Source organism: Paraburkholderia sediminicola, from assembly GCF_046030555.1.
GTDB classification, from domain to species: Bacteria; Pseudomonadota; Gammaproteobacteria; order Burkholderiales; family Burkholderiaceae; genus Paraburkholderia; species Paraburkholderia sediminicola_E.
On sequence record NZ_JAQQCH010000020.1, the window covers coordinates 56,182 to 113,732 of the forward strand.

Annotated in this window: 50 protein-coding genes and 1 other RNA gene (1 of these 51 running past the window's edge); 38 read left to right on the top strand and 13 right to left on the bottom strand. The window is 62.6% G+C overall.

The window, feature by feature from the left end:
* Positions 1-104: 104 nt before the first annotated feature.
* The 6 genes from PQQ52_RS25405 to trxA form a co-directional block, all read right to left on the bottom strand.
* Positions 105-371, bottom strand: a complete 267-nt coding sequence (locus PQQ52_RS25405; RefSeq protein ID WP_408217361.1) for a type B 50S ribosomal protein L31 — start codon at positions 369-371, stop codon at positions 105-107.
* Between the two features lie 232 nt (positions 372-603).
* Complete coding sequence (locus PQQ52_RS25410) at positions 604-1,437, bottom strand: M90 family metallopeptidase (RefSeq protein ID WP_408217364.1); 834 nt, start codon at positions 1,435-1,437, stop codon at positions 604-606.
* A 15-nt stretch (positions 1,438-1,452) separates the two neighbouring features.
* The gene (locus PQQ52_RS25415; protein ID WP_408217366.1) at positions 1,453-3,009 is read right to left on the bottom strand and encodes an MFS transporter; all 1,557 of its coding nucleotides are present in this window, start codon (positions 3,007-3,009) and stop codon (positions 1,453-1,455) included.
* Complete coding sequence (locus tag PQQ52_RS25420; RefSeq protein ID WP_408217369.1) at positions 3,006-3,566, bottom strand: MerR family transcriptional regulator; 561 nt, start codon at positions 3,564-3,566, stop codon at positions 3,006-3,008. Before PQQ52_RS25420 ends, PQQ52_RS25415 begins: the two co-directional genes overlap by 4 nt.
* A 171-nt stretch (positions 3,567-3,737) precedes the next feature.
* A complete protein-coding gene (gene rho, locus PQQ52_RS25425; protein WP_074284282.1) occupies positions 3,738-5,006 on the bottom strand; it encodes a transcription termination factor Rho in 1,269 nt (422 codons plus the stop codon).
* Positions 5,007-5,242: 236 nt separating this feature from the next.
* On the bottom strand, positions 5,243-5,569 hold the full coding sequence (trxA, locus tag PQQ52_RS25430) for a thioredoxin TrxA (RefSeq protein ID WP_054039468.1): 327 nt from the start codon (positions 5,567-5,569) through the stop codon (positions 5,243-5,245).
* A gap of 445 nt (positions 5,570-6,014) precedes the next feature.
* On the opposite strand from trxA, the gene ffs reads away from it, so the two are divergent.
* From ffs to PQQ52_RS25470, 8 genes are all read left to right on the top strand, one after another.
* Positions 6,015-6,113: signal recognition particle sRNA small type (ffs, locus tag PQQ52_RS25435), an RNA gene on the top strand.
* A 207-nt stretch (positions 6,114-6,320) separates the two neighbouring features.
* On the top strand, positions 6,321-9,050 hold the full coding sequence (gene dnaX / locus PQQ52_RS25440) for a DNA polymerase III subunit gamma/tau (protein WP_408217372.1): 2,730 nt from the start codon (positions 6,321-6,323) through the stop codon (positions 9,048-9,050).
* A 60-nt stretch (positions 9,051-9,110) separates the two neighbouring features.
* Positions 9,111-9,437, top strand: a complete 327-nt coding sequence (locus PQQ52_RS25445; protein ID WP_007182071.1) for a YbaB/EbfC family nucleoid-associated protein — start codon at positions 9,111-9,113, stop codon at positions 9,435-9,437.
* A 260-nt stretch (positions 9,438-9,697) separates the two neighbouring features.
* The gene (gene recR, locus PQQ52_RS25450) at positions 9,698-10,294 is read left to right on the top strand and encodes a recombination mediator RecR (protein WP_408217375.1); all 597 of its coding nucleotides are present in this window, start codon (positions 9,698-9,700) and stop codon (positions 10,292-10,294) included.
* 117 nt (positions 10,295-10,411) lie between these two features.
* On the top strand, positions 10,412-11,644 hold the full coding sequence (locus PQQ52_RS25455) for a CaiB/BaiF CoA transferase family protein (RefSeq protein WP_408217377.1): 1,233 nt from the start codon (positions 10,412-10,414) through the stop codon (positions 11,642-11,644).
* 47 nt (positions 11,645-11,691) lie between these two features.
* A complete protein-coding gene (locus PQQ52_RS25460) occupies positions 11,692-12,729 on the top strand; it encodes an ABC transporter substrate-binding protein (protein ID WP_408217380.1) in 1,038 nt (345 codons plus the stop codon).
* 112 nt (positions 12,730-12,841) lie between these two features.
* Positions 12,842-13,654 (top strand): ABC transporter ATP-binding protein, encoded by an 813-nt coding sequence (locus tag PQQ52_RS25465; RefSeq protein WP_408217383.1) that lies wholly within the window; start codon positions 12,842-12,844, stop codon positions 13,652-13,654.
* A 111-nt stretch (positions 13,655-13,765) separates the two neighbouring features.
* Positions 13,766-14,590, top strand: coding sequence for an ABC transporter permease (locus PQQ52_RS25470; RefSeq protein ID WP_408217386.1), 825 nt, complete (start codon positions 13,766-13,768; stop codon positions 14,588-14,590).
* 99 nt (positions 14,591-14,689) lie between these two features.
* Here PQQ52_RS25470 and PQQ52_RS25475 read toward each other — a convergent pair whose 3' ends face one another.
* Positions 14,690-15,664 carry an NADPH:quinone oxidoreductase family protein gene (locus PQQ52_RS25475; protein WP_408217389.1) on the bottom strand — a complete coding sequence of 325 codons (975 nt, stop codon included), beginning with the start codon at positions 15,662-15,664 and terminating at the stop codon, positions 14,690-14,692.
* A 227-nt stretch (positions 15,665-15,891) separates the two neighbouring features.
* Between PQQ52_RS25475 and surE the strand changes: the two genes are divergently transcribed.
* From surE to rlmD, 6 genes are all read left to right on the top strand, one after another.
* Complete coding sequence (surE, locus tag PQQ52_RS25480) at positions 15,892-16,650, top strand: 5'/3'-nucleotidase SurE (protein ID WP_408217392.1); 759 nt, start codon at positions 15,892-15,894, stop codon at positions 16,648-16,650.
* The gene (locus PQQ52_RS25485; RefSeq protein WP_408217395.1) at positions 16,647-17,738 is read left to right on the top strand and encodes a protein-L-isoaspartate(D-aspartate) O-methyltransferase; all 1,092 of its coding nucleotides are present in this window, start codon (positions 16,647-16,649) and stop codon (positions 17,736-17,738) included. The genes surE and PQQ52_RS25485 overlap by 4 nt, the downstream gene beginning before the upstream one ends.
* A gap of 5 nt (positions 17,739-17,743) precedes the next feature.
* Entirely contained in the window at positions 17,744-18,682 is a 939-nt protein-coding gene (locus PQQ52_RS25490) for a peptidoglycan DD-metalloendopeptidase family protein (protein WP_408217398.1), read from the top strand.
* Between the two features lie 11 nt (positions 18,683-18,693).
* A complete protein-coding gene (gene rpoS / locus PQQ52_RS25495) occupies positions 18,694-19,776 on the top strand; it encodes an RNA polymerase sigma factor RpoS (protein WP_408217401.1) in 1,083 nt (360 codons plus the stop codon).
* A 3-nt stretch (positions 19,777-19,779) separates the two neighbouring features.
* Positions 19,780-20,556, top strand: a complete 777-nt coding sequence (locus PQQ52_RS25500; RefSeq protein WP_408217404.1) for a 3'-5' exonuclease — start codon at positions 19,780-19,782, stop codon at positions 20,554-20,556.
* Positions 20,557-20,786: 230 nt separating this feature from the next.
* Entirely contained in the window at positions 20,787-22,205 is a 1,419-nt protein-coding gene (gene rlmD, locus PQQ52_RS25505; RefSeq protein ID WP_408217407.1) for a 23S rRNA (uracil(1939)-C(5))-methyltransferase RlmD, read from the top strand.
* A gap of 118 nt (positions 22,206-22,323) precedes the next feature.
* Here rlmD and PQQ52_RS25510 read toward each other — a convergent pair whose 3' ends face one another.
* On the bottom strand, positions 22,324-23,184 hold the full coding sequence (locus tag PQQ52_RS25510) for an outer membrane protein assembly factor BamD (RefSeq protein WP_408217410.1): 861 nt from the start codon (positions 23,182-23,184) through the stop codon (positions 22,324-22,326).
* 38 nt (positions 23,185-23,222) lie between these two features.
* Between PQQ52_RS25510 and PQQ52_RS25515 the strand changes: the two genes are divergently transcribed.
* The 14 genes from PQQ52_RS25515 (at position 23,223) to PQQ52_RS25580 (ending at position 38,740) form a co-directional block, all read left to right on the top strand.
* Entirely contained in the window at positions 23,223-24,500 is a 1,278-nt protein-coding gene (locus PQQ52_RS25515; RefSeq protein WP_408217413.1) for an RluA family pseudouridine synthase, read from the top strand.
* A complete protein-coding gene (pgeF, locus tag PQQ52_RS25520) occupies positions 24,497-25,354 on the top strand; it encodes a peptidoglycan editing factor PgeF (protein WP_408217416.1) in 858 nt (285 codons plus the stop codon). Before PQQ52_RS25515 ends, pgeF begins: the two co-directional genes overlap by 4 nt.
* A gap of 543 nt (positions 25,355-25,897) precedes the next feature.
* Positions 25,898-27,727 (top strand): class I poly(R)-hydroxyalkanoic acid synthase, encoded by a 1,830-nt coding sequence (gene phaC / locus PQQ52_RS25525; protein ID WP_408217560.1) that lies wholly within the window; start codon positions 25,898-25,900, stop codon positions 27,725-27,727.
* 135 nt (positions 27,728-27,862) lie between these two features.
* Entirely contained in the window at positions 27,863-29,044 is a 1,182-nt protein-coding gene (locus tag PQQ52_RS25530) for an acetyl-CoA C-acetyltransferase (protein ID WP_408217419.1), read from the top strand.
* Positions 29,045-29,236: 192 nt separating this feature from the next.
* Positions 29,237-29,977, top strand: coding sequence for a 3-ketoacyl-ACP reductase (locus PQQ52_RS25535; RefSeq protein WP_408217422.1), 741 nt, complete (start codon positions 29,237-29,239; stop codon positions 29,975-29,977).
* 126 nt (positions 29,978-30,103) lie between these two features.
* Positions 30,104-30,721: a polyhydroxyalkanoate synthesis repressor PhaR gene (phaR, locus tag PQQ52_RS25540; protein ID WP_408217424.1), complete on the top strand. Its 618-nt coding sequence runs from the start codon at positions 30,104-30,106 to the stop codon at positions 30,719-30,721.
* A gap of 389 nt (positions 30,722-31,110) precedes the next feature.
* Positions 31,111-32,163 carry a tRNA dihydrouridine synthase gene (locus PQQ52_RS25545; protein WP_408217427.1) on the top strand — a complete coding sequence of 351 codons (1,053 nt, stop codon included), beginning with the start codon at positions 31,111-31,113 and terminating at the stop codon, positions 32,161-32,163.
* Between the two features lie 116 nt (positions 32,164-32,279).
* Positions 32,280-33,671 carry a 30S ribosomal protein S12 methylthiotransferase RimO gene (gene rimO / locus PQQ52_RS25550; RefSeq protein ID WP_408217430.1) on the top strand — a complete coding sequence of 464 codons (1,392 nt, stop codon included), beginning with the start codon at positions 32,280-32,282 and terminating at the stop codon, positions 33,669-33,671.
* A gap of 15 nt (positions 33,672-33,686) precedes the next feature.
* Positions 33,687-34,655, top strand: a complete 969-nt coding sequence (locus tag PQQ52_RS25555) for a sugar kinase (RefSeq protein ID WP_408217433.1) — start codon at positions 33,687-33,689, stop codon at positions 34,653-34,655.
* 75 nt (positions 34,656-34,730) lie between these two features.
* Entirely contained in the window at positions 34,731-35,915 is a 1,185-nt protein-coding gene (gene bktB / locus PQQ52_RS25560) for a beta-ketothiolase BktB (protein ID WP_408217436.1), read from the top strand.
* Between the two features lie 119 nt (positions 35,916-36,034).
* A complete protein-coding gene (locus tag PQQ52_RS25565) occupies positions 36,035-36,712 on the top strand; it encodes a hypothetical protein (RefSeq protein WP_408217439.1) in 678 nt (225 codons plus the stop codon).
* A 13-nt stretch (positions 36,713-36,725) separates the two neighbouring features.
* Positions 36,726-37,910, top strand: a complete 1,185-nt coding sequence (locus PQQ52_RS25570) for a cystathionine beta-lyase (RefSeq protein ID WP_408217442.1) — start codon at positions 36,726-36,728, stop codon at positions 37,908-37,910.
* Positions 37,911-38,109: 199 nt separating this feature from the next.
* The gene (locus PQQ52_RS25575) at positions 38,110-38,391 is read left to right on the top strand and encodes a hypothetical protein (RefSeq protein WP_408217445.1); all 282 of its coding nucleotides are present in this window, start codon (positions 38,110-38,112) and stop codon (positions 38,389-38,391) included.
* Between the two features lie 217 nt (positions 38,392-38,608).
* A complete protein-coding gene (locus PQQ52_RS25580; protein ID WP_408217447.1) occupies positions 38,609-38,740 on the top strand; it encodes a hypothetical protein in 132 nt (43 codons plus the stop codon).
* 50 nt (positions 38,741-38,790) lie between these two features.
* Here PQQ52_RS25580 and serB read toward each other — a convergent pair whose 3' ends face one another.
* On the bottom strand, positions 38,791-39,630 hold the full coding sequence (gene serB, locus PQQ52_RS25585; RefSeq protein WP_408217450.1) for a phosphoserine phosphatase SerB: 840 nt from the start codon (positions 39,628-39,630) through the stop codon (positions 38,791-38,793).
* Between the two features lie 387 nt (positions 39,631-40,017).
* Here serB and PQQ52_RS25590 point away from each other — a divergent pair, with 387 nt between their 5' ends.
* The 4 genes from PQQ52_RS25590 to PQQ52_RS25605 all read left to right on the top strand — a co-directional run bounded on the left by PQQ52_RS25590 (position 40,018) and on the right by PQQ52_RS25605 (position 45,904).
* Positions 40,018-41,265: a cytochrome P450 gene (locus PQQ52_RS25590; RefSeq protein ID WP_408217452.1), complete on the top strand. Its 1,248-nt coding sequence runs from the start codon at positions 40,018-40,020 to the stop codon at positions 41,263-41,265.
* Positions 41,266-41,606: 341 nt separating this feature from the next.
* The gene (ku, locus tag PQQ52_RS25595; protein ID WP_408217455.1) at positions 41,607-42,587 is read left to right on the top strand and encodes a non-homologous end joining protein Ku; all 981 of its coding nucleotides are present in this window, start codon (positions 41,607-41,609) and stop codon (positions 42,585-42,587) included.
* Positions 42,588-42,668: 81 nt separating this feature from the next.
* Complete coding sequence (ligD, locus tag PQQ52_RS25600) at positions 42,669-45,554, top strand: DNA ligase D (protein WP_408217458.1); 2,886 nt, start codon at positions 42,669-42,671, stop codon at positions 45,552-45,554.
* Between the two features lie 47 nt (positions 45,555-45,601).
* Positions 45,602-45,904: a hypothetical protein gene (locus tag PQQ52_RS25605; protein WP_408217461.1), complete on the top strand. Its 303-nt coding sequence runs from the start codon at positions 45,602-45,604 to the stop codon at positions 45,902-45,904.
* Between the two features lie 162 nt (positions 45,905-46,066).
* On the opposite strand, the gene PQQ52_RS25610 is transcribed toward PQQ52_RS25605, so the two are convergent.
* Positions 46,067-47,044 (bottom strand): LysR family transcriptional regulator, encoded by a 978-nt coding sequence (locus tag PQQ52_RS25610; RefSeq protein ID WP_408217464.1) that lies wholly within the window; start codon positions 47,042-47,044, stop codon positions 46,067-46,069.
* Positions 47,045-47,210: 166 nt separating this feature from the next.
* Here PQQ52_RS25610 and PQQ52_RS25615 point away from each other — a divergent pair, with 166 nt between their 5' ends.
* A complete protein-coding gene (locus PQQ52_RS25615; protein WP_408217466.1) occupies positions 47,211-48,227 on the top strand; it encodes a zinc-binding alcohol dehydrogenase family protein in 1,017 nt (338 codons plus the stop codon).
* A 233-nt stretch (positions 48,228-48,460) separates the two neighbouring features.
* Complete coding sequence (locus PQQ52_RS25620; RefSeq protein WP_408217469.1) at positions 48,461-49,024, top strand: DUF6013 family protein; 564 nt, start codon at positions 48,461-48,463, stop codon at positions 49,022-49,024.
* A 22-nt stretch (positions 49,025-49,046) separates the two neighbouring features.
* On the opposite strand, the gene PQQ52_RS25625 is transcribed toward PQQ52_RS25620, so the two are convergent.
* A complete protein-coding gene (locus tag PQQ52_RS25625) occupies positions 49,047-49,853 on the bottom strand; it encodes an ABC transporter permease (protein WP_408217472.1) in 807 nt (268 codons plus the stop codon).
* Positions 49,850-50,560: an ABC transporter ATP-binding protein gene (locus tag PQQ52_RS25630; RefSeq protein WP_408217475.1), complete on the bottom strand. Its 711-nt coding sequence runs from the start codon at positions 50,558-50,560 to the stop codon at positions 49,850-49,852. The genes PQQ52_RS25625 and PQQ52_RS25630 overlap by 4 nt, the downstream gene beginning before the upstream one ends.
* Before the next feature lie 185 nt (positions 50,561-50,745).
* Between PQQ52_RS25630 and PQQ52_RS25635 the strand changes: the two genes are divergently transcribed.
* Complete coding sequence (locus PQQ52_RS25635; RefSeq protein WP_408217477.1) at positions 50,746-53,220, top strand: AsmA family protein; 2,475 nt, start codon at positions 50,746-50,748, stop codon at positions 53,218-53,220.
* 248 nt (positions 53,221-53,468) lie between these two features.
* Here the strand turns inward: PQQ52_RS25635 and PQQ52_RS25640 are convergent, their stop codons facing one another.
* Complete coding sequence (locus PQQ52_RS25640) at positions 53,469-53,963, bottom strand: hypothetical protein (RefSeq protein ID WP_169488768.1); 495 nt, start codon at positions 53,961-53,963, stop codon at positions 53,469-53,471.
* 403 nt (positions 53,964-54,366) lie between these two features.
* Between PQQ52_RS25640 and PQQ52_RS25645 the strand changes: the two genes are divergently transcribed.
* The 3 genes from PQQ52_RS25645 to PQQ52_RS25655 form a co-directional block, all read left to right on the top strand.
* Complete coding sequence (locus PQQ52_RS25645) at positions 54,367-55,977, top strand: sensor histidine kinase (protein ID WP_408217481.1); 1,611 nt, start codon at positions 54,367-54,369, stop codon at positions 55,975-55,977.
* A gap of 77 nt (positions 55,978-56,054) precedes the next feature.
* The gene (locus PQQ52_RS25650; RefSeq protein WP_408217484.1) at positions 56,055-56,534 is read left to right on the top strand and encodes a response regulator; all 480 of its coding nucleotides are present in this window, start codon (positions 56,055-56,057) and stop codon (positions 56,532-56,534) included.
* A gap of 79 nt (positions 56,535-56,613) precedes the next feature.
* Positions 56,614-57,551, top strand: the 5' end (the start) of a protein-coding gene (locus PQQ52_RS25655) for a hybrid sensor histidine kinase/response regulator (RefSeq protein ID WP_408217487.1). It continues 1,036 nt past the right edge of the window; the window shows 938 of its 1,974 coding nt (coding positions 1-938); it begins with the start codon at positions 56,614-56,616; the stop codon falls past the right edge of the window.

A 57,551-nucleotide genomic window follows, 5' to 3' on the forward strand; every position in this document is an offset into this window, starting at 1 on the left:
GTCCGGGATAAGGAGACAAAGGAGCAGAGACAAAAAAGGGCAGCTCGCGCTGCCCTTTTTTGCTGCTGCTTCGTTGCTGGCCAAGGCCTGCGACGAGGCGGGTATTACTTCGCAGCTGCCTTGCCGGTAGCGCGCGTGCCGAACTTCTTGTTGAACTTCTCGACGCGGCCTGCCGTGTCCATGATCTTTTGTTGGCCGGTGTAGAACGGATGCGATTCCGACGACACTTCGATCTTGGCGAGCGGGTAGGTCTTGCCGTTGAATTCAGCGGTTTCACGCGTCTGGATGGTCGAGCGCGTGATGAACTTGAAGTCGATCGACATGTCGACGAACAGGACTTCGCGGTAATCCGGGTGAATGCCTTCTTTCATGGTCTTTCCTTTAATCTGGCGGTAGCCAACCCGCGAGCAGCCGCTACGAATGCGGACTGCATCTAGGCGCGAGCCACTTGCCTATGGTCGAAAAACGGCGATTATGCCAGAAAATCAGTCGCTTGACGACCTATCTACGACCTTTTTGCCAACGGTTTGCCTCGTTTTCGCTGGCGCGCGGCGAGTTCGTTTCTCGTACGCAGGCCACGCGGCGCCCCTTATGCGGCGGGCGTCAGGCCGGAGCGAACGTCAATCCCGCCCGCGCCGGATCCTGCCGGTAATACCGCGCCAGCAACCGGTATAGCTCGGGATATTCCGCCTCGAACGCCTGTGGCTGGACGAACAGCGCCTCGCTGCACACGGCAAAAAATTCCGATGGATGGTCCGCCGCATACGGATCGATCAGCGAATCGCGCTCGAAACGCTCCCAGCGCCTGTCCGGCACCGCGTCCACTTTGGCGCAGAAATGGTCGTATGCATGGTCGAAGATGTCGGCCCAAGCCTGTGAATCGAGCGGGGCATGCCAGCGGCGCGTGAGCGGCGGATGGCCGTCCGCCTCGCCGGTCAGCATGTCGATCTTGTGCGCGAATTCGTGAATCACGACGTTATAGGCGTCCGTGCCGCCTGTCATCTGCGCGTCTTCCCACGACAACACCACCGGGCCGCCTTCCCATGCTTCGCCGCTCGCATCGTGCTCGACTTCGTGCACCACGCCGTCTTCGTCTTCAACTGTCTTGCGGATCACGAACTCGCCCGGATACACAATCACGCCGACCCAGCCGCGATACAGATCGAGGCTCAGGTTCAGCACCGGCAGACACGCTTGCGCGGCGATCGCCACAGTCATGGCGTCGGTCAATTCGAGGTCGTGCGCGGTCGAAAATTCTTTTTGCGCGATGAAGAGGCTCGTCAGCTCGCGCAGACGCACGCGATCCGGCGTCTCGAGATGGGCGAGGAAGGGCAGGCCGTCGAGCGTGGCTTGCCAAAGCGCGTCGTCGATCGCGTAGTCGCGCAGCGCGCGGTCGCGGCGGCGCGTGCCGATCCATTGGGTGAGTTTCGAAAGCATGGCCTGATGAAACCCTTAATCGATCTGTTTTTGCCACGCGGCGAAAATGCCGCCGCATATCGCGATGCCGATCAGGAAGTAGAAGCCGTCCAGCGAGGTCAGGAAGCTTGCCTGCTGCGCGACCGTCCTGCTGATTTCCACGATCGCAAGCGAATGCGCCTCGGATGGCGAGCGGCCGGCTGCGCTGAAGCCGCTGGTTAGCGCAGCAAGCGAACTCTGGAACACCGGATTGTACGGATTCACGAACTCCGCGAGGCGAGCTTGATGCAGCGCCTGCCGATGTTGTTCGACGATGATCACCGAGGCCGTCGCGAACGAGATCGTCAGTTGCCGCACGATGTTCTTCAGCCGGTAGCCATGCGTGAATTCTTCAATGGCGAAGATTCTAAACGTCAGATTGGCGACTGGGAGCACGATAAACAGCAATAGCAGGCCGCGCAGCAGCATCGGCACGATCAGCGCGGCTTCGCCCACGCCTGGCGACATGCGCGTCATCCACGCCGCGGCGAACGCGGCCACCGCGAAGCCCGGGACAATGATCCACTTCTTGCGCGGCAGGAGCTTCGCGTAACGCAGGTAGACGAATAGGGCGCTCGCCGAAATCAACGACGTCACGCCGACCAGCCGCCCGGTATTCTCGACTGGGTAGCCGAGGCCACTTTCGAGAAAGCGCGATGTCAGATAGCTGAATACGGTCGAGATGTAGTAGTAGAACATGTACAGCACAAGTCCGACCTGGAACACCTTTTCGCGCAGCGCATGCAGCCGCACCAGCGGCGCCGGGTGGTGCCATTGCTGGTAGGCGAACCAGCCAAGCGCGACGATGCCCGCGACCGTCAGCAGAATCAGCCCCGGCGAGGCGCTGAACAGCTGGAACCGTACCTGTTGCATCACGATTTGCAGCGCGCCTTGCGCGAACGCGAAGATCAGATAAGGCCAGAAGTGCGCCGCGCCACGCTCTTCCGGCAAGCGGTTGCCCGTGTCCGGCAGCGCGAGCAGGGCGAGAATGGCAAACAGCACGCCGACCGGCGCGGTGCAGGCGAATAGCGCGCGCCAGTCGAAATGCGCGACCAGTTGGCCTCCGATCAACGGCGCAAGCGCACTGCTCAACACGATCAGCACGAGAAAGGCACGCGTTGCCGCAGGCCGCTGCTGCGGCGTAAAGCTCATCTGGATCAGAATGCGGCAGGTGCCCATCATCGGGCCGATGAAGTAGCCCTGAAAGCCGCGCGCGAAAGCGAGTTCGATCGACGACTCGCACAATGTGGCAGCGATCGCGCCAACTGAATAGAGCAGCATGCAGCCGGCCACGTAGCGCCGGTAACCGAAGCGCTCGACCCACCATTGCTGCTGCAGAATGCCGAGCACGGCCGCTACCGCATAGGCGCTCGAGGCCCACACCAGTTCATCCGGCGACGCGTTGATGCCGCCTGCAATGTAGCTGGTGAAAAACGAAAAGATCGCGTTATCGAAATAGTCGAGGCCGGTGACGACGGCCAGCACCCACGGGAAAAAATCGCCCCGCAGTTTTACGACGCTGAACAACGGCGTGCGGGAAGACGCGGCACTCATGCGGACGGATCCGCGGCGGAGTCAGGCGCAGTATCAGACGCGACTTCATCTCGTGTCTTTTTGCGTCCCTCTTGTGGCGTGGCGGTGGCCTTGGCACGTGCGGTGCGGCGTTGTTCGAGCAACGCGTCCGCGTTTTCTCCAGCGAGGCGACGTTCGAGATAGTCGAGGTCGGGACTCAATTCGGCTCGCAGTTTTTGCGCTTCCTTGAGTTCGCGGTGCATTGTTTCGATGTGGGCATCGAGCGCTTCGACCTGTTCCGAGATGGCATCGCGAATCTGCTGCAGCGATTCGGTGGAATAGCGGTGACCGCCTTCGACCTGCTCCAGCGGCCGCTTGAGCATTTCGGTGATGCCGTGCAGCGAAAAACCGAGCGAGCGCAGGCGCAGGATACGGCCGAAACGCTTCAGGTCTTCCTCGTCGTAAAGCCGATAGCGGCCTTCGCTGCGGGTAGGCGAGACGAGGCCGCGTTCCTCGTAATACTTCAGCGTGCGCGGCGTGACCCCGAGGCGTTCGGCAGCATCGCGTACGGTGAGCAGGGTGGGTGAGTCCTTCGACATAGGGTATGGCAGGCATGACGCACTGAACGTATTGTACTGCAACGTGTACGTTCACGTACAGGTTGTCGCGTCAGCGCCCATTGTTTGGGGCGAAATCTTGCAGACGAAAAAAAGCCGCTCGTTTCTGGCGAGCGGCTTTTTTATGCGGTGCGGCTGTTTCGGCGGGAGGCCTTAGCTGCCGCCGCCACGACGCATCATGTCGAAGAACTCGGAGTTGCTCTTCGTCTGGCGAATCTTGTCGAGCAGGAATTCCATCGATTCGACTTCGTCCATGTCGTGAATGAACTTGCGCAGCACCCAGATCTTTTGCAGAACTTCGGGCTTGATCAGCAGTTCTTCACGGCGCGTGCCGGACTTGTTCAGGTTGATCGACGGATAGACGCGCTTTTCAGCGAGGCGGCGTTCCAGGTGCACTTCCATGTTGCCGGTGCCCTTGAACTCTTCGTAGATCACGTCGTCCATGCGGCTGCCGGTTTCGATCAGTGCCGTACCGATGATGGTCAGCGAACCGCCTTCTTCGATGTTACGAGCGGCGCCGAAGAAACGCTTCGGACGTTGCAACGCGTTCGCGTCGACACCGCCCGTCAGCACCTTGCCCGAGGCCGGCACCACGGTGTTGTATGCACGCGCGAGACGCGTGATCGAGTCGAGCAGAATCACCACGTCGTTCTTCATTTCGACGAGGCGCTTGGCTTTTTCGATCACCATTTCGGCGACTTGCACGTGACGCGCAGCCGGTTCGTCGAACGTGGAGGCGATCACTTCGCCCGCCACCGAACGCTGCATTTCGGTCACTTCTTCCGGGCGTTCGTCGATCAGCAGCACGAACAGCACGACATCCGGGTGATTCTGTTTGATCGCGTGAGCGATGTGCTGCAGCATCACGGTCTTACCGGACTTCGGCGAAGCAACCAGCAAGCCGCGCTGACCCTTACCGATCGGCGCGATCATGTCGATGATGCGGCCCGTGACGTTTTCTTCGCCACGCATTTCACGTTCGAGCAGCAGCACCTTGTTCGGGTGCAGCGGCGTCAGGTTTTCGAACATGATCTTGTGCTTCGAGGCTTCCGGCGGCTGGCCGTTGACCTTGTCCACCTTGACCAGCGCGAAATAGCGTTCGCCGTCTTTCGGCGTACGCACTTCGCCTTCGATCGTGTCGCCCGTGTGCAGGTTGAAGCGGCGGATTTGCGACGGGCTGATGTAAATATCGTCCGTGCTGGCGAGATACGAGGTTTCTGGCGAACGCAGGAAGCCGAAGCCGTCCGGCAGCACTTCGAGCGTGCCGTCGCCGAAGATCGTGTCGCCCGCTTTGGCTCGTTTTTTTAGAATGGCAAACATCAATTCCTGCTTACGCAGGCGGTTTGCACTTTCGATCTCGAGGCCATTGGCCATCTCGATCAATTCGGACACGTGCTGAGTCTTAAGCTCGGATAAATGCATACGGAGAACCCGCAGGAGAAGGTGCGACGAAATGAAATCTGGGAGGAGAGTGAGCGGAACCGCTCAAGGACTTACACGTCTTTTCGACGTTTTGCGGATTCTAGCATAGCACACGCCAATTTCCGTCAGTGCGACGGTTTGGCATCTTTCTTATTGAGCGTGTTGCCGGCTGACAACACGCCTGAGACAGCGCGCCTGAAGGTCTCAACGGCCTGGAGCGCGCCGATGCGACCGCTTTACAGGTTGCCGTCGAGGAACGCGGTGAGTTGCGACTTCGACAATGCACCGACCTTTTGCGCGGCGACAGCACCGTTCTTGAAGAGGATCAGCGTGGGGATGCCGCGCACGCCGAACTTGACCGGCGTCGATTGATGTTCGTCGACATTGATCTTGGCGATTTGCAGGCGATCGGCGTAATCCTTGGCGACTTCGTCGAGGATCGGCGCGATCATCTTGCACGGACCGCACCATTCAGCCCAGAAATCGAGCAGCACGGGTTTATCGGATTTCACGACGTCCTGTTCGAACGATGCGTCGCTAATATGCTTGATTGATTCGCTCATTGTATGAATACCTCTATCGGTTCGAGGCCTGCCTGAATTGCTCGCCACGATACGTCAAAAACCAGGGAAACTTCCGTTCGCTTTGCCGCAATCGGAGCGTTGCCGACGCAGGCCTGAAAAAGTCGAAAGACCATTTCCGGAATGCGTGGAAAGCTCGCGGTTGCGGGTCATCCGTATGTCAGTTTAGCTTAATTCGCTATGCGTTGCCGGTGGTGATAGTACTCATCAAGGGCAGTGGAGCCAGGGGCTGCCGGTGAAATGCCATTACGCCTTAACAACCGCGACGCAACCTATCTGGTGGCTGGCCGCGCAAACTCAAGTGCCCCGCACACCTACTTCCGGGGTGCCGCGCTATATGAGGCGAAGCGCCTGATTCGGCGCGTCGATGTCAGTTTGGTCGTATTAACAGTCGCGCGACGGGCCAAGCGGTGATAGAATGTTTCGTGACGGGCCTCCTCGCATGGAGGGATGGTCAACCTGGTCAGGTCGGGAACGAAGCAGCCACAGCCGTTTTCCACCAGTGCCGAGGGTCAGGCTCGTCACCTTCCTTTTTTCTTGTTTTTCCTCTGCCGTACCTTCCATCTCCTGTTTTACCCGAGCGCTGCCACCCAGGTACTGCGTTGGCGTTTCTTGCGCGCTTCATCTATTTTTTTCTATCGGTCCGTTAGCCAGTTTCAATGAAGCGGCAACACGCGTTCGCACGCCGTTTCGATTCGGTTTTGCGCGGCATCGTTACTGATACAATTTCCGGATGACCTATCAAGTTCTCGCACGCAAATGGCGGCCGAAGGATTTCGCTTCGCTCGTCGGACAGGAGCACGTGGTGCGCGCGCTCACGCACGCGCTCGACGGCGGCCGTCTGCACCATGCCTATCTGTTTACCGGCACCCGCGGCGTTGGTAAAACCACGCTGTCGCGCATCTTTGCCAAGGCGCTGAATTGCGAAACCGGTGTGACCTCCACGCCGTGCGGCGTGTGCCGCGCGTGCCGCGAGATCGATGAAGGCCGCTTTGTCGATTATGTCGAGATGGACGCGGCGAGTAATCGCGGCGTCGACGAAATGGCGGCGCTGCTGGAGCGCGCGGTCTACGCCCCGGTCGACGCGCGCTTCAAGGTCTACATGATCGACGAAGTGCACATGCTGACCAACCACGCCTTCAATGCGATGTTGAAGACGCTGGAAGAGCCGCCTTCGCACGTCAAATTCATTCTTGCTACCACCGATCCGCAGAAGATCCCGGTTACGGTGCTGTCGCGCTGTCTGCAGTTCAATCTGAAGCAGATGCCGGCCGGGCACATCGTGTCGCATCTCGAACACATTCTCGGCGAAGAGAAAGTGCCGTACGACGCCCAGGCATTGCGCCTGCTCGCGCGCGCGGCCGACGGCTCGATGCGCGACGCGCTCTCGCTGACCGATCAGGCGATCGCCTATTCGGCCAATCAGGTGAATGAAGAAGCGGTGCGCGGCATGCTTGGCGCGCTTGACCAAAGTTATCTGATTCGTCTGCTCGACGCGCTTGCCGATGGTGACGGCGCCGCCGTGCTGGCGGTCGCGGACGAGATGGCCTTGCGCAGCCTGTCGTTTTCGACGGCGTTGCAGGATCTGGCGAGCTTGTTGCACCGAGTCGCGTGGGCGCAGTTCGCGCCTTCGTCGGTGTTGGACGAGTGGCCGGAAGCGGCTGATCTGCGTCGTTTTGCCGAGGCGTTGAGCGCCGAGCAGGTGCAGTTGTTCTATCAGATTTCGACCATCGGCCGAAGCGAACTGGGTCTCGCGCCTGACGAATACGCCGGCTTCACGATGACGTTGTTGCGCATGCTGGCGTTCGAGCCGGCGCCCACCGGTGGTGGTGGCGCGGCTGCGGCGCGAGCGGCAGGACCGGCGGGGGCGGGTGGCGCTAAACGCGCCGGCTCACCGGCGGTCGCTGCGCAACAGGCGGTGGCGCCGTCGCGTGCGGTTGAAGCAGCCGCTCCCGTGCCGGTCCGCTCCGCAAGTCCAGCGGCGGAAGCGAAGTCCACGACACCGGATTCGCAGCACCTCGCATCGGCGGAGCCTGCTGAAAATGCTGGTGCGACGAAACCAGCTATTGGTGAAGCGCCGATTGTTTCCAGGTCCGCATCTGCATCGTTGCCCGCTTCTGGCGCCGCGAGCGCGGCGCCTGCGCCCGCGGCGGCTGACGTCATCGCCGCGCCGGCTTTAGCGCCGTGGCAGGAAGAAGCGTCCACCGAACCGGTTTTGAGCAATCCGGCGCCTGCACCTACGGACACGAACGTGCCCCAAGCTCCCCCGATGCCCGAAGCGATGTCCTCGGTGCCGCCGGCTGAAGCGATGGCAGCAACAAAAGTAGCGGCTGTGCCCGCGACCGAGGCGGCAGAATCGATCGAAGCGGTCGCAGCAACGAAAGCAGCGGCTGCACCGGCCCTGGCACCGTGGGACGACGCGCCCACTGAGCCAGCCTGGAACGAAGCATCCGCTGCCGCCGCGCCTCAGGAATCGACACCCCCGTCTCCGCTCGCTGGCCCAGCCGCAGCCACGCTCGCACGCGTGGAAGAGGCCGCGCCAGCAACGGCATCGCAAGAGCCGCCGCCCGCAGCCGACATCCCGCCACGCCGCGCAGGCGGCGCGAGCGACGCGCTCAATGTATTGCGCAGCGCAGGCCTGAAAGTATCATCGGACCGTGGTCGCGCGACGGCAGCAGCTTCCGCCGCCAAGCCCGCTGCAGCCCCAGTCGCGCCGAAGCCCGCTGCCCCCCGCGTGGTCGTCAATGTGCCAACACCGGGCGTCCCGCGCCGCGCGCCGCAACAGGACGCCGCTCCGGCCGCACGTGCGCCGTCGTCGCAAGCCCATGAGCAGAACGGCTCGTCGAGCGCGCCGTGGGACGACATGCCGCCGGATGAATACATGCCGCTTACGGCAGCGGACGAAGGTTATTACGGCCTGCCGGACGACACCTACATGCCGGTGTTCGACAGCGGACCCGACGACGTTCGCGTGAACGCCGCGCCTGTGTCGACCCCCGCGCCCGTGGTCGACAAGCGGCCGTTGCCGCCCGCCGTGCCGCTCGATCCGCTGGGTTTCCAGGGCGACTGGCCCGCGCTCGCCGTCGATCTGCCGCTTAAGGGCATTTCGTATCAGCTAGCGTTCAATAGCGAACTGATGGCGCTCGAAGGCAACACGCTCAAGCTGAACGTGCCGGTGCCGCAGTACGCGGAGGCCTCGCAGGTCGCTAAACTGAAAGTCGCGCTCGTCGAAAAACTCGGCCAGAACGTCGACGTACTGGTCGAAGTCGGCCCGGCGCGCCGCACGGCAGCCGCGCACGACGCCGCCCTGCGCGCCCAGCGCCAGCAGGAAGCGGAGCGCGAGATCGGTGCCGATCCGTTCGTGCAGTCACTGATTCGCGAGTTCGGCGCGAGCATCGTGCCCGGTTCGATCCGCCCGATTACGCAGGACGTCGGCCCGAACGGCGCGCCGTCCGTCTACTGATTCGCCGCGCTTTGGCGCACCCGATTTCCGGATTTCACGCTATCAAGAAGGAGCATGTCCATGATGAAAGGCCAACTCGCCGGGCTGATGAAACAGGCCCAGCAGATGCAGGAAAACATGAAGAAGATGCAGGAGCAGCTTGCATTGATCGAAGTCGAAGGGCAGTCGGGTGCAGGTCTCGTCAAGGTGACGATGACTTGCAAGAACGACGTGCGCCGCGTGTCGATCGATCCGAGCCTGCTTGCCGACGACAAGGACATGCTGGAAGACCTGGTCGCCGCTGCATTCAACGATGCCGTGCGCAAGGCCGAAGCCACCGCTCAGGAAAAGATGGGCGGAATGACCTCGGGTCTGCCGCTGCCGCCGGGCTTCAAGCTGCCGTTCTAAGCGACGTTGTTGCAAGAAGGGGTTCACGCCGTTGCTTTAACCGCGGCGTGAGTTGAATGCGCGAGCCGCGCCCGTTCGAATGCCCGCACCGGATACCCGTCCCCGGTTCGTGCAAGTTTGCATCAGGGCAGTTCAGTTCGTTCGCCGGGCATGCCTGCCCGACTCGGTACCGAGCTAATAGAAACAACCAGAAGCAACCGCATCGCCACCCGCATACCGGGCCATACCGGGCAACACTCACTTCGACGCTGCCGATCCGCATGAAACAACCTTCCGCCTTGTCGGCGCTCGTCGAAGCGCTACGCGTGCTGCCCGGCGTCGGGCCAAAGTCCGCGCAACGCATGGCGTACCACCTGATGCAGCACGATCGCGATGGCGCCGAAAAACTCGGTCGCTCGTTGCTGTTCGCGACTGAACATCTGCAGCACTGCGAGAAATGCAACACCTTTACCGAAGCACAGATCTGCGAGGTCTGTCTCGATGAGGAGCGCGATCCGGCGTTGTTGTGCGTGGTCGAGACACCCGCCGACCAGATCATGCTCGAACAGACGATGACCTATCGCGGCCTCTATTTTGTGCTGATGGGGCGGCTCAGTCCGCTCGACGGCATCGGCCCGAAGGAGATCCATTTCGACCGGCTGGTCAAGCGCGCGACGGATGGCATCGTCAAGGAAGTCGTGCTTGCAACCAATTTCACCAACGAAGGCGAGGCCACCGCGCATTACCTCGGGCAGACGCTCAAGGCGCGCGGCCTTGCCGTGACACGCCTCGCGCGTGGCGTGCCGGTGGGTGGCGAACTCGAGTACGTCGACGCCGGCACGATCGCCCGTGCAATGCTCGACCGGCGCTCGATGTAGCGCGACGTAACTGGAAGCGCCACGTCGCGGCGCCTACAAAGCCTGAGCGAGCCGCCCGAGACCGGTCCACAACGCCTCACGCCGCGCCTGGGCAGCAACAGAACAGAGAGGAGACACATGAGCGTCAACCCCGATCCCAGCGCCACCGCCACCCCTAAAGGCCCGCTTGCCGGCGTCAAGGTGCTCGAACTCGGCACGTTGATCGCCGGTCCGTTCGCCGCGCGCTTTCTTGGCGAGTTCGGCGCCGACGTCATCAAGATCGAAGATCCGAAAGGCGGCGATCCGCTGCGCAAATGGCGCAAGCTTTATCCGGAAGTCGGCGGCACGTCGCTCTGGTGGGCCGTTCAGGCGCGCAACAAGAAATCCGTCACGATCAATCTGAAAGCCGAAGAGGGCAAGGAGATCGTGCGGCGCCTCGCGAAAGAGGCCGATATCGTCGTCGAGAATTTCCGGCCGGGTTTATTAGAGAAGCTCGGGCTCGGTTATGACGTTTTATCGGCGGACAACCCCGGGCTTGTGATGGTGCGTCTGTCCGGCTACGGTCAGACCGGGCCGTATCGCGACCGGCCTGGATTCGGCGCGATCGCCGAATCGATGGGCGGTCTGCGCCACATCACCGGCTATCCGGATTTGCCGCCGCCGCGCATCGGCATTTCGATCGGAGATTCGATTGCCGCGTTGCATGGTGTGATCGGCGCGTTGATGGCCTTGCATCACAAGCAGGTGAACGGCGGCAAAGGGCAGGTCGTGGACGTCGCGCTGTACGAGGCAGTCTTCAACATGATGGAGAGCGTGGTGCCGGAGTACGGCGTGTACGGCATGGTGCGTGAGCGCACCGGCGCGTCGCTGCCGGGCATCGTGCCGTCGAACACGTATCCTTGCCGCGACGGCAGCATCGTCATCGGCGGCAATAGCGACCCGATTTTCAAGCGCTTGATGATCGCTATTGAGCGCGAGGACCTGGCGAACGATCCTGCCCTCGCGCACAACGACGGCCGCGTGCCGCGTACGCAGGAAATCGACGGCGCGATCGCCGCGTGGCTTGCCACGCGCACCATCGACGAGGCGCTGGTTGTGCTGAACGCGGCCGACGTGCCGGTCGGCCGGATTTACAGCGTCGCGGACATGTTCACCGATCCGCAATTCATGGCGCGCCAGATGATCCAGCGCTTCAAATGGCAGGACGGTCAGGAAATCACGCTCCCGTCGGTGACGCCGAAACTCTCGGAAACGCCCGGCGAAACGCGTTGGTTAGGCCCGGAACTGGGTGAACATACCGATGAAGTCCTGCAATCGCTAGGTTATGATTCTGACTACATTGCAAGGTTGCACGCGCAACAGATTGTGTGAGTGAACGCGCGGCAAAAAGACAACAAAAAGTTCGGAGACTAGAGACCATGCAGCGCAGAACCTTCCTCGCCGGTACCGCCGCGCTCGCGGGCGCCACGTTCGCCGCCACGCCGCTCGCTTTCGCGCAGGGCAAACCTGAAACCACCAAGGTGGCGATCGCTGTCGGCGGCAAGAATCTGTTCTATTACCTGCCGCTCACGATTGCCGAGCGCCGCAATTACTTCAAGGACGAAGGACTCGACGTCGAAATCTCGGATTTCGCCGGCGGCTCGCAAGCGCTGAAGGCGGCAGTCGGCGGCAGCGCGGATGTGGTCTCCGGCGCGTTCGAGCACACCTTGCTGTTGCAGGCGCAAAAGCAGTCGTTCCGCGAATTCGTGCTGCAGGGACGCGCCCCGCAGATCGTGCTCGCGGTGTCGAAGAAGGCGATGCCGAATTACAAGTCGATCGCCGATCTGAAGGGCAAGAAAATCGGCGTGACCGCGCCGGGTTCGTCGACGTCGATCATGGCGAGTTTCGTGTTGGCGAAAGCTGGGTTGACCGCGAAAGACGTCGCTTTCATCGGTGTGGGCGCGGGGGCGGGCGCGATCGCGGCGCTGCAGTCAGGCCAGATCGATGCCATTGCCAATCTTGACCCGGTGATGACCAAGCTTGAGCGCACTGGCGAGATTCGCGTCGTGTCTGACACGCGTACGCTCGCCGACACGCGCAGCGTGTTCGGCGGCGACATGCCGGCAGGCTGCCTGTACGCGTCACAGAGTTTCATCACGAAGAATCCGAATACCACCCAGGCGCTGACCAATGCGATGGTGCGTGCACTCAAGTGGCTGCAAACGGCGACCGGCAGCGAGCTGATCAATACCGTGCCGGAAGGCTATTTGCTAGGCGATCGGGCGGTGTATCTGGACGCATGGCAGCACGTGAAGGAGGCGATGTCGCCGGATGGCCTGATGCCTGCGGACGGGCCGGCCACGTCGCTGAAGACTTTGCAGGCGTTTGATCCGGCGGTGCAGGGCAAGCCAATCGATCTGTCGAAGGCGTGGACCAACGACTTCGTCAAGAAAGCGCTGGCGACGGTCAAGGCCTGAGCACCGTCAGTGTGAAGCCGAGGGCGGCGCGTGCCGCATTGGCCTCGACCACTCCCCACTGCTGTCATGACGACATGACAAACCGAAACCGATTTTGGAAGCGAGTCGAACGATGACCGTTGCCGCTCTGGCGCTCGACAACATCACCTGCACGTTCGCTGCGCGGGACAACCGCGCGCAGCGTTACACGGCGGTCAAAGACACGACCTTGCACATCGCGCCGGGCGAATTCGTCTCGGTGGTCGGCCCGACCGGCTGTGGCAAATCCACCTTGCTGAACGTCGGCGCCGGTTTGCTGGGGCCGTCGTCGGGAACGGTCAGTGTGTTCGGCGAGCCGCTCAAGGGGATCAACCGGCGCGCTGGCTACATGTTCCAGGCGGATGCACTGATGCCATGGCGCTCGGCCATCGACAACGTGATGGCCGGCCTCGCATTTCATGGTGTCCCGCCAGCCGAAGCACGCAGCAAAGCCGACGAGTGGTTGAAGCGCGTCGGCCTCGGCGGTTTCGGCGACCGCTATCCACATCAACTGTCGGGCGGCATGCGCAAGCGCGTGGCGATGGCGCAGACGCTGATTCTGGATCCGGACATCATCCTGATGGACGAACCGTTTTCCGCGCTCGACATCCAGACGCGTCAGCTGATGGAAAACGAGCTGCTCGACCTGTGGGCGGCGAAACGCAAAGCGGTGCTGTTCATCACGCACGATCTCGACGAAGCGATCTCGATGTCTGACCGCGTGGTGGTGCTGTCAGCGGGTCCGGGCACGCATCCGATCGGCGAATTCACCATCGATCTGCCGAGGCCGCGCGACGTCGCCGAGATTCGCGCGCATCCGCGTTTCGTCGAATTGCATGCACAGATCTGGAGCGTGCTGCGCGATGAAGTGCTCAAGGGCTACCAGCAGCAACTCACTGCCGTTTAACCACGGCGCACAGTTGGGTTCCGTAGTTGAGTGACACATTTGCGTCTTGCTGTTGCGTTCGCAAGTTGCGTCCGAAGTTGCGTCGATCAATCGTCTAAGGCAAACCGAGTCATGTGGAAGACGTTGCGCCCGAACCGGGCGAACCTGGTGATCTGGCAGTGGCTGCTGCTCGTGCTGTGCTTCGTGCTTTGGTACGTGCTGACCAGTCCGACACTGCTGCCACCGTTCTATTTCGACGACCCGAACAAGGCCGCGTTCTTCTTCGGCGAGCCGCAGAAGGTGCTGCAGCGCATCTGGGAGTGGTTCACCGGCGGCGAAATCTATCTGCACCTGTGGATCACCCTGGTCGAAACGGTGCTCGCGTTTGTGCTCGGCACCGCGCTCGGACTTGGCGTTGGTCTGTGGCTCGCGCTGTCGCCGCTCGCGAGCGCGCTATTCGATCCGTACATCAAGGCCGCCAATTCGATGCCGCGCGTGATTCTCGCGCCGATCTTCGGCGTGTGGTTTGGCCTCGGTATCTGGTCAAAGGTGGCGCTCGGCGTCACGCTGGTGTTCTTTATCGTGTTCTTCAACGTCTATCAGGGCGTGAAGGAAGTGAGCCCGGTCGTGCTGGCCAACGCGCGCATGCTTGGCGCGAACCGCAAGCAACTGCTGCGTTTCGTGTATCTGCCGAGTGCGATGAGCTGGGTGTTTTCGAGTCTGCATACCTCGGTGGGCCTGGCGTTTGTCGGCTCGGTGGTGGGGGAATATCTCGGCTCGGCGCGTGGCGTCGGCTATCTGATTCTGCAAGCCGAAGGTACCTTCGACATCAATACTGTGTTCGCCGGGATTCTGGTGCTAACGGCATTCGCGCTGATTCTCGATGCCATCGTCGGGATTGGCGAGCGGCGGCTGATGAAGTGGCAGCCGAAGTCGGGTGATACGGAAAAGCTGTAGCGCCACATTCCCAACGGCTCAACAAAAACGGCGCGCGGTTTCAAACCGCACGCCGTTTTCTTTTCCGCTCAAAGGAGCGGCTGCGTCAGTGCACTGCGCCTAAGGCGTAATCACCACTTTCCCGATCACCCGGCGCTCCGCCATATCGCGCAACGCGCGGCCCGTGTCGTCGAGCGAATAGCGTTCCGACACATACGGCTTGAGCTTGCCCTCGGCGATCCAACTGGTCATCTGCTGGAACGCGGCGTGATTGTGCTGCGGCTCGCGTTTCGCAAAGTCGCCCCAGAACACGCCCACAAGGCTCGCGCCTTTGAGCAGCGTCAGGTTGAGCGGCAACTTCGGGATCTCGCCATTCGCGAAGCCGACCACCAGATAACGCCCACGCCAACCGATGCTGCGAAACGCCGGCTCCGCATATACACCGCCGACCGGATCGTAGATCACGTCCGGACCCTTGCCGTCGGTCAGCGCCTTGATGCGTTCGCGCAGGTCTTCGGTGCTGTAGTTGATGGTGGCGTCCGCGCCATGCTTCACGCAGGTAGCCAGCTTCTCGTCGCTCGACGCCGCCGCGATCACGCGCGCGCCGAGCGCCTTGCCGATCTCGACCGCGGCGAGTCCGACGCCACCTGCCGCGCCCAACACCAGCATCGTTTCACCGGTCTTCAACTGGCCGCGGTCGACCACCGCATGGTGCGAAGTGCCATAGGCGAGCGTGAACGCGGCGGCCAGCTCGAATTCGACGCCATCCGCCAGTGGCACACACGCTGCAACCGGTGCCAGCGCCTGCTCGGCAAATCCGCCTGAGCCGGTGAACGCGACCACCCGCGAGCCCGGCTTGAACTGCGTCACATCGGCGCCGACCGCGCGCACGACGCCCGCGACTTCCGAGCCGGGCGTAAAGGGCAGGGGCGGTTTGAACTGGTATTTGTTCTCGATGATCAGCACATCGGGGAAATTGACGGCCGCGGCTTTGACGTCGATCACGACGTGGCCGGGCGGCGGCTCGAGGTCCGGCAGATTTTCGACGATCAGGCTCTCCGGCGGCCCATATTGATTACAGCGAATCGCGCGCATCGTGTCTCCAAATCGATCAAGGTCCCGCAGGCGGACTTCCTTCGGGGCGTCGCAACTATTCTGAGTGTAAAACAATCCGCACGATCGTGCGTTTTTGTTGCTCGAGGCCCGATGTTGACGCGGTCGATACCCGTCGGCGCGGGGCCTGACGCGTGCGCTTTGCATGTGATGCGTGTACCGCCCGCCGTGTCGTTCGCGTGCCTTCTTTCCTCGGTTACAATCGCCGCATGCGAATCCTACTCAGCAATGACGACGGCTATCTGGCGCCCGGCCTTGCCGCGCTTTACGAAGCGCTCAAGCCGATCGCGGACGTCACCGTGATGGCCCCCGAGCAGAACTGCAGCGGCGCGTCTAATTCCTTGACGCTGTCGCGTCCGCTTTCGGTGCTGCGCTCGGCGAACGGTTTCTATTACGTCAACGGCACGCCGACCGACTCGGTGCACATCGCGCTGACCGGTATGCTGGACCACACGCCGGACCTCGTCGTCTCGGGCATCAACAACGGGCAGAACATGGGCGAAGACACGCTCTATTCGGGCACCGTCGCCGCCGCCACCGAAGGCATCATGTTCGGTGTGCCGGCCATTGCCTTCTCGCTGGTCGACAAAGACTGGGTGCATCTCGACGACGCGGTGCGTGTGGCCGCCGAGATCGTCGCGCACTACCTCGAACAACCGCTGCCGGGGCATCCGCTCCTGAACGTCAATATTCCGAACCTGCCCTACGAGCAACTCAACGGTTGGCATATCACGCGCCTCGGCAAGCGGCATCCGTCGCAGCCGGTGATCCGGCAGACCAATCCGCGCGGCGAACCGATCTACTGGATTGGCCCGTCCGGCAGCGCGCGCGATGCGAGCGAAGGCACCGATTTCCACGCCGTCGCCAACGGCCAGGTGTCGATCACGCCGTTGCAGCTCGACCTGACTCACACGCAAATGCTGCCCGTAGCGCGCGACTGGGCGCGTGCCGGCAGCAGCACTTCATGACCAGCGAGCGCGCAAAGCGCTTTCCGCTCGGCCTCGAGGATCTGGTGCGCGAACCGCGCCGGCCTGAAGGGCGTCCGGGCGACGTGCGCGCGGCGGTACTCGCCGCGAGCGCGGCGTTGAACGCACGCCAGCAACCCGCGAGGAATTCATCGCCTGGCGCCGCGGGGAAGATCCAGGCGAAGTCGCCGGCGAAGGTGCAGACCCAGCCGCAAGCGGCATCGCAAGCAAAACCGCAGGCCAAGGTGCAGGGGAAGCTGGCAGTGAAGGCGCCGCTGAACCCGCCGGCCAGCACCCAGGCCAAGCCGCAAGCCAAACCACGCGCAACAGCCGTCGCGCAAGCTTCGGCTGTGCGCGCCGCGCTAAAACCGGCGCCGGTGAACAAACCCGCCGCCAAACTCACCGAGCGCAGTGCCGTGCCGAACGTCGCGTTGAACGGCGCTTTGGCGCTGACTTCGGAACGCGTTCGCGAACGGATGGTCGAACGCCTGCGTGCGAACGGCGTGACCGATCAGCGGGTGTTGAACGCGATGTCGGTCGTGCCGCGCCACATGTTCGTCGACCCGGGCCTTGCGGCCCAGGCCTATGAAGATGCCGCGCTGCCTATCGGCCATCACCAGACGATTTCCAAGCCGTCCGTGGTCGCGCGGATGATCGAACTGGCGGCCGCCGGCCGCGCGTTGAACACCGTGCTCGAAATCGGCACCGGTTGCGGCTATCAGGCTGCGGTACTGAGCCAGGTCGCGCGGGACGTTTATTCGATCGAACGCATCAAGCCGCTGTCCGAACGCGCGAAGACAAATTTGCGTCCGCTGCGCATTCCGAACATCCGGCTGCACTACGGTGACGGCCGCCTGGGGCTGCCGTCGGCGGCCCCGTTCGATGCGATCGTGATCGCCGCCGCCGGACTTGACGTACCGCAGGCATTGCTTGAACAACTCGCGATCGGCGGCCGTCTGGTCGCGCCGGTCGGCTCGCAGGAAGGCCAGAACCAGGTGCTGACACTGGTCGAACGCCTCGGACCCGCGCAGTGGCGCGAGTCGCGGCTTGATCGCGTTTTCTTTGTACCCTTAAAATCCGGAGTGATTTGACACCGATGAGTATGTTGCGCGCGATGCAAAGAACCAGACTGAATATTCCCATGACCGTAACCCAGCGTAGCGTGTGCGTGCTCGCCTTGTCCCTGTTGATGTCGGCCTGTGCGACCCGCCTCGATCAGGCGCCGGTCGTCGACCGCTCCGGCAGCGGCACGCTCGGCACGCAAGCGGCGCAGCAACCGGCTGTGCCGCTCGGACCGCCGCCGCCGGGCTACTACCGTGTGAAGCCGGGCGATACGCTGTACCGGATCGCGTTGGAGAACGGCCAGAATTACCGTGATATCTCGACGTGGAACAATCTCACCAACCCGAATCAGATTGAAGTCGATCAGTTGCTGCGCGTCGTGCCGCCGGGCGCGAACACCGCCGCACTGACGCCGGGCGTGTCGACGGCGCCGATCGGCAGCGGTGGCGCGGTGCAAAGCGCGCCGCTTGGCAGCACGCCGCCGTCGGCAGGCGCTGCAGCCGGTGTCGCGGCGCCGCCGATCTACGGTTCAGGTGCGAACAACGCGTCGCTGACGCCGCCAGCCAACCCGGGTGCAGCGAGCGACTCGAGCGCTGGTGCATCGGGCAACGTCGTGTTCGCATGGCCGGTACGCGGGCCGATGCTCGGCACTTTCAACGATTCGACCAACAAGGGTATTAATATCGGCGGCGCGGCCGGCGATCCGGTCAAGGCTTCTGCGGATGGGCGCGTGGTTTATGCCGGAAATGGGCTGCGTGGTTACGGCAATCTCATTATCATCAAGCATGATGCAACTTATCTCACCGCGTATGCACACAACCGCGCTTTGATGGTAAAAGAGGGGGACGCGGTGACGAAAGGGCAGAAAATTGCTGAGATGGGCAATAGCGATTCCGACCGTGTGATGTTGCATTTCGAAGTTCGCCGGCAGGGTAAACCTGTCGACCCACTGAAGTATTTGCCGCCGCAATAAGCGATACGACCATGCCGAAATCGAAGCGCCGCTTACCGCAAGCCGAGTCTGAGACGATCAGCCGCGTCACGCCCGCTGCGGTGGAGGAAGGCGGCGCTTCGGAAGTGGAAGAAGAGATTGCAGAGGAGCGCGATCTCGACGAACGCCAGGGCGGCGCGGAAGAACCCGGCGAGGCCCGCGAAGGCGCGAGCGGCGCGCCGCCCGACGCGGACGACTTCCGCGCGCTGCTGCAAGCCGAGCTGACGGCTGACACGATTCAGCATTACCTGAACCGCATCAGCGTCAAGCCGCTTCTGACCGTCGAAGAAGAACAGAAGTATTCGCGTCTGGCCAAGGCGGGAGAGTTCGAGGCGCGGCAAGTGATGATCGAGCGCAATTTACGGCTCGTCGTCAGCATCGCGAAGGGGTATCTGAATCGCGGCGTGCCGCTGCTCGATCTGATCGAAGAGGGCAACCTCGGCTTGATGCACGCCATCGAGAAATTCGATCCTACACGCGGCTTTCGTTTCTCGACTTATGCCACGTGGTGGATTCGCCAGAGCATCGAGCGCGCGATCATGAATCAGGCGCGCACGGTACGTTTGCCGGTGCACGTGATCCGCGAGCTCAACCAGGTGCTGCGCGCGAAGCGCCATCTGGAAAAGAATTCGATGAATTCCGGCGAAGCAGCCGAGCGCCGCGACGCCAGCATCGACGACATTGCCTATCTGACCGGCAAGACGACCGACGAAGTTACCGACATTCTCGCGCTGAACGAGCACACCGCGTCGCTCGACGCACCGCTCGATCTCGATCCGGCGAGCAGCCTGCTCGACCTGCTGTCCGACGACCAAAGTCAGTCGCCGGACGCCGAAGTGCAGCACCGCGAGCTGGAAACGCTCACGCGTGCATGGCTCGCACGCCTGTCGGACAAGCATCGTCATGTGATCGAGCGCCGCTTCGGGCTGAACCACATCGAACCCGCCACGCTCGAAGAGCTGGCCGACGAAATGGGCCTCACGCGCGAGCGTGTGCGCCAGATCCAACAGGAAGCGCTGGTGCGGCTGAAGCGCTTCTTTGCCTCTAACGGTGTTCGGAAGGACGCCGTTCTATAACTGATGACACCGATTCTTGTTTTCGACATCGAGACGATTCCCGATGTCGCCGGCATTCGCCGCCTGGAAAATTTGCCCGACACGCTGAGCGACGCCGAAGTCGCCGAGCATGCCTTTGCGGCGCGCCGCGAAAAGACCGGTAGCGATTTCCTGCCGCACCACCTGCAACGGATCGCCGCGATTTCCTGTGTGTTCCGCGACAACAACGGTTTCCGTGTGCGCTCACTCGGTACGCTGGAAGACGGCGAGGCGGCGCTCGTGCAGTCGTTTTATCGCGTGATCGAGAAATACACGCCACAACTCGTGTCATGGAATGGCGGCGGGTTCGACTTGCCGGTGCTGAACTACCGGGCGCTGGTCAATGGCATCCCTGCCTACCGCTTCTGGGACCTCGGCGAGGATGATCGCGAGTTCAAGTGGAACAACTACATCAGCCGCTATCACGCGCGTCACACCGATCTGATGGACGTGCTGGCGATGTATCAGGCGCGCGCCAATGCGCCACTCGACGCGCTCGCCAAGATGTGCGGCTTCCCAGGCAAGATGGGCATGGACGGCAGCCAGGTGTGGCACGCTTACCAGGAAGGCCGCATCGAGGAAATCCGTAACTATTGCGAGACCGACGTCGTCAACACGTACCTGCTGTATTGCCGCTTCCAGCTGATTCGCGGCGCGTTTTCGGCCGAAGAGTATGCAGACGAGATCAATCTGGTCAAAAATGCACTGGCGCTGGAAACGGCGCCACAATGGGCCGAGTATCTGGCCGCATTCGATCAGTAGGCTGCTTAACAGTTTTGTAAAGAAGCGGTTCGCCGCACGCTGATGGCGCAGGCGCTGCGGCGGCGGCCGCCGTAACGCGAGATCGTGCGCAAGCACCCCGGTTCGCCTTACGCCAGTCACGATCGAAGCGCTCCACGCGGCTGGCCCACTACCGTCGCGCCAAATCGTTGGCAAGGGCGGCGCTTCGTCTACAATCTCGCCTTTCCCCCAAGTTTGTCAGGAAGTCGCAGGTGTCCCGAACTGCCCCACAACGTCGCTCGCCGAAGCGCCAGAAGGCGCCCGCGCCGGTGAAAGCGCGCGTCATTACCGGCAATGAGCCGATTATCGAAATTGTTTCGCTCGACATGGAAGCGCGCGGCGTGGGTCGTGTCGAGAGCGAAGACGGCACACCCGGCAAGGTGATTTTTGTCGAGGGCGCGTTGCCCGGCGAGCGCGTCAGCTACGCGACACAACGCAGCAAGGCGAAATTCGAGCAGGCCGAAGTGGTCCAGGTGCTCCGCGAAAGCGTGCTTCGCACCACGCCGAAATGCCCTTACTTCGATACCTGCGGCGGCTGTTCGATGCAGCACCTCGACATTCGAGCCCAGATTGCCGTCAAGCAGCGCGTGCTTGAAGACGATTTCCAGCACCTGGCGAAGCTGCGCCCGGAGACCGTGTTCCGGCCGATTCAGGGTCCGGCGTGGGGATACCGCTACCGTGCGCGTCTGGCTGTGCGCTATCTGCCGGAAAAGGGCGGTATGCGCATCGGCTTTTACGAGAAGAAAAGCAGCCATATCGCCGACATGAAGACCTGCGAGGTGTTGCTGCCGCACGTGTCGGCGATGCTGATGCCGCTGCGTTTCATGGTCCGCAAGCTGTCGATCCATGATCGTATGCCGCAGATCGAACTCGCCGTCGGCTCCTCGGTCACCGCGCTTGTATTACGCAATCTCGCACCGCTCACCGCCGCCGACGAACAGGTGCTGCGCGACTTCGCCGACGAGCATAAGGTCCAGTGGTGGCTGCAGCCGGGCGGTCCGGACACGGTCACGCCGTTCTATCCGCTCGATGTGCAGCTCGACTATACGCTGCCGGAATTCAACATCCGGATGCCGTTCAAGCCCACCGATTTCACCCAGGTGAATCACGCGATCAATCGCGTACTGGTGAGCCGTGCGCTGCGTCTGCTGGCCCCGGCCAGCACTGACCGCGTGCTCGACCTGTTCTGCGGAATCGGCAACTTCACGCTGCCGCTTGCACGGATTTCGAAGGAAGTGGTGGGCATCGAAGGCAGTGACGTGCTGACTTCGCGTGCGCTCGCCAATGCCGAGCTGAACGGTGTAGCGGGGCATACGTCGTTCGCCTGCCGCAACCTGTTCGAAGTCACCGCCGACGACATGCGCGCGCTTGGCCATTTCGACAAATTTCTCATCGACCCGCCGCGTGAAGGCGCGCTGGCGGTTGCCAAGGCACTTGCGGAGATCGCGCAAAGCGGCAATGGTCCGCTGCCCAAGCGTATCGTCTATGTGTCGTGCAACCCGGCAACGCTCGCACGCGATTCGGACCTGCTCGTGCATGGGGCCGGCTATCGCCTGGTGGGCGCGGGAGTGGTGAACATGTTCCCGCACACCTCGCACGTGGAATCGATCGCGTTGTTCGAGCGGGACTGAGGGCGCCTGTTGCCAGCTGGCGGTGCATACGCTGGCGGCGCTCCACAAACAAAAACGCCACGACTTCGGTCGTGGCGTTTTTTATTCAAGCTTTATGCTGAAAACGTCTGGTCGAGGCTTAGAACTGCCACCACGACTTTTCCTTACCCGGCCTTGCATGGCCCGTGATATACGGACTGTCGGGGAAGGTGCCGGCCAGAATGCGCTTCGTGTCGTCGGCCAGTTGCGGCTGATTCAGCTTCTCGTACGACAGCATCATGATGTGCAGTGCGTCTTCGATAGCCGGCGCGTTCTTGTATTCCTTCAACGCCAGTTGCGCGCGGTTGATCGCGGCAACATATGCGCCACGGCGGTAGTAATAATCCGCCGCATGGACCTCGTGCGACGCCAGCGCGTTCACGATATAGCGCATGCGTTGCGCTGCGTCCGGTGCATACTTGCTGTTCGGGTACTTGTCGACCACCACCTTGAACGCGTCATACGACTCGCGCAGCGACTTCGGATCGCGCTCGCTCATGTCCTGGCCGGAGAAGCGGCCGAACAGCCCGAGGTCGTCGTTGAAGTGGATCATGCCCTTCAGGTAGTACGCGTAGGCGATGTCCGGGTGATCCGGGTGCAACTGGATGAAGCGGTCGATCGCCTGGTCGGCGGCGGCGTTTTCGTTGTCTTTCCAGTTGCAATACGCGACGTTGATCTGCGCTTGCTGGGCAAAGTGGCCGAACGGATCGCGGCCTTCGAGCATCTCGAAATACTTCGCGCACTTACCGTAATCACCACCGGTCAGAGCGTCGTTCGCCTCCGTATATAATTTGTTGTTGTTCCACGTAGCCGTCTCGTCGGTCTTTTCCGGCAAGCCGTGACAGGCCGCAACAACGGCGACGGCCGCGGCGCATGCAATGTATCCGGCCACTTTCCGGGCCGCCTTCTTGATGGCCGCCAAATTGATCGCCGCTTTAGTGATGGTGTTCAAGGCTCGCATTTTCCAGTCTAGCTTTACGTCCAGGTGACCCAGACTCAATGACCCGCTCAAATACTCCAGACGCCGCAAACGGTGCCGGGAATAGCAACAAAGATTATAGCGTAAGCGCTGACCCCTCCGACGCGTTGGGCGTCGATTCACTCGACGACGATCTCGGCAGCGACGCGCTTGCCCCCGCCGGCCCGCACAGCATGGTGCCGACGGTGACGAGCCGCGTGGCGGACGAGACGCCGCGCAGCGTCGTCGTGCCCGACGAAATGGCCGGTGACCGCCTCGACAAGGTGATCGCCCGACTCTTTCCGGAGTTTTCACGTAACAGGCTGCAAAGCTGGATCGAATCGGAGCGGGTGCACATCGACGGCAAGCCGGCAAAAATTCGCCAGCCGGTGCCGCTTGGCGCGACCATCGAGCTCGTCCCCGACCTGCTGCCGGAACAACTCGCCTTTACGCCCGAACCCGTGCCTCTCGAGATCGTCTACGAGGACGACACGCTGGTGGTCATCAATAAGCCGGCCGGCATGGTCGTGCATCCGGCGGCCGGCAACTGGAGCGGCACCCTCCTGAATGGCCTGCTGTACCGCTATGGCGACGCCGCGGCAGGTCTGCCCCGTGCCGGTATCGTCCATCGGCTCGACAAGGAAACGTCCGGCCTGATGGTGGTGGCGCGCACGCTCGAAGCGCAGACCGACCTGGTGCGCCAGCTCCAGGCGCGTACGGTGAAACGCCGTTATCTCGCGTTGGTGTGGGGCAACATGCCCGAAGAAGGCACGATCGACGCGCCGATTGGCCGCGATTCGCGCGAACGCACGCGCATGGCGGTGGTCACGAGCGCCTCGGGCAAGGCGGCGCGCACGCATTTCAGGCGCGTGGATACGGCGATCTGGCAGCGTCAACCGGTTACCGCGATTCATTGCGATCTGGAAACCGGCCGTACTCATCAGATTCGCGTGCATTGCGCACATATCGGCCATCCGCTGCTCGGCGATCCGATTTATGGGCGTGCGCGCGGCAAGCGCTCGGTGACGCCGCTGCCGGACGGGTTCGCGCGCCAGGCGCTGCATGCATGGCGTCTCGGCCTGATCCATCCGCAAACCGGCCGGACCATGCAATGGCGTGCCGACGCACCGGAAGACATGCAGGTGCTGTCGGCGGCGCTCGGTCTTGGGCGTGACGATGCGGGCGAGTTCGACGAGACTTACTACGAGGAAGACGACTACGACGCCTCGATGGACGACGATGCCGACGAAGACGAAGCGCACGGCGACGGCGATCACGACGAAAGCGACGACGAACACGACGAGGACGGTCACGCATGAGCTTGCCCGAGCTGAGCTTTGCCGATGTTGTGCAGCCTGGGTGGAACGTGTCACCGCGCGTGCGCGCGCTCGTTACCACCCGCAACGGCGGGGTGAGCGAGCCGCCGTTCGGCCGCTGGCAGGATGGCGCGGACCAGCCCGGCGGCCTGAATCTGGGGATGAAAGCCGGTGACGATCCCGCCGCGGTCGCAACGAATCGCGCACGGCTGCTGAATCTGGCAGGCGTAGGCGAGGCCGCGTGGCTTGAACAGATTCACGGCGCCGGCATCGTGCGCGCTGAAGATGTGCTCGCGCAGACGCTCGCAAGCGGTACGCCGACGCGAGCGGACGCCAGCGTCACCGATCGGCCCGGCACGGTGTGTGTCGTGATGGTGGCCGATTGCATGCCGGTGCTGTTGTGCGACGAAGCGGGCCGCGCGGTCGGTGCGGCTCATGCCGGCTGGCGTGGTCTGGCAGCGGGCATCGTCGAACAGACCGCGCAGCGTGTCGCCGATCTGGCTGGCGTCGGGGCGCAGTCGTTGCACGCCTATCTGGGCCCGGCGATCGGACCGGGTGCCTTCGAGGTAGGGGCAGATGTGCGTGACGCCTTCATGAAGGGCGTGGACGGGGCACAACGCGAGGCCACGGCGAATGCATTCGTTCCGCATCCGCAAAACCCCGGCAAATATCTTGCCGACCTCGCTGCGCTGGCGCGCTTGCGCTTGCAGCGGCTCGGCGTGACACGCATTGTCGGCGGCGATCTGTGTACGGTCACTCAACGTGAGCGTTTCTATTCCTATCGCCGCGATCGCGAGACAGGCCGCATGGCTGCGCTGATCTGGCTGGACGATCAAGCACAGACGATCGCGCAATAAGTCGTTACTCCGGCGCCCGCTATGGCGGGCGCGACGGCTTCCTGCGAGCACGCGTATGAGGGTTTATTCGGAGGCGCAGCACGCTTTTTTGCTGCGCTGCCGGAATTTGCCGCGCACGCGTAAATCTGCCGCCAGAAGTGTCCGCGAGCGAACGGATAAATGCGCTTAAGCCCATGCCATATGAGCGTTTTTTTCGCCTGCACGGGTACTTATCGACGTATGTTCCAAAAGCGCGATCTGCTACACAGGGAAAACGATAATTAAAAAACTATCGCACTGCGGCAAAATCGGGAACAAGCATTGACATGCCTTGCGGTGGGGAGCAAGAATGTTCCTCACAGTTCCTCGTACATGGGACAGGGCGTGACGAGGTCGCGAACAATCGCCCACGTGCGCATGAACCTGCCTCTCAACCCGTCCGCAAGGACTCACCGGTCAAAAGCAGGTATGGCAGCATCACATTCCTCAGCTTCCCCCAGCAAGGGCTCCTCGACGGAGCATACGCAGCAGGCCGGTACGAGCGGTGCAACGTCAGCCGCAGGCATGCAGCAGTTATTCGACGCCTGGATGAACGCATGGCGTTCGCTTGGCACCCCGCCCGGCGGCAATGGCATGCCTTTCCCGATGCCGCAGATGCCGCAAGTGGGTGTCCCTCCCATACCGCAAATGGGCATGCCACAGATGCCGTCGTTCCCCGGCATGCCTGACTTCAGCAAACTGACTGCCGGATCCCTGCCGTCAATGCCTTCATTCGCCGGACTCAATGTGCCGAGCGCCGCGATTCCATCGGAGCGTCTGCAAAAGCTGCAAGCCGATTATTCGCGCGAGGCGATGGCGCTGATCGAGCAGGCCACAGGCTCCACGACGAAAGCCCCCGAACTCAAAGATCGCCGTTTCAGTTCCGATGCGTGGAGCGCGACGCCGGCGTATGCGTTTACCGCTGCGTGGTATCTGTTGAACGCGCGCTATCTGCAGGAAATGGTCGACGCGCTCGAAACAGAGCCGAAGGTGCGCGAGCGCATTCGTTTCGCCGTTCAGCAATGGACCGCGGCGGCATCGCCCAGCAACTTCTTCGCGTTGAATCCCGAAGCGCAAAAAACCTTGCTGGATAGCCAGGGTGAGAGCTTGCGGCAGGGCGTGATGAATCTGCTCGGTGACTTGCAGCGTGGCAAGATTTCGCAGACCGACGAATCGCGTTTCGTGGTCGGTGAAAATCTCGCGAATACTGAAGGTTCGGTGGTGTTCGAGAACGAACTGATGCAGTTGATCCAGTACAAGCCGCGCACGGCCACCGTGCGCGAGCGGCCACTGCTGATCGTGCCGCCTTGCATCAACAAGTTCTACATTCTCGATCTGCAACCGGAGAACTCGCTGGTTGCGCACGGGCTCGATTCGGGTCATCAGGTGTTCCTGATTTCGTGGCGCAACGCGGACGCATCGATCGCAAGCAAGACGTGGGACGACTACATCGGCGAGGGCGTGCTCAAGGCGATCGATACGGTCAGCAAGATCAGCGGGCGCGAGCAGATCAACACGCTCGGCTTCTGCGTGGGCGGCACCATGCTCGCCACGGCGCTGGCGGTGGCGGCAGCGCGCGGCGAACATCCGGCTGCGTCGATGACCTTGCTCACCGCGATGCTCGATTTCTCGGACACGGGCGTGCTCGACGTTTTCGTCGACGAGGCGCACGTGCAGATGCGCGAGCAGACCATCGGCGGCAAGAATGGCAGCACGCCCGGGTTGATGCGCGGCATCGAATTCGCCAATACCTTTTCGTTCCTGCGGCCGAACGATCTGGTGTGGAACTACGTCGTCGACAATTACCTCAAGGGGCGCACGCCGGTACCGTTCGATCTGCTGTACTGGAACAGCGACTCGACCAGTCTGCCGGGCCCGATGTATGTCTGGTATCTGCGCAACACGTACCTCGAGAATCGTCTGCGCGAGCCGGGTGCGCTGACCACTTGCGGCGAGCCGGTCGATCTCTCGAAGATCGATGTGCCCACCTTCATTTACGGTTCGCGCGAAGACCATATCGTGCCGTGGCAAACCGCCTATGCGTCGGTGCCGCTGCTCGCCGGGCCGCTGAAGTTCGTGCTCGGTGCGTCGGGTCACATCGCGGGCGTGATCAATCCGCCGGCGAAGAAAAAGCGCAACTACTGGGCGCTGGAAGGCGATGTCAAGACATTGCCGGAAAACCCGGACGAATGGCTCGGCCAGGCGGCCGAGGTGCCTGGCAGCTGGTGGCCCGAATGGACCACGTGGCTCGATCAGTATGGCGGCAAGAAAGTGAAGCCGCGCGCCGCGGCCGGCTCTGCTGAATTCCCGGTGATCGAGCCGGCGCCGGGGCGTTATGTGCGGCAACGGGAGTAGGCTTGAACGCGTCTGAAAGCGCGGTTGGTTTGGCGGCATGAATGCGCGTCTGATTGAGCAAGGGCGCAGGAACAACGATATTTTTAACTTGACGGGCTGCGGTGTATTTTGCCGATGTGCCCGGAGGAAATGGAAATGACTGATGTTGTGATCGTATCGGCCGCCCGTACGGCAGTTGGCAAATTCGGTGGGTCGCTGGCGAAGATTGCCGCGCCCGAACTCGGCGCCACAGTGATTCGCGCCGTGCTCGAACGGGCGGGTCTGAAGCCTGAGCAGGTCAGCGAAGTCATTTTGGGGCAGGTGCTGGCGGCAGGCTCGGGTCAGAACCCGGCGCGTCAGTCGCTGATCAAGGCGGGGTTGCCCACGGCCGTGCCCGGCATGACGATCAACGTGGTGTGTGGCTCGGGCCTGAAGGCCGTGATGCTGGCGGCCAACGCGATCATCGCGGGGGATGCGGACATCGTGATCGCCGGCGGTCAGGAAAACATGAGTGCCGCACCGCACGTGCTGCCGGGTTCGCGTGACGGTTTCCGCATGGGCGACGCGAAGCTGGTCGACACGATGATCGTCGACGGCCTGTGGGACGTCTACAACCAGTACCACATGGGCGTGACGGCGGAAAACGTCGCGAGAGAATACGGCATTACACGCGAGCAGCAGGACGCGTTCGCGGCGCTGTCGCAGAACAAGGCGGAAGCCGCGCAGAAATCGGGCCGTTTCAACGACGAAATCGTGCCGGTCGACATTCCGCAACGCAAGGGCGAGCCGCTGCGTTTCGCAACTGACGAGTTCGTGCGTCACGGCGTGACGGCTGAATCGCTGGCGGGTCTGAAGCCCGCTTTCTCGAAGGAAGGTACGGTCACGGCGGCCAACGCATCAGGCCTGAACGACGGCGCGGCGGCGGTGCTGGTGATGTCGGCGAAGAAGGCCGAAGCGCTCGGCCTCAAGCCGCTCGCGCGCATCAAGGCTTACGCCACCTCGGGTCTGGATCCGAAGGTGATGGGCATGGGCCCGGTACCGGCGTCGCGCCGCTGTCTCGAACGCGCGGGCTGGACGCCGGCCGATCTCGACCTGATGGAAATCAATGAAGCGTTTGCCGCGCAGGCGTTGGCCGTGAATCAGCAGATGGGCTGGGACGCGTCGAAGATCAACGTGAACGGCGGCGCGATTGCAATCGGCCATCCGATTGGCGCGTCCGGTTGCCGGGTTCTCGTCACGCTGCTGCACGAAATGCAGAAGCGCGACGCGAAGAAGGGGCTGGCATCGCTGTGTATCGGCGGCGGCATGGGCGTGGCACTGGCGCTCGAGCGCACTTAACGTACCGAAAGCAGGCGCAGCAGTTGGATTTTGGCAGGCGGTAAGCAGGGTTGCCGCGCATCACATGGCAGCAGGTGGAGCGCGGTGAGTAGTGGCCTCGTCGGCCGGTCGCCCGGCGGCAGTGGAGATGAAGCACAGGCGAGGGAAGAGGCAGCCGGTCGGCGCCTCGAAAACGATAACGGAGTGTAGTTTATGACACAGCGAATTGCGTACGTAACGGGCGGGATGGGCGGCATCGGCACGAGCATTTGCCAACGGCTGCACAAGGAAGGCTTCAAGGTGGTCGCAGGCTGCGGCCCGAACTCGCCGCGCCGTGTGAAGTGGCTCGAAGAGCAGAAAGCATTAGGCTACGATTTCATCGCGTCGGAAGGTAACGTCGGCGATTGGGAATCGACCAAGACGGCATTTGACAAGGTCAAGGCAGAAGTCGGTGAGATCGACGTGCTGGTGAACAACGCCGGCATTACGCGCGACGTCGTGTTCCGCAAGATGACGCACGAAGACTGGACGGCGGTGATCGACACCAACCTGACCAGCCTTTTCAACGTCACCAAGCAGGTGATCGACGGCATGGTCGAGCGTGGCTTTGGCCGGATCATCAACATTTCGTCGGTGAACGGGCAGAAGGGCCAGTTCGGTCAGACCAACTACTCGACCGCGAAGGCCGGCATTCACGGCTTCACGATGTCGCTGGCGCAGGAAGTCGCCACCAAGGGCGTGACGGTCAACACCGTGTCGCCGGGCTACATCGGCACCGATATGGTCAAGTCGATCCGTCCGGACGTGCTGGAAAAGATCGTCGCGACGATTCCGGTACGCCGTCTCGGTCAACCACAGGAAATCGGTTCGATCGTGGCATGGCTCGCCTCGGACGAATCGGGTTTCTCGACGGGCGCTGATTTTTCGCTGAACGGTGGTTTGCATATGGGCTGAGTCATGGACACGCCGCTCACAAGGCGGCGTGTTTCTGCTCAGATGGTTCCGGCGGCGTCTCGACCGTGCGATTGCTCAGTCGGCATGACGCCGTTTCCGCGCTCAACTCGCGCTCAAAGGCGTTACATGACCACTACTACAAAGAAAACAGTCGAACGATTGATTAAGAAGTATCCGAATCGTCGGCTCTACGATACCGAGACAAGCACCTACATCACGCTGACGGACGTCAAGCAGCTCGTGCTGGATCAGGAGGATTTCAAGGTCATCGATGCGAAGAGCAATGAGGACCTGACGCGCGCCATCCTGTTGCAAATCATCTTGGATGAGGAGAGTGGCGGCTTGCCAATGTTCTCGTCGTCGATGCTGTCGCAGATCATCCGTTTCTACGGTCATGCGATGCAAGGCATGATGGGCACATATCTGGAAAAGAACATCCAGGCCTTCATCGACATTCAGGCGAAACTCGCCGACCAGTCGAAGAACCTGTACGAAGGCAAGGCGATGAACCCCGAAGTCTGGTCGCAATTCATGAACATGCAGGCGCCGATGATGCAGGGCATGATGACCAGCTATATCGAGCAGTCGAAGAACATGTTCGTGCAGATGCAGGAGCAGATGCAGACCCAGGCGAAATCGATGTTCGCCACTTTCCCGTTCACGCCGGGCGGCCCGGCGAATGCGGCTGGAACGCCGACCGCGCCGGCTAATCCGCAAGGCAATCCGGAGCCGGAGAAGAAGTAGCGGCGCAGAGCGACGCTAGCGCGGCGGGCGCGTCTGCACGCGTCCATCACACGGACGGTGTGGAAGTGCTGTGCACATCGTCGAGCCAGGCGGCGCGTGGCGCTACCGCGGCAACCCCGCGTGCCGCGCCCAGGCGGGCGGGCGCGGTACAATCGCGGGTTGCGTGCGTTACCGCGTGGGGTGGTGGTGTGATCCTCATGATCCTGTCACTTCTCAGCATTGGTCGTACGGTCCCCATTTGTCGCTCCCGCCACCGCTGCATGTCAGCCCCGCCTATGTCGCAGATCCGTCTTCTTTCTACCGCGCCCCTGCCTTCGATTCCACGGGCCGGAGTTGTCAGCCTTGACTGATCATAAGATTCGCAAAAGCTGCTTAGGCGCCGTTCTCGCATGAGCCAGCTGTTTCTTGCGCCTATGGAAGGGCTTGCGGACTACGTGTTGCGCGACGTGCTGACTGGCACGGGCGGATTCGACGGATGTGTGTCCGAGTTCGTCAGAGTGACGGGCTCGGTGCTGCCCGAACGTGTCTACGAGCGAGATACGCCCGAAGTCCTCCACAGTGGCCGTACACCTTGCGGCACGCCGATGGTGATCCAGCTGCTAGGCAGCGATCCTGAATGGATGGCGCTGAATGCGGCCCAGGCTGCCAGTTTGTCGCCGCATGGGCTCGATCTGAATTTCGGTTGTCCGGCCAAAGTTGTTAACCGGCACGGTGGCGGCGCGATGCTGCTGGCGCACCCTGAAGCGCTCAACCGGATCGTTTCGTCCGTTCGCGCCGCTGTGCCCGCCAGCATCGCCGTGACAGCAAAAATGCGGCTCGGCGTGTCCGATACTTCGCTCGCGATCGACTGTGCCACGGCGCTGGCGGAAGGTGGCGCGGCCTCCGTCGTCGTGCATGCCAGAACGCGTGACCACGGCTACCGGCCGCCGGCTCACTGGGACTGGATCGCGCGTATCGACGACGCCGTGGACGTGCCGGTCATTGCCAACGGAGAAGTCTGGACGGTGGACGACTGGGAGCGGTGCCGGGCGGTCAGTAGCTGCGCCGACGTGATGATCGGGCGGGGCGCTGTATCGGATCCTTTCCTGGCCTTGCGCATACGCGGACTGATGGAGCGAACGCCGTCCGGCGAGGAATGGCCGGCCGTGCTGGGTTTGCTTGCCGACTACCTGAGAAAATTGCAAGCCCGCGTCGCGGCCCGTCACGAGCACGGGCGCGTCAAAATGTGGCTCAGCTATCTGAAGCGGACCTGGCCGCAGGCCGCCGAACTGCATGCAGCCATCCGGCGCCTGCATGATTCGCGCGACATTCTTGAGGTGATCGCGCGCGCCCAGGCGTTCAACGGCTTGATGCCGGCACAGCAATGCGCAACGCCCGGCCTGCTTGACCCGGCAATGCCCCGCCACTTGGCCGACTGCACGGTCGCCGGCGCGGTACAATAAAGGGTTGCGTGCGCGGGATGTTGTCCGGGCTATGGCCGCTGTCGCCATAGGCCCCTTGGCCTTGCCGCACCGTCCCCATTTGTCGCCATTGTCACCGCTATACGCCGGACCCACCTATGTCGCAGACCATTTCCCCCATCGTGCCGACCCCTTCGATTCCGAAGGTCGGTTTCGTCTCCCTCGGCTGCCCTAAAGCGCTCGTCGATTCCGAACAGATCATCACGCAGCTGCGCGCCGAGGGCTACGAGATCTCCGGCACGTACGACGGCGCGGACCTCGTGGTCGTCAACACCTGTGGCTTCATTGATGAAGCGGTGCAGGAAAGCCTCGACGCGATCGGCGAAGCGCTCAGCGAAAACGGCAAGGTGATCGTCACGGGTTGCCTCGGTGCCAAGCAGAGTGCGAGCGGCTCAAACCTGATCGAAGAAGTGCATCCGAAGGTGCTGGCCGTGACCGGCCCGCACGCGCTCGGCGAAGTGATGCTGGCGGTGCACGCCCATCTGCCGAAGCCGCACGATCCGTTCATCGATCTGGTGCCGGCGGCCGGTGTGAAGCTCACGCCGCGCCACTACGCGTACCTGAAAATTTCCGAAGGCTGCAACCATCGCTGCACGTTCTGCATCATCCCGTCAATGCGAGGCGACCTCGTGTCGCGTCCGGTCGCCGACGTGATGCTCGAAGCGGAAAACCTGTTCAAGTCCGGCGTGAAGGAACTGCTGGTGATTTCGCAGGACACGAGCGCGTATGGTGTCGACGTCAAGTACCGTACCGGTTTCTGGAACGGCAAGCCGATCAAGACGCGCATGACCGATCTGGTCGGCGCGCTCGGCGAACTCGCGGCGCAGTACGGCGCATGGGTGCGTTTGCATTACGTGTATCCGTATCCGAGCGTCGATGAAGTCATTCCGATGATGGCCGAAGGTCCGTTCAAGGGCCACGTGCTGCCGTATCTGGATGTGCCGTTCCAGCACGCGCATCCGGAAGTTTTGAAGCGCATGAAACGTCCGGCCAACGCTGAGAAGGTGTTGGAGCGCGTGAAGGCGTGGCGCGAAATGTGCCCCGACCTGACGATCCGCAGCACGTTCATCGCCGGTTTCCCGGGCGAGACCGAAGAGCAATTCCAGACGCTGCTCGATTTCATCCGCGAGGCGGAACTGGATCGGGTCGGTTGCTTTGCTTACTCGCCGGTCGAAGGCGCGAGCGCCAACGAACTCGACGGCGCATTGCCCGACGAAGTGCGTGAAGAACGCCGCGCGCGTTTCATGGCAGTGGCCGAAGAAGTGTCGGCCAAACGCATCGCGAAGAAGGTTGGCAAGACGCTGAAAGTGCTGGTCGACGAGATCAACGCCGACGGCGGCATCGGCCGCACGGCGGCGGATGCGCCCGAGATCGACGGTGTCGTGTATATCGCACCGGCCACCAAGGCGTCCAAGCGTTACAAGGTCGGCGATTTCGTGTCGGTGAAGATCACCGGTGCCGACGGCCATGACCTGTGGGGCGAGGTTTAAGCGATGACGGTGAGCATGACCGACACGCCGGCCGCCCAAACGCCGGACGGCCGGCGCCCGGACGGCCGGCCCCCCGAAATCCTCGCGCTCGGCGAGGCGATGATCGAATTCAACCAGTCGGCTAAAGATCAGCCGAACTATCTGCAGGGCTTCGGCGGCGATACGTCGAACTTCTGCATCGCGGCAACACGGCAGGGTGCGAAGACAGGTTTCGTGTCGGCCGTCGGCAGCGACCATTTCGGGCGGTTGTTGATCGATTTGTGGGAGCGCGAGCAGGTTGACACGTCGCTCGTGCGCGTCGATCCGCAGGCGTCCACCGGGGTTTATTTCGTTTCGCACGGTCCAGCAGGTCACGCGTTCGACTATCTGCGCGCGGGTTCAGCCGCGAGCCGCTATGCGCCGCATGATTTACCGCTCGATGCGATCGCCGCGGCCAAAGTCGTCCACCTGTCCGGCATCAGTCTCGCGATCAGTCTGAGCGCCTGCGACGCAGCGTTGGCGGCGATCGGGCATGCGCGAGCGAACGGCGTGCGCGTGAGCTTCGACACCAATCTGCGCCTGAAGCTGTGGCCGCTCGCGAGAGCACGTGCAGTGATGCTCGAAGCCATTCGTCAAACCGACATTTGCCTGCCGAGTTGGGACGACGTGACCGAACTTACCGGCTTGACCGGCCGCGACGAGATCGCCGATTTTCTGCTGTCGCACGGTCCGCGTGTCGTGGCGCTCAAGCTTGGTAAGGAAGGCTCGTATATCGCCACGCCTGACGAGCGGCGTGTCGTGCCGGGCCACGTCGTCAACGCGGTCGATGCAACCGGCGCGGGCGACTGCTTCGGCGGCGCGTTTATCGCGCGCATCGTCGCGGGTGACGATCCATTTCAGGCGGCGCGATATGCGAACGTCGCCGCGGCACTGTCCACGCAAGGTTACGGCGCGGTCGCGCCGATCCCTTCGCGCGCGACGGTCGAACAGATCCTGGGCGGCTGATCACAACGCGCTGCGAGGCGCGCCCCGCAGCCCGCCAAGGCAAAATCATCTTGAGAGACTAGAGAGGAGCGAGCGATGCAACGGGACGTAGTGGTGGTAAGCGGTGTGCGTACGGCAATCGGCGGTTTTGGCGGCAGTCTGAAGGATTTTCCGCCGACCGATCTGGGCGCACGCGTCGTGCGTGAAGTGCTGGCGCGCGCGAATGTGTCGGGCGACGAAGTCGGCCACGTGGTGTTCGGCAACGTCGTGCATACCGAACCGAAAGACATGTATCTGGCCCGCGTGGCTGCGATCAACGGCGGTGTCGCGCAACATGCGCCCGCGTTGACCGTCAACCGCCTGTGCGGCTCGGGCTTGCAGGCCATCGTCTCGGCTGCGCAAAGCGTGCTGCTCGGCGACGCCGACATCGCGATCGGCGGCGGCGCGGAGAACATGAGCCGCGCACCGTATTCCATGCCGGCAGCGCGCTTCGGTCAGCGCATGGGCGATGCGCGCCTCGTCGACATGATGGTCGGCGCGCTGAACGACCCGTTCCAGTCGATCCATATGGGCGTCACCGCCGAGAACGTCGCGCGCAAATACGAAATTTCGCGCGAAACGCAGGATGCGCTCGCACTCGAATCGCATCGCCGCGCGGCCAATGCGATTACGAGCGGCTACTTCAAGGACCAGATCCTGCCGCTCACGATGCCGTCGAAGAAGGGCGACGTCGTGTTCGATACGGATGAGCACGCACGCATGAACGCGACGGCGGAAGACTTCTCCAAGTTGAAGCCGGTGTTCGCGAAGGAAAACGGCACGGTGACGGCCGGCAACGCGTCGGGTATCAACGACGCCGCCGCTGCGGTCGTGCTGATGGAGCGCAGCGTCGCTGAAAAGCGCGGCATCAAGCCGCTGGCACGGCTGGTTTCGTATGCGCATGCCGGCGTCGATCCGGCATACATGGGCATCGGCCCGGTGCCCGCCACGCGCAAGGCGCTCGAGCGCGCCGGCCTGACGGTCGCCGATCTGGATGTGATCGAAGCGAACGAAGCGTTTGCCGCTCAGGCGTGTGCGGTCAGCAAGGAACTCGGCTTCGATCCGGCCAAGGTCAATCCGAACGGCTCGGGCATTTCGCTCGGCCACCCGATCGGCGCGACCGGCGCGCTGATCACCGTCAAGGCGTTGTATGAATTGCAACGGGTCGGCGGCCGCTATGCGCTGGTGACGATGTGTATCGGCGGCGGGCAAGGTATCGCGGCGATCTTTGAACGGATCTGAGGTTGAGACGGGGCAACGCGGCGTAGCGTGACGCGTCGACGTTTCCCGTTAAACGAAGCCCGACAGCAGGCGGGCAGCACGTTAGTATTGAGCGGTACCAGGCAACAGGGAAAGAACGGATGCAGGAGTCGAAAGCGATGAAGGGTGCGATGCGTCGGCGCGGTTGGGCTGTCACCCAGAGGGGTTTCCTTCGGGCAGGTGTGTGCGTGGCCGCATTGCTGTGTGCCGGTGCCGGGGCTGTACTGCCCGTGCGGGCATGGGCGGAAAGCGACGCGGTGAAGGAGTTGGCGGCGCCCCCGCCGATTCAGTTGCCGCTCAAGCCGAGCCCCGAATTCGCGAAGTTTCCGCGCTATGCCGGCATGTTGGGCTCGCGTCAGATCGTGCTGCGGTTGGGCGCGAAAACCGATGACCCGGCCGGCGTGCACGGCGAGTATCAGTACACCGATACCGGCGAGGTGATCCTGATCGCGGGCGACCGCGACGGCGATACGCTCGAAGTCGAGGAATCGAACGACGGCACGCATATCACCGGCAACTGGGTGGGCAAGTTTGCCGCTGACGGTTCGGTGGCGGGCGACCGGATGAATGTCGACGATTCCGACCCGCAGCCGTTCGATCTGAAGCCGCTGGCGGCGGGGCAGGCCGTGCCGGCTGCTTCCGCTGGCACGGCTACCGGTGCGGCGGCCAACAAGGCAGCGGTCACGCCGCAGTCTTCCGGTGGCGCAGCAGCGCCTGCCTCGGCCACGAGCAATGGTCACGCCGTTGGCGGTGTTAGCAACCTGCAAACCGGCGAATAAGGCTACATACACCATGACCCAATCCAAACTCAAACGCGGCCTGCAGACCCGCATCGTGCGTGCTGAAGATCAACTGACGCCGGGCTTCGAATCTTTCTCGATGCCGGTGACGCGCGCTTCGACGGTCGTATTCCCCGATCTCGCGACGATGCGCGCGCTCGACTGGAAAAACGACGCGCAATGGCGCTATGGCCTGCACGCCACACCGACTTCGCTCGCGTTGGCGCAGCGGCTTGCCACCATCGAAGGCGGCAATCACGCGTTGTTGCAGCCTTCGGGGCTGTCGTCGATTTCGAACGTGTACTTCGGCCTCGTGAAGGCCGGCGACGACGTGCTGATTCCCGACAATGTCTACTCGCCGAACCGCGATCACGGCGACTGGCTGGCGCGCGATTTCGGTATCACCGCGCGCTACTACGATCCGATGATCGGTGCGGGTATCGCGAATCTGATCCAGCCGAATACGCGTTTGATCTGGCTTGAAGCGCCCGGTTCAGTCACGATGGAAGTGGCGGATGTGCCCGCCATCACCGCGGTGGCGCGTGCGCGCAACGTCGTCACGGCGATCGACAATACCTGGTCGGCAGGACTCGGCTTCCGGCCGTTCGACCACGGTGTCGATATCTCGGTGCAGGCCTTGACCAAATACCAGTCGGGTGGCGGCGACGTGCTGATGGGCGCGACGATCACCGTCGATCGCGAGTTGCATCTGAAGCTGAAGGCAGCGCGCATGCGCATGGGTATCGGCGTGTCGTCGGATGACTGCTCATTGATTTTGCGCAGCTTGCCGAGCATGCAACTGCGCTTCGAGGCACATGACCGTGCAGCGCTTGGCCTCGCCACATGGCTGAAGACACGTCCGGAAATTGCCGCGGTTTTGCATCCGGCGTTGCCCGACTGCCCGGGGCATGAGTTTTTCAAGCGTGACTTTACGGCTGCGGGCGGCCTGTTCTCAGTCGTGTTCGACGCACGTTACAGCGCAGCGCAAATCGACACGTTCTGCGAATCGCTCGAGCTGTTTTCGCTCGGCTGGAGCTGGGGCGGCGCGCACAGTCTCGCGATGCCGTACGATGTTGCCTCGATGCGTACGGAAGGTGAATGGCCGTACCGCGGTACGTTGGTGCGGTTCTACATCGGCCTGGAAGAAGAGGCCGATTTGCGCGCGGATATCGAACAGTGTCTGGTGGCGTTGGGTTAAGCGCCTGAGCGTTGATTGCCGACTGCTGATTGCTGATTGCTGAAGGTTAAGAAAGCCCATTGTGCCGAGTTCACGATGGGCTTTTTGTTTTGTCAAGATGACCAGTAAGCCTAACCATCCGGCCGAATGGTCGACACCGGATATCGACGCTACGATGGTGCGCACTTTACTAACGGATGCCGCACTATGGTGAGTTTCGATGAATCTATTTTTCTGGATGTTGCTGAATCCTGGCGTGCCGATTGTCGGCCCGATCTTTACCCTAGCGCTCGTCGCACCCACGCACGGCTGGCGCGTCGCGAAGGTGTTGATCGCCGCGTCAGTGAAAGACGGCCAACTGTTCTGGTGTGCGATCGGTCTGTGCGCGGCCGCGGTCTATGAAGCGGTGACTGCGCTGGAGCGAGGAAGTGGCGTAGTGCCTGTGCTGGAGGGCGCCATTGCAGGATTCTGCATCCTGGCATTCTCTGTTCGAATATCGTGATGTCGTCTTTGGTCAATACACGTCATGATCAGGCGGCCACATGCATTCGTGACGGGTAGAAGCGGTCTGCTATGGGGGCCTTGTCGCGTGCGGACTTTGCGATTTCGATTCTTGCAACATCTCTCGCAGCTACTCTGTTTGCAATCCTACACGTGCATATGATTTAGATTTTTTAGATAACGCAGCTCTTATACTGATCTCCTCTTAGGAGGCACTCATGCATAAACTATTCACGTTTCTGGAGTCTGACGAAAACCACGCCCTTTTTCTGAAGTGGAATGGCGTCGTGATCGGAGTTACTGGGATCGCCATGTTGGGCATGTTCCTGATCGCACATCTCAACAAATAATTCTCGTACCGGCGCTGGCCGCCATTGCATCGGCCAGCGCAAACCAGGCTTCAGAACAGGCGCAGCAAGCCATCCAACCCAACGTAGTTGAACGCCACACTGGCTGCTTCGCGCACCACCGGCTTCGCGCGGAATGCAACGGAAAGTCCCGCAGCGGCCATCATTTTCAGATCGTTCGAACCGTCGCCCATCGCAATCGCGCGTGCCGGCTCGATATTCAGTTGGGCGCATGTCTCGCGCAAGGTACGTGCTTTCACGTCAGCGTTGACGATCTCACCGACCACGTTGCCAGTTAACTTTCCATCCACGATTTCGAGCGTGTTCGCGCGCGTGAAATCGAGGCCGAGGCGTGCCTTCAGCTTCTCGGTGAAGAATGTGAATCCGCCGGACACCAGCAGCGTTTTCAATCCAGCCGCTTTCGCGCCGGCCAGCATCTGTTCGGCACCTGGCGAGAGTTGCAGCCGTTCTTCATAAACGCGTTCGAGCGCGCCGGCGTCGAGTCCCTTGAGCAATGCCACACGGCGCGTCAGGCTCTCGTTGAAGTCCTTGATTTCGCCGCGCATTGACGCTTCCGTAATCGCCGCGACTTCTGCTTTCAACCCACAGAAGTCGGCGATTTCGTCGATGCATTCGATCGTGATCAACGTCGAGTCCATATCCATCGCGACGAGGCCGAAGTCACACAACTGACGGCCAGCTTCGACAAACGCATAGTCCAGTTGATGCGTGCCGCAATAGACTTCGAGGTCGGCGCGTTGCGCAATGTTCGCACCGGCAATGCGAATCGCGTTCGCGTCGATGACGGCAGCGTGCGAGCCGCGCGCGAGCGCGACGAGCGTTTTGTGGTGGTCGGCGGAAAGGGGCGCGGTGCTTTGGATAACGAGGTTCATGGACGACCCATTGACGCAGAAGAGGACGGGCGCGCGACGCGCGCCGAAAATCCTGCCATTGTAACGGTTCGGTGGCATGTGGCCGCCCGGGGCAGCCGACAGCGGGCAACAGGTAACCGCGTGGCAGTCAAGCGGGTGGGCGACTATCGGCCGATAGACAAACACCCCGCCAGGAAATCCCATCACCTGGCCCATCGCGTCACCATCCAGGCAATCCACCGTGCAATCATTAGACGCCCACGTCATACTGGCGCTTCGAACGACGCCTCGCAGCCATTGACGTAGCCATCGAGCCTATCGAGCCTGCAGCGCCCAGGAGGCGCGTATCACACCGCGCACGACAGGCATTGGCACCCGCGACGAGACGCACCACCACGGAGACAAGTCATGACCCCCGCGACCGCTAGCGACGCGTCCACCCTTGCGCGCGACTTCGATCTGCGCCATCTGAACCCCGCGTTCTATGCCGACCCGTACCCGGTCTACCACGCGCTGCGCGCCCATGAACCGGTCAAACGCATGCCGGACGGCTCGCTCTTTCTGACGCGTTTTCGCGACGTGCAGGCTGTCTACCGTGATCCGAAAACCTTCAGTTCCGACAAGACCGTCGAATTCAAGCCGAAGTACGGTGACTCGCCGCTCTACACCCATCACACCACCAGTCTCGTGTTCAACGATCCGCCGCGTCATACGCGGGTACGCAAACTGATTGCCGGCGCGCTGACGGCGCGCGCCATCGCGGCGATGGAACCGGGTCTGATCCGCCTCGTCGATGGTTTGCTCGATGCCGCCGCGGTGCGTGGCCGGATCGATCTGATCGGCCAGTTCGCGTCAGCGATTCCGGTCGAGATCATCGGCAACCTGCTGGATGTGCCGCACGCTGAGCGGGAACCGTTGCGCGACTGGTCGCTCGCGATACTCGGCGCGCTCGAGCCGTCGTTGAGCGCAGCGCAACTCGAACGGGGAAATCGTGCCGTCGGCGAATTCGTCGACTATTTGCGCGATCTGGTGGCGCGGCGCCGGCGCGAACCCGGCGATCCGCAGCACGACGTGCTGACGCGCCTGATCCAGGGCGAGGGGGGCGGCGAGCAGTTGTCGGAAGCGGAGTTGCTGCAAAACTGCATCTTCATCCTGAATGCCGGTCATGAAACCACGACGAATCTGATCGGCAACGGTCTCGTTACGCTCGCCGACTGGCCCGAACAGCGCGCCGCGCTACGGAGCGAACCGTCGCTTATCGAGTCGGCGATCGAAGAGTGTTTGCGCTTCGAGAGCTCGAATCAGCTGGGCAACCGGATGGCAACTGACGACACGGAGATCGGCGGCGTCGCGGTTGCACGCGGTACACCCGTCACGCTGTGCATCGGCGCGGCCAATCGCGATCCCGAGCAGTTCGCGGAACCGGACCGCTTCGACATCCGCCGCGATCCGAACCGGCATCTGGCGTTCGGCTTCGGCATTCACCAGTGCGCGGGGTTGTCGCTCGCGCGGCTTGAGGCTCGCACCGCCGTCGGACGTTTCGTGCAGCGCTTTCCGGCGTATCGCCTGGACGGCGAACCGACGCGCGGCGGACGGGTGCGGTTTCGTGGCTTCGCAGCGGTGCCGCTCGAACTCGCGCCGGTGAGCGGTGACTGACGTGGCAGGTCACGCGGTGCGCCGACCGGCCAGGCGCAGACTGGATGCCGCGCGAGGCTCGCGTGTGCCTGCTGTGATCGCTGATAGAACTGCTTTGGGTTACCTTGCCGCACACCGACTCCAGCAGCCTGCTGCACGGCGAACCGCAACTGCGAACCGCAACCGCAAACCGCAACTGCAATCGAGCCACCCAGGCGCAGAACGCCGTATCTTTTGCCGACATAACGCAAGACTTACAGCCGGTGCCGATCGCGGCCGGCACGGCGCCGCGCCCGTTCTGGCGTCCAAACCGTGGCACGCTTGCTGCTTCGCCGTAGGTCCTAGGCCTTGGGGAGCGCACGATGGCACATATGATCTGGAAGGGCGCAATCAGCTTTGGCCTCGTCCATGTACCGGTCCAGTTGTATCCGGCGACGCAGTCGGAGAAAGTCGGTTTCAATCTGCTGGATAAGCGCACGATCGATCCGATCGGCTACAAGCAGATCAATAAGCGCACCGGCAAGGAAGTGACGCGTGAGAACATCGTGCGCGGCTTCGAGTACGAAAAGGACAAGTACGTCGTGCTCTCGGACGACGAGATTCGCGCAGCCAATCCCGAGTCGACGCAGACGGTCGATATCCTCGCATTCGTCGACGCCCCTGACATCTCGTTTCTCTACCTCGACACGCCGTACTTTCTGACACCCGACCGCAAGGGCGAAAAGGTGTATGCACTGCTGCGCGAAGCGATGAAAGCGTCGGGCAAGATCGGCGTGGCGAGCGTCGTGCTGCACAACAAGCAGCATCTCGCGGCGCTGATTCCAGTCGGGCCGGTGCTGGCGCTGAACACACTGCGTTGGGCCGACGAAGTACGCGACTTCGACGAGTTCAAGTTGCCGGCCGATGGTATGAAGGCGGCCGGCGTCACCGCGCGCGAACTCGACATGGCAAAGAAGCTGATCAACGACATGAGCGACAAATGGGATCCGTCGCAGTATCACGACACGTTCCGCGACGACATCATGGCCTTGGTCGACCGCAAGATTCGCGCGGGGAAGACCGAGGAAATCACCGAGGTCGAGGCGCCACGCGAATCGCGTCGTTCCGCCGACATTCTCGATCTGTCCGACCTGCTCAAGCGCAGCCTCGGTCGCGGCAAAGGCAAGGCGGCGGGCGCGCGCAAGAATACCGCGGACGATGACGAGGAAGCCGGCGATGCCGAGGCGGCCGCACCAGCCCGCAAGAAGCCGCGTTCAACGAGTACGAGCCGCGGCGGTGGCAAGAGCGGAGGCGCGAGTGCCAAGGCGGCGCCGGCGGCACGCAAACGGCGTGCGGCTGCCTGAGTGCCCGCTTTATAGACCCACTCGATAGACCCACGTGATAGATAACCCCGCGATAACACGATCCGCGACGAGTTCACCTCCATGAACGACAAGCTTGATCTCTACAACCGCAAGCGACGCTTCGACGAAACGCCGGAGCCATCGGGTTCGGCTGCGCGTAAGAAAGCTGGCCGCGGGACGGCCACGCGCGCATCGAAGGCGGCGCTGTCGTATGTGATTCAGGAGCACGATGCGCGGCGCCTCCATTACGACTTTCGGCTCGAATTGAACGGGACGTTACTGTCGTGGGCGGTGCCCAAGGGGCCGAGCCTCGACCCCGCGGTGAAACGGCTCGCGGTGCATGTCGAAGATCATCCTGTCGAATATGGCTCTTTTGAAGGCGAAATCCCGCCTGGTAACTATGGTGCGGGAACGGTCATCGTGTGGGACCGCGGAACGTGGGAGCCGGTCGGCGGCGCAGCGGAGGCGGCCCGATCGTATAAGGCAGGCAAGCTCAAATTCCAGCTCTTCGGCGAAAAACTGCACGGCGGCTGGGCGCTGGTACGCAGCCACATGCGCGGCAGCGGTGACAAGGAGCAGTGGCTGCTGATCAAGGAGCGAGACGACGAAGCCCGCGATGAAAGCGAATACGACATTCTGAAGGCCCGTCCAGGCAGCGTGCTGGGCGGCAGCGGCGCAGGCTCCACGAAGCGCGCGGCAAGGAAGACTGCGAGCGAGTCTGCACACGGGAGCGCGGACACGGAGAAAGTGGCGGGCACAACGCGCGCGACGAGTGCAAAGATGGCAGCGGGCAGGTCCACCGTCACGAGCTCGAGCACCGCCGGCCGGAGCCGGACCAAAGCCGCCTCGTCAAGCCGCGCCGATCCGAAAAAAACCGACATCGTGTCGACCCGCAGCGCGCGGTCGCTGCGCGAGCTTGCCGCATCGCCCGCGATCGAAGGCGCGGTCAAAGCCGCGTTGCCCGCCACTTTCAAGCCGCAACTGGCGACGCTCGTCGACGCCGCGCCACCCGGTGATGAATGGGCATACGAAATCAAGTTCGACGGCTACCGCGTGCTGGCCCGCATCGATCGAAAGGAGAGGGCCAAGGCGGTCAAGGTGTTCACGCGCGCCGGCAACGATTGGACCGGGAAGTTCAGCCAGCAGGTGAAGGCGCTTGAACAACTCGACATCGAAAGCGCATGGCTCGACGGCGAAGCCGTGGTGCTCGATGAGAACGGTGTGCCGGGTTTTCAGGCGCTGCAAAACGCGTTCGACTCGAACCGCCCGCAGGACATCGTCATTTATTTGTTCGATATTCCGTTTCTGAACGGCTACGATCTGCGCGGTGTGCCGCTCGAACAACGGCGCGCGATCTTGCGCGCGCTAATGGATGGGGACGACGATAGCGTCTTGCGCTTCTCCAATGACTTCGCGTTCAGCGCCGACGATCTGCTGAAGAGCGCGTGCGACATGGCGCTCGAAGGCATCATCGGCAAACGTCGCGATAGCGGCTACACATCGGGGCGCTCGTCGGGCTGGATCAAATTGAAATGCCGGCGGCGCCAGGAGTTCGTGATTGGCGGCTATTCCGAACCGTCGGGTAGCCGTGCGGCATTCGGTGCGCTATTGCTCGGTGTCTACGACGGCAAAGGTAAATTGCAATACGCCGGACGCGTCGGCACGGGCTTCAACGCTGCGTTGCTGCGCTCGGTCAAGAAAGAACTCGACGCGCACGCAAGCGGACGCATGCCGTTCGCCGCCACGCCGCGCGAACGCAGCCGCACGCCGGTGCATTGGGTCGAACCGGCGCTCGTTTGCGAATGCAATTTCGCTGAATGGACGAGCGATGGCATCGTGCGGCAGGCGTCGTTCGTGAGTCTGCGCAACGATAAGCCGGCACGGCAGATCATCAGGGAAGCCCCCCGTAAAGGAGCTGATGTGCAAGAGCAAACCGATACCGCATCCGACGCCGAGCCGACAAAGCGCACGACGAAAAAGACCGTTACGAGTTCCGCGGCCGGGCCCGCCAAAAAAAGCGCGGCGAAGACGTCGGCAACAAAAACCGGCGCGAAATCAAAAGCCGCAACCACGCCAGCCGAAGTCGCCGGCGTCCGCGTGTCCCACCCCGACCGCGTCATCGATAAAAGCACCGGCACCCGCAAAATCGATCTCGTGCAGTACTACGAATCGGTCGCCGACTGGATGCTCCCGCATCTGCAGGACCGGCCGGTGTCGCTGGTGCGTGCGCCCGAGGACATAGGCGGCGAGCTATTTTTCCAGAAGCACAGCCAGAAGCTGTCGATTCCGAACGTCAAGCAGCATCCCGGACTCGACCCGGGCCATCCGCCGCTGATTACCGTCGATACGCTCAAGGCGCTGGTCGGCGCCGCGCAAATGGGCACCGTCGAATTTCACACGTGGAATGCCGTGGTGTCGAACATTGAAAAACCCGATCGCATGGTGTTCGATCTGGACCCCGATGCATCGCTCGGGTGGGAACGGATGATCGAGGCCGCGCAGCTGACGCGCTCGTTGCTGCAAGAACTCGGTCTTATCTCGTTCTGCAAGACGAGCGGCGGCAAAGGGTTCCACGTAGTGGTGCCGCTCGCGAAGCACGCCGGCTGGGATGACGTGAAGGCGTTTTCGCAAGCCGTCGCGCAGCATATGGCGACGACGTTGCCCAAGTACTTCAGTGCAAAGATGGGCGCGCAGAATCGCAAGCAGAAGATCTTCGTCGACTATCTGCGTAATAACCGGGGCTCGAGTACGGTGGCCGCATTTTCGGCGCGCGCCCGGCCGGCGCTGGGCGTTTCCGTGCCGCTCTCGTGGGACGAAGTCGCCACCACGACGAGCGGAGATCAATGGACCATCGAAAACGTGCATGAGCGTCTCGAAGTCCTCAAGCGCGACCCATGGGCGGACTACGCGAAAACGCGTCAGCGCATCACCGAGGCAATGAAAAAACGTCTGGATGGAGCGGATTGACTTCGATTCAGCCAGCCTCATTCGACAACCTGAAAGAGGAGCACACCATGAAGACCTCTCCGCAGTCGTCCGATGGCGACAAGCAAGCCGACCCGCTTGCAAAGAAGCATCCGGATTCGCTTCAGGAGGCGTCAGCGCCGCTGCCGCATGAAACCGATCAGAGCCCGGAATCGCAACACGAGGACGATCCGCGTCACGTCGGCAAGCAGGCCCATAGCGATACCGAGCGCGGACTGAAGGACACGGACCGCCGCGGCGGTGACGAATATCAGCAAAAGACGCAGAACGACGCGCACACGAACGTCAACTCCGATAGCAAGGCAAGCGGCGGCGGGCGCGGCAAGCGCTGACGGTGCGTGTGCGCCGATGCGTGGGGAAACGTCACGGTGTGCCGAGCCGGCGCGTCCACCCATGCGCCGCCGCAACCGCGCGGTGACCCGGCTCCCATGCACGCGCGGCCACGCCATCATGCCCGGCGCTTTGGTACGGTCCGGCGTTGGGCGACGCCGAACTCATTCAGGTCTCGCGTCCCAATAAGGCGGATCGCCGAAATGCGCGGCGAGGAACGCAATGAACGCGAGCGTTCTGGGCGGCACGAAGGCACGGCTCGGATAGACCGCCCAGATGGCCACATTCTCCGCGAGCGGATAGGTGTCGAGCACGCTCACCAGTTCGCCGCTGCGCAGATACGGCGCCACGTCCCAGGTCGATTTGAGCGCGATGCCGAAACCGGCCAGCAAGGCGTCGCGAATCACTTCGCCGTTGTCGGTGACGAGGCGTCCGTTCACGCGCACCGCCAGCGGACCGGCGGGCGTTACGAAGGCCCAGTCGCGCTGATCGGACAGGATCATGCATTCGTGTTGCGCGAGGTCCGAAGGATGATGTGGCGTTCCATACGCGGCGAGGTAAGCAGGCGCGGCGCACAGCACGCGGCGGTTCACGGCCAGACGCCGCGCTACCAGCGACGAATCCTTGAGCACGCCGATGCGGATCGCCACGTCGATACCCGCATCGACCAGATCGATCACCTGATCCGTCAGCCGCAGATCGACGCTGACGCCGGGATAGCGGCGCAGGAATTCGCTGATCACCGGCGATACGTGCTGACGCCCGAATGACGACGGCATCGACACGCGCAAGCGCCCTTGTGGCTCGGCCTGCGCGCGGCCCACCGAGGCGCGGGCGGCATCGGCCGCGTCGAGCAGCGCTTCGGCGCGGGTCATGAACACTTCGCCGTCCTGCGTGAGACTGATGCGGCGGGTGGTTCGATGCAGCAGGCGTGCGCCAAGGCGCTTTTCCAGCTGCGCGATGCGCGAACTCGCCACCGCCGCCGACAGGCCGAATTCGCGGCCGGCCGCCGACACATTGGCGAGCAGGGCGGCTCGCACGAACAGGGCGACGTCGAGCAGATCCAGTCGTTCCCGCTCAGCGGGCGACGGTTTTATGGCGGGTCTTGCAGCGGGTTTTACAGGATGGTCAGGAAGGTCCATTCTTCTGAAATTCAAAAAGATGTTTCAGTAATTATGACGGTTTTATGAGAATAAGAACCGCCGTAGCATGACGTCCATGCGATCGATTGCCCGCGCCGCGCCGCGCCAGGCGCCCGCGGCAACGATCGCCGGTTTCTCAACCTCATCTGAAAGAACAGGAGCTGTGATGAAAGCCGTAGGCCTCTATCGCTATTTGCCAATCGACCAAGCCGACTCTCTGGTTGATGTCGACATTCCCAAACCTGAAGCCACCGGCCGCGACCTGCTGGTGAAGGTCGAAGCCATTTCCGTCAATCCGGTCGACACCAAGGTGCGGGCCCCGAAAGACACCGTCGAGAAAGCGCCGCGCGTGCTCGGCTGGGACGCCGCCGGCACGGTGGCGGCGGTTGGTCCGGACGTCACGCTCTTCAAGGTCGGCGATCCGGTTTTCTATGCTGGCAGCATCACGCGGCCGGGCGCGAATAGCGAATTCCATCTGGTCGACGAGCGTATTGTCGGGCGCAAACCGGCGTCGCTCGATTTCACCCACGCGGCTGCGTTGCCGCTGACCGCGATCACCGCCTGGGAGGCGCTGTTCGACCGCCTCGGCGTGTCTCCGCAAGGCGCGGACGAAGGCCGCACCGTGCTGATCGTGGGCGGGGCGGGCGGGGTCGGGTCGATCGGCATCCAGTTGGCCAAACGACTCGCGAAGCTGAAAGTGATCGCGACCGCCTCGCGCCCTGAATCGGCGAAATGGGCGACGGAGTTGGGCGCGGATCATATCGTCGATCACTTCGGCGATATGCCCGCGCAGTTGAAAAAATTGGGCATCGACCAGGTCGATTACGTGCTGATCTTCAACGATACCGACAAGAATTTTCCCGCAGCCGCTGAAGTGATCAAGCCGCAGGGCGGCATCTGCACGATCGTCGAAAACAGCCAGCCGTTGCCAGTCGAATTGTTGAAGGCGAAAAGCGCGGCGTTCCACTGGGAGCTCATGTTCACGCGTTCGATGTTCAGCACGCCGGACATGATCGAGCAGCATAAACTGCTGACCGAGGTGGCGCGTCTTGTCGATGCGGGCACATTGCGCACGACGGTCGGACAGGATCTCGGCAAGATCAACGCCGGGAATCTGCGCCGTGCGCATCAACTGCTCGAAGAGGGGCGTGCGATCGGCAAGCTGGTGCTGACGGGCTTCTAGGCAGCGCAAAAAACGCTTCACCGCAAGCGGGGTAACACCCGATTCGTATGAAGCGCGCGCAGCGCCGCTTGGCGGTAGACTGGTGGGGCATCATGCTAAAACAGTTGCGTGTCTCGCGGCCCGTCAGGCCGGGCCTCAACCAGGCATCATCAGGCCTCGTCAGGGCTGGTCAGGCGGTGCATCGGCAGTAGCGCTGATGCGAGCGCGCAGCGGCACAACAACGAGGTGACAGTATGAGCTCCAGCTTCAAACTCTCCGCCGTTTCAGTTGTCGCTTCTCTCGCATGCGCTCTCGCGCCCGGCATGCTTGTGCCGGTGGCTCACGCGGCCACGCCGATCACAGTGACGTCGCAGGCCGCCCTCGACGGTCCGATCCGCTACACGGTTCGCGTCACGTCGAAACAGTTCGGCAACTCACAGGAAACGCGCACGATCCGCTCCGGTGAATCGGACGACTTCACGTGGAAGACCGTGCCGCCGGGTGGCCCCGTGCCCGCGACGGATACCTGCCCGAATTATTCGTCGCTTCCGACGGATACCAACGGCGCGATGATTCGTCAGACGCAGATCCGCTTTGCACCGGTCGTCGCTGGTGACGGCACGGCATCCGTGCAGCTGAGCTTTCAGGCGCAAACGCCGCACGGTGTGAAGACAGTGACGAGCGGCGGCAAAACGCTCAAGTGTCCGAACGACGTGACCGTCAGCCAGATTCTGCGTTTTACGATGCCGGTCAACGGCAGCACGAAAACGCTGACGCTCAGTGACGGCACCGAAGTGGCGGTCACCGCGAAACGTTGAGGGATGCGTGGCGCGGCTTCGCTCAACGCCGCGCCACGGCTCGCTCCACCAGTCGCGCGGACAGAAACCGGTGTTCCGCCGAGAAGAGCCGCCGATAGGTGAGCAGCACCGCGCCCACTGTTCCCAAGGCTGACGACGCCGCGATCAGGAACATGATCACGATCTGATAGCGCACCGCCTGCAACGGGGACTGGCCGGCGAGCACCTGCCCGGTCATCATGCCGGGCAAACTCACCACGCCGACCACGGCCATCTGATTCAGCGTGGGCATCATGCCCGCGCGCACCGCCTGGCGCGCCGGCGCCTGCGCCGCTTCCCAACGGGTCGCGCCGAGCGCGAGCGCCATGTCCACACGGTCGCGCCGCGCGGTCAGTTCCTCGGTCATCCGTTCGATGCCAAGCGACACGCCGGTCAGCGTATTGCCGAGGATCATGCCGAGAATCGGGATCGCATACTGCGGCTCGTACCACGGGTGAATGCGGATCACGACAAAGAGTCCGACCGCCGCCACCAGCCACGAACTGACCCAGATCGACAGCACGCTGTCCACACGTTGCCCCGCATACGTGCGATTGCCGCGTTGCGCGCCCGCGAAGCCGGCGATCAGCGTCATCACGGCCATCAAGGGCAGCACCACGAACCAGCGGTCGTAACGGAACACCCAGCCGAGCACATAGCCGATTGCCAGCAACTGCACGACGGTGCGTACCGCCGCCCATGCGAGCTTGCGTTCGAGATCGAGCTTGAGCGCCACCGACACCACGCCGTTCACCACGATCAGCAACGCGGCGATCGCGACGTCCCACAGACTCAGGTTTTGCAATGTCATTGGCCGAGCTCCTGACGTGCGGGCGTGACCGCGGATTCGTCGAGCACACCGGCGCGCATCGTGAGGTGCCGCTCGCTCATGCGCGCGGCTTGCGCCGGGTCGTGCGAGACCCACATCGAGGCATGCCGCGCGGGGTCGGCCGCGAACCATGCGTGCACCAGCGCCTCGATCGCGTGTGACGATTCCGGATCGAGCGAAGCGGTGGGTTCATCCAGCAGCAGCACTTCGGGGGCGAGTTGCAGAACGCGAATCAGCGCGGTGATCTGCGCTTCTCCGCCGGACAATTCGCTCGCGCGCTTGTCGAGAAAATCGTCGCCGCGGCCGGCCTGGGCGGCGAGGCTCGCCGCGTGCGCGCGATCGAAACGCACATCGCGATAGGTACGTAATTCGAACGGGTAACGCAGATTGTCTTCGACGCTGCCATCGAGCAGCGCGGGCCGCTGCCGGATATAGGCGACGTTGCGCCGGTAATGCGGAATGGCCGTGCGTTCGACCGGCGCGCCGTGCCACATGATGCGTCCTGCATCGAGTGGATCGAGCAAGGCAAGGGCGCGCAGGAACACGCTTTTGCCCGAGCCCGATGGCCCGGTGACAGCGACACGGTCGCCTGCGCGCAGGGCGAAGGTCGCCGGTTGCAGCAGCGTCTGGCCGCGCAGTGCGTCGCGCCGGGCAATGCCGTCGGCGAGGACGAAGGGAACATCGGTCATGAGTGGGGTCGCGGTGGATTTTTGCGTGGATTCGGGGGCCGCCATGACATTCATTGACGTTTCCATGGCAGGGCAAGCTGTGCCCGAACAGTACGGCATGATAAAACGGCATCTATCAGACAATACTACCAGGCACGATACGTGCTGCCCCGATGCACAACGAAGAACAAGGACGGAGCTTCTCAATGGCAGTGTCGAGCACAATTGGAAGGCGGACAGGAAAAATCATCGCATGGTTGCTGGCGATCATCGTCATTCTGATTGTTGCGCTGACAATTTTCATCCTGACCTTTGACTGGAACCGGGCTCGCCCTTACGTCAACGACAAGGTCACGCAGGCAATCGGCCGGCCGTTCGCGATCAATGGCGATCTGAAGGTCGGCTGGCAGCATCCGGTCGGCGAGACCGGCTGGCGTGGCTGGGTGCCCTGGCCGCGTTTTTCGGCCGCCAACATCACGGTAGGCAATCCCGACTGGACCAAACAGCCGCACTTCGCGACGCTCGACGAAATCGACTTCGAGGTCAAGGTGCTACCGCTGCTCACGCATGACATCGTGATTCCCGCGATCAATCTCGTGAATCCCTCGGTCGACCTCGAGCGACTGCTCGACGGACGCAACAACTGGACTTTCAAATTGGCGTCGTCCAGCGGGCCTTCCGAATGGAAGCTCGAGTTGCACGACATCGCGTTTGCCAAGGGCAATATCGCGCTGTCCGATCAGCAGAAAAAGGTCGAGATGCAGATGGCCGTCGATACGCTCGGGCAGCCGATTCCGATCGGCGAAGCGATGAAGCAGCAGGAGGCGGCGTCACGCAGTGCCTCGGCGGAGGCGGTGGGTAAAGCAGGCGCGAGCAAGCTCACTGCCCAGGCTAACGCGCAGGCGGCGTCGGAAGCCGCGGCGGCGTCCGCTGCGGCGGCTTCCGGCGCTTCGTCGACGGAGATCACCGCGTCGGGCGCGACAGCGGCGAACGGCGCGTCAGGTGCGCTGATTGCCGGTGAGGCGAACGGTGCAAGCGAGGGCGCGAGCGGCACGGCAGTGGCCGCGGCATCGAACGCCAGCGAGGCGGGTACGGCGAACGGCGCGAAGCCGGTGATCCCGCCGTACGCGATTGGATGGACCGTCAAGGGTACCTACAACAAGACGCCGGTATCCGGCAGCGGCAAGGTCGGTGGCGTGCTGGCGTTGCAGGACGCGAACCGGCCGTTCCCGATTCAGGCCGATGTGAAAGCGGGGGACCTGCGCGTCGGCCTCGTGGGCACGATCACCGATCCGGCGCATCTTGCCGCGGTGGATTTGCGCCTCTGGCTTCAGGGCAACAGCCTGGCGCGGCTGTATTCGCTGACGGGCGTGACCTTGCCCGACACGCCGCCTTATGCGACTGACGGGCGCCTCGTCGGCCAGTTCAAGTCCAGCGGCAACGTCTTCAAGTATGAAAATTTTACAGGCCGGGTGGGCGGCAGCGATCTGAATGGCTCGCTGACCTACACGGCACGTGAGCCGCGTCCGCTGTTGCAGGGCGAACTGGTGTCGCATCTGCTGCAGTTCTCCGATCTGGCGCCGATCATCGGCGCGGACTCGAACGCCAGTAAGGCCAAGCGCGGCGATGCGACGGCGCAGCCGAGCAATAAGGCGCTGCCCGTCGAAGAGTTCCGCACTGACCGTTGGAAGTCGATCGACGCCGACGTGAAATTCACGGGCCGCCGCATCGTCAAGGACACCAACCTGCCGATCACGGACTTGTACACGCACGTCGTGATGACCGACGGCGTGCTGTCGCTCGAGCCATTGAAGTTCGGCGTGGCAGGCGGTTCGCTGTCATCGAATATCCATCTGGACGGCAGCACCACGCCGCTGAAGGGTCGTTTTGCGACTTCGGCGCGGCATCTGAAGCTCAAGCAGTTGTTCCCGAACTTCAAGACGATGCAGAACGCGCTCGGTGAAATCAACGGGGACGCCGCACTGACCGCGACGGGCAATTCGCCGGCGGCGTTGGCGGCGACGTCGAACGGCGAGGTGAAGGCATTGGTCACCGACGGCACGGTGAGCCGCCTGCTGATGGAAGCAGCGGGACTGAACGTGGCCAACGTGGTCTATGAAAAGCTGTTCGGCAATCGCGACGTGAAGATCAACTGCGCGGCGGCGGACTTTGTCGCCACGAACGGCGTACTGGATTCGCGTGTCTTCGCGCTCGATACGGATGACGCGGTGATCAACATCGATGGCACTGTAAATATGCGCGACGAGACCCTGGATCTTGGCGTGCATCCGCACACCAAGGGCTTCCGGGTGTTTTCGCTGCGCTCGCCGCTGTACGTGAAGGGAACGTTCAAGAACCCGCACGTGGGCGTGAATGCCGCCGCGCTGGCGCTGCGAGGCGGTGCCGCTATCGGGCTCGGGTTGATCAATCCGTTTGCGGCGCTGATTCCGCTGCTCGCGCCCAGTAATAACAAACCGTTGCCGTGCGGGCAGTTGCTGTCGCAGGTTCGTCAGGCGCCGACTGCGCCGCCGCCGGGCGTCAGGCAGCAGCCTAAAACGGCCATTTCCCTCGACGGTGCGCCGGTCAACAAGTCTGCTGGAAGCGCTTCCTCGCCGGCTGCAGCCGAAAAGAAGCCGGCGGTCAAATCACCGGCCGATGCGGCTGAATACAAGGGGAACTGATGTTTTCCGCTATGTCCGCGGACGGGTGGAGTTGGTCCTTCGGCGCCGGCCTTTCCCTTATTTTCCTGTGGCTGATTAGCGTTCCCACGGTACGTGGCGAACGTCAACATCCAGGCAAGAAAGGGAAAGGCGCCGCCCTTGGCACGCGGGGAGGCAAACAGGCGCCGTGCAGGCAAAAGAGAACAACGGGATCAACGCCGTAGTCATGCAGACAACGGCGCTGCCACGGGAAAGAAAAAGATAGTCGATTACCTTAACGAGCGCGGAGCGGCATCGCCTGCCGCATCCTGCCTGCGAACTCCGCGCCGGGCGCCGCCAACGCGGGTGGCGCCAAACTCCGTCAGGATCTTGCCTCTGGCCCGGCTGGCAAACACCAGGAATCCAAACCCATCGGCTTCATACCAATACCCGCCGTTCTCGAGCCCATCGAGCGGCTGCTCCAACGCATTGGTGATGGATTCGATACAGCGGCGCCGCAATTCGGCGGGCGCTGGATAGGGTGGCTGGGCGCCTCGTACACTGCACAGGAGAACGTCGAGCCCGGGCAGCACATGCGCATAGAGCACCGGCTCGTCCTGCGCGCGAGCGCGCGCGATTTTGGTGTCGAGCTGACTGAACGGCTTGAAATGTCGTAGTACCGCGAGGAACGACTCATCGCCGTCCACCTTCGCGCGCCTACGCTTTTTCGGGAAGGACATAAAAATTCGCCTGAAAAAGAATTGCAAGAAACGCAGCGTCCTCATGCGACAACTCCCGGCTTCGCGCGCCGCACGTCGATCTTTTATAGCATACGACAAGGCCGGATTCACGATGATTCGGCGTCTACGCCGTCCCGCCTCCCGCACGAATCATGCCGAACCGCCTCGCCGCGCGCTTTCGCTTCCCAGCACATCTGTCTCCATCATAGACGCACGCGCCGCCGAAAAAACATCTCGTACCAATAAAAAAGTCATTTTTGTGTGGGCGAGCGCATCTTGCCACTACGTTGAAATATCTCACATTCACGTCGATAATGGCCCGTCCGGCTGCACCGTGGCGTGCCTGCCAGTCCTGCATCGCAACGGCCCGCGGGCGCGGGGTGGCAGGGCGATGCGAGGCGCGTGGTCCGTGCGTACCGCCACGGCTTGAACGACCCTTCGGGCGAACATGAAACTATTCACCAAGGGTCTGCTGCTGATTGCAGTGCCGAGCGTGGTCGAGCTGGCGCTTCTGGGCGTCGTCTTCGATACCCAGGAGCAAACAGCGCAGGCCGCGCAGTGGGTCACCAACAGCAAGCAGATCCTTTATCAGTCGTCGGCCATTGTCGACCCGCTGCTGCGTCAGGCCGCGCGGATTCGCACGGGCATGGTCGTCGGCGATCCGCAGTTTATCGACCGCCGTACCGTGTGGGTCGATCTCGGCGACCGGCTTTCGAATCTCGAATCGCTGGTGGCGGATGCGCCGCAACAGGTCGAGCGCGTGCACAAGATGCAGCAGGCGATCGAAGCGTATCGTACGCAGGCCGCCGGGATCTCGCAGGCTCTGCACGAAGGACGCAACCTGAATTCGTTTGCCGGGATGGAATCGGCTGCGCTTCCCCAGCAGATCGCGTTGTTTCGCGAACAGCTGGCTGAGTTCAGTAACGAGGCCTCGCGGCTCGACACCGAGCGCGGTGCGGCGCTCGCAAGGCGGCGTGAACGCCAGCAATACGCGCTGATTGCCGCGGTGTTGGGCTCGATGCTGATCTGGGCGGCCACGGCCATGGTGTTTGCGCGCAGCATCGGCCGGCGGTTGGAGGTGTTGACGGGTAATGCCGAGCGCCTGGGCCGCGGGCGGCAACTCGCAGCGCCGCTATCGGGCAACGACGAAATTGCCGCGCTCGACGCGGTGCTGCACCAGACGGGCGCGCGTTTGCGCGAGGCCGATGGCGAGCAGGCGAGGCTGAAAGCGCGACTCGAAGCGCGCGCGCAGGAACTCGCGGGCGTCAACGAAGAACTGCGCCAGGAGACGCAAGACAATGAAATGTTCATTTACAGCGTGTCGCACGATTTGCGCTCGCCGCTGGTGAATCTGCAAGGCTTTTCGAAAGAATTACAGGTGTCGTGCGACGAACTGGACAGCATCGTCGCGGCGGCGAAACTGCCGGAGGCCGAGCACCGGCGCATGGTGCATATTCTCGACGGCGATGTGCGCGAGTCTCTGCAATATCTCCGCACCGCGGTGACGCGGGCGGCGGCGATCATCGACGCGCTTTTGCGGATTTCGCGTGCCGGCCGGCTCGAATACCAGTGGCAGCGGGTGAGTGTCGGGCGGGTGGTGGGCCGCGTGGTCGACGCGCTGCAGGGCGTGATCAACCAGCGCGCGGTGGTGGTCACCGTGCGCGAGTTGCCGCCCGCGTGGGGCGACCCGGGCGCGATCGAGCAGGTTTTCAGTAACCTGATCGGTAACGCTCTCAATTATCTCGACCCGGCGCGCAATGGGCGCATCGAGGTCGGCGCGCTGGATCCGGAGCCAGTCGACGGAACGGACCCGCGCGCGTTGCGCACGCGCACTTATTATGTGCGCGACAATGGCCTCGGAATTCCGGCGGCGTATATGTCGAAGGTGTTCCGGGCGTTTCAGCGTCTGCACGGCGACGTCGCGAATGGAGACGGCATCGGCCTCGCGGTGGTACGGCGCGTGGTGGAACGGCATGGCGGCCGCGTGTGGGTCGAGTCGGCGGAAGGCGCGGGGTCGACCTTTTTCGTCGTATTGCCGGAACAGCCTGCGCGCAATTGAGCCGGACAGGCCCTTGGGGAAACGGTGGGAACAGTTAAGCGCATGATACGAAAACAGATTGTCAGCACGGAGGGCATATGAGTCACGGGGAAACGGTCAGCATTGTGCTGATCGAAGATGACGACGGCCATGCCACGCTGGTCGAGCGCAATCTGCGCCGCGCCGGCATTTCAAACGGTTTCGTGCGCTTTCGCGATGGCCAGCAAGCACTCGATTATTTCTTCGGCCCGGCGCCGGTGGACGCTGCCGCGAGTCCTTACCCGCCGCGCGAAGATCTGACGAATTTCGTCGTGCTGCTCGATCTGAAAATGCCGCGCGTGGATGGCTTCGAAGTGCTGCGGCGTCTGAAGGATTCGCCGCAGACAGCCGCGGTGCCCGTGATCGTGCTGACCACAACCGACGATCCGCGCGAAATCGCGCGCTGTTACGAATTGGGCTGTAACGTCTATATCACCAAGCCGGTCGAATACGACGCGTTCATCGAAGCGGTGCGCCGTCTCGGCTTCTTCCTGCAGGTGGTCAAGCTGCCGTCTGGCCACCGGCTGGGCGCGCCGTGACGTAAGCTTCATGTGAAGGCGCTCCGAAAGCGGCCCGTGACAAGATTGCTACACCAGACCTAGCCAAAGAAGACTCAGCATGCCCGAAGAAGTGTCCACGCAGCCCGCCGCGTATGTGCTGGTCGTCGATGACGACGAAGGCATCTTGCGGCTTGCGCGCAAGTCGCTTGAACGCGCCGGTTGCCGGGTCGCCATCTGCGCGGGTGTCGAGTCGGCTCGCGAGCGGCTCGCCATGGGTACGCCCGACCTGCTGGTGCTCGACTACCAACTCAGCGGGCCTGAGACCGGCCTCGACTTCTTTCGCCGCTTGCGCGTGGAAGGGGGGAGGATCCCCGCCATCCTCGTGACCGGTTTTACCGACGAATCCCGGGTGATCGAAGCATTGCGCGCGGGCGTATCCGACGTGGTGCCGAAATCCGGCGACTACCTCGACTATCTGCCCGAGGCTGTCGAGCGGGTGCTCTCGCAAGTGCGCTTGCAGAAGGCGTCGGACGATGCCTTGCTGTTGCGTGACCGGGAGCAGCATTACCGGACGCTGTCGGAGGCGTTGCCGCACCTCGTGCTAACCAGCAATGCCGCGGGGGATTGCGATTTCCTTTCGAAGCAGTGGTTCGACTACACAGGGTTGGGGGAAAGCACTTCGTACGGCCTCGCGTGGCTCGATGTGGTGCATCCCGACGATCGCGAAGAGATTCGCCGTACCTGGCTCAAAGCGGTGACGAGCGGCGCGAGTGATTATCGGCACGAATTGCGGATTCGCCGCCACGACGGCGAATATCGCTGGTTCGACGTCCGCGCCGTCGCGATGCGTGACGCCGAAGGCAATGTCAGCAAATGGTTTGGCAGTTTCACGGACATTCATCCCCAGCGCGAGGCGATCGAGGAACGCGAGCGTCTGCTTGCCTCGGAGCAGGCTGCCCGTCAGATTGCCGAAGAAGCCAATCGTGCGAAAGACCGCTTCCTCGCCATGCTGTCGCACGAATTGCGCACGCCGCTCACGCCGGTACTGGCGGGCGC

What these genes read in the sequence shown, in the direction of transcription:
- PQQ52_RS25405 (WP_408217361.1), bottom strand. Translation starts at nt 371, where the DNA reads ATGAAAGAAGGCATTCACCCGGATTACCGCGAAGTCCTGTTCGTCGAC.
- PQQ52_RS25410 (WP_408217364.1), bottom strand. Translation starts at nt 1,437, where the DNA reads ATGCTTTCGAAACTCACCCAATGGATCGGCACGCGCCGCCGCGACCGC.
- PQQ52_RS25415 (WP_408217366.1), bottom strand. Translation starts at nt 3,009, where the DNA reads ATGAGTGCCGCGTCTTCCCGCACGCCGTTGTTCAGCGTCGTAAAACTG.
- PQQ52_RS25420 (WP_408217369.1), bottom strand. Translation starts at nt 3,566, where the DNA reads ATGTCGAAGGACTCACCCACCCTGCTCACCGTACGCGATGCTGCCGAA.
- rho (WP_074284282.1), bottom strand. Translation starts at nt 5,006, where the DNA reads ATGCATTTATCCGAGCTTAAGACTCAGCACGTGTCCGAATTGATCGAG.
- trxA (WP_054039468.1), bottom strand. Translation starts at nt 5,569, where the DNA reads ATGAGCGAATCAATCAAGCATATTAGCGACGCATCGTTCGAACAGGAC.
- dnaX (WP_408217372.1), top strand. Translation starts at nt 6,321, where the DNA reads ATGACCTATCAAGTTCTCGCACGCAAATGGCGGCCGAAGGATTTCGCT.
- PQQ52_RS25445 (WP_007182071.1), top strand. Translation starts at nt 9,111, where the DNA reads ATGATGAAAGGCCAACTCGCCGGGCTGATGAAACAGGCCCAGCAGATG.
- recR (WP_408217375.1), top strand. Translation starts at nt 9,698, where the DNA reads ATGAAACAACCTTCCGCCTTGTCGGCGCTCGTCGAAGCGCTACGCGTG.
- PQQ52_RS25455 (WP_408217377.1), top strand. Translation starts at nt 10,412, where the DNA reads ATGAGCGTCAACCCCGATCCCAGCGCCACCGCCACCCCTAAAGGCCCG.
- PQQ52_RS25460 (WP_408217380.1), top strand. Translation starts at nt 11,692, where the DNA reads ATGCAGCGCAGAACCTTCCTCGCCGGTACCGCCGCGCTCGCGGGCGCC.
- PQQ52_RS25465 (WP_408217383.1), top strand. Translation starts at nt 12,842, where the DNA reads ATGACCGTTGCCGCTCTGGCGCTCGACAACATCACCTGCACGTTCGCT.
- PQQ52_RS25470 (WP_408217386.1), top strand. Translation starts at nt 13,766, where the DNA reads ATGTGGAAGACGTTGCGCCCGAACCGGGCGAACCTGGTGATCTGGCAG.
- PQQ52_RS25475 (WP_408217389.1), bottom strand. Translation starts at nt 15,664, where the DNA reads ATGCGCGCGATTCGCTGTAATCAATATGGGCCGCCGGAGAGCCTGATC.
- surE (WP_408217392.1), top strand. Translation starts at nt 15,892, where the DNA reads ATGCGAATCCTACTCAGCAATGACGACGGCTATCTGGCGCCCGGCCTT.
- PQQ52_RS25485 (WP_408217395.1), top strand. Translation starts at nt 16,647, where the DNA reads ATGACCAGCGAGCGCGCAAAGCGCTTTCCGCTCGGCCTCGAGGATCTG.
- PQQ52_RS25490 (WP_408217398.1), top strand. Translation starts at nt 17,744, where the DNA reads ATGAGTATGTTGCGCGCGATGCAAAGAACCAGACTGAATATTCCCATG.
- rpoS (WP_408217401.1), top strand. Translation starts at nt 18,694, where the DNA reads ATGCCGAAATCGAAGCGCCGCTTACCGCAAGCCGAGTCTGAGACGATC.
- PQQ52_RS25500 (WP_408217404.1), top strand. Translation starts at nt 19,780, where the DNA reads ATGACACCGATTCTTGTTTTCGACATCGAGACGATTCCCGATGTCGCC.
- PQQ52_RS25510 (WP_408217410.1), bottom strand. Translation starts at nt 23,184, where the DNA reads ATGCGAGCCTTGAACACCATCACTAAAGCGGCGATCAATTTGGCGGCC.
- PQQ52_RS25515 (WP_408217413.1), top strand. Translation starts at nt 23,223, where the DNA reads ATGACCCGCTCAAATACTCCAGACGCCGCAAACGGTGCCGGGAATAGC.
- pgeF (WP_408217416.1), top strand. Translation starts at nt 24,497, where the DNA reads ATGAGCTTGCCCGAGCTGAGCTTTGCCGATGTTGTGCAGCCTGGGTGG.
- phaC (WP_408217560.1), top strand. Translation starts at nt 25,898, where the DNA reads ATGCAGCAGTTATTCGACGCCTGGATGAACGCATGGCGTTCGCTTGGC.
- PQQ52_RS25530 (WP_408217419.1), top strand. Translation starts at nt 27,863, where the DNA reads ATGACTGATGTTGTGATCGTATCGGCCGCCCGTACGGCAGTTGGCAAA.
- PQQ52_RS25535 (WP_408217422.1), top strand. Translation starts at nt 29,237, where the DNA reads ATGACACAGCGAATTGCGTACGTAACGGGCGGGATGGGCGGCATCGGC.
- phaR (WP_408217424.1), top strand. Translation starts at nt 30,104, where the DNA reads ATGACCACTACTACAAAGAAAACAGTCGAACGATTGATTAAGAAGTAT.
- PQQ52_RS25545 (WP_408217427.1), top strand. Translation starts at nt 31,111, where the DNA reads ATGAGCCAGCTGTTTCTTGCGCCTATGGAAGGGCTTGCGGACTACGTG.
- rimO (WP_408217430.1), top strand. Translation starts at nt 32,280, where the DNA reads ATGTCGCAGACCATTTCCCCCATCGTGCCGACCCCTTCGATTCCGAAG.
- PQQ52_RS25555 (WP_408217433.1), top strand. Translation starts at nt 33,687, where the DNA reads ATGACCGACACGCCGGCCGCCCAAACGCCGGACGGCCGGCGCCCGGAC.
- bktB (WP_408217436.1), top strand. Translation starts at nt 34,731, where the DNA reads ATGCAACGGGACGTAGTGGTGGTAAGCGGTGTGCGTACGGCAATCGGC.
- PQQ52_RS25565 (WP_408217439.1), top strand. Translation starts at nt 36,035, where the DNA reads ATGCAGGAGTCGAAAGCGATGAAGGGTGCGATGCGTCGGCGCGGTTGG.
- PQQ52_RS25570 (WP_408217442.1), top strand. Translation starts at nt 36,726, where the DNA reads ATGACCCAATCCAAACTCAAACGCGGCCTGCAGACCCGCATCGTGCGT.
- PQQ52_RS25575 (WP_408217445.1), top strand. Translation starts at nt 38,110, where the DNA reads ATGAATCTATTTTTCTGGATGTTGCTGAATCCTGGCGTGCCGATTGTC.
- PQQ52_RS25580 (WP_408217447.1), top strand. Translation starts at nt 38,609, where the DNA reads ATGCATAAACTATTCACGTTTCTGGAGTCTGACGAAAACCACGCCCTT.
- serB (WP_408217450.1), bottom strand. Translation starts at nt 39,630, where the DNA reads ATGAACCTCGTTATCCAAAGCACCGCGCCCCTTTCCGCCGACCACCAC.
- PQQ52_RS25590 (WP_408217452.1), top strand. Translation starts at nt 40,018, where the DNA reads ATGACCCCCGCGACCGCTAGCGACGCGTCCACCCTTGCGCGCGACTTC.
- ku (WP_408217455.1), top strand. Translation starts at nt 41,607, where the DNA reads ATGGCACATATGATCTGGAAGGGCGCAATCAGCTTTGGCCTCGTCCAT.
- ligD (WP_408217458.1), top strand. Translation starts at nt 42,669, where the DNA reads ATGAACGACAAGCTTGATCTCTACAACCGCAAGCGACGCTTCGACGAA.
- PQQ52_RS25605 (WP_408217461.1), top strand. Translation starts at nt 45,602, where the DNA reads ATGAAGACCTCTCCGCAGTCGTCCGATGGCGACAAGCAAGCCGACCCG.
- PQQ52_RS25610 (WP_408217464.1), bottom strand. Translation starts at nt 47,044, where the DNA reads ATGGACCTTCCTGACCATCCTGTAAAACCCGCTGCAAGACCCGCCATA.
- PQQ52_RS25615 (WP_408217466.1), top strand. Translation starts at nt 47,211, where the DNA reads ATGAAAGCCGTAGGCCTCTATCGCTATTTGCCAATCGACCAAGCCGAC.
- PQQ52_RS25620 (WP_408217469.1), top strand. Translation starts at nt 48,461, where the DNA reads ATGAGCTCCAGCTTCAAACTCTCCGCCGTTTCAGTTGTCGCTTCTCTC.
- PQQ52_RS25625 (WP_408217472.1), bottom strand. Translation starts at nt 49,853, where the DNA reads ATGACATTGCAAAACCTGAGTCTGTGGGACGTCGCGATCGCCGCGTTG.
- PQQ52_RS25630 (WP_408217475.1), bottom strand. Translation starts at nt 50,560, where the DNA reads ATGACCGATGTTCCCTTCGTCCTCGCCGACGGCATTGCCCGGCGCGAC.
- PQQ52_RS25635 (WP_408217477.1), top strand. Translation starts at nt 50,746, where the DNA reads ATGGCAGTGTCGAGCACAATTGGAAGGCGGACAGGAAAAATCATCGCA.
- PQQ52_RS25640 (WP_169488768.1), bottom strand. Translation starts at nt 53,963, where the DNA reads ATGAGGACGCTGCGTTTCTTGCAATTCTTTTTCAGGCGAATTTTTATG.
- PQQ52_RS25645 (WP_408217481.1), top strand. Translation starts at nt 54,367, where the DNA reads ATGAAACTATTCACCAAGGGTCTGCTGCTGATTGCAGTGCCGAGCGTG.
- PQQ52_RS25650 (WP_408217484.1), top strand. Translation starts at nt 56,055, where the DNA reads ATGAGTCACGGGGAAACGGTCAGCATTGTGCTGATCGAAGATGACGAC.